Genomic DNA, 50,778 nt, shown 5'->3' with positions numbered 1-50,778 from the left:
TAACTTGAAGAAGATGATTCGCTCATGATTTTATTTTGAAACTCTTTCGAGTTTCTCTCATTGGCTGTCCTTGTTGTTTAGTTTTCAAAGACCATGACTCTTTAGCCGTTTTGCGGCCGGATTTACATCTTAGCATTTCCAACTCTCGTTGTCAATAACTAATTTCCGTAAGTTTTGATCAAGTAGCTTGAAGCCTTGACTCCTTACATTTCGATCACTGTGCTTCTTAGCTCATTTGAGCCGGATACATATCTTAGCATTTACAACTTCAGTTGTCAACCAGTAATTTACTTCATCTTAAATTGAAAAGTTCGGAGCTTTTGCTCCGTTTGCTTTCCAGTCGTTGTGCGTTTTTAGGCGCTCAGTAAGAATACACCCTTTAGCATGTGCTGTCAACTGTTATTTTATTTCGAACATTGGATACTCGTATGACCCTCGGATGACACCATACTCTTTGTCCCCTAAAAATTCATAATGGTGTTCACCAACGCCTGGAGCTTCCTCCGCCTCCACCTGAACCACCACCGCCACCGAATCCGCCACCACCACCGCCTCTGCCCCGGAATAACATTCCCAATATCAAGCCGAAGAAGAAACCGTTAAACAAGCGCTGATCAACCCAAAACAACAGGATGATCAGGATAAAGAAAATAACTTTAGCCCAGGTTGGCAGGGGCTCATCTGTTGCGGATGAGGATGAATTGGGAAACGCTTGTGGCGAATTGATTTCTAAGGTTACTTGATACTCTTTAGCCACTTCAAGGGCTAAGGCACTGTATCCATTTAGAATTCCCTGATCGTAATCATTATTTTGAAAAAGCGGGATCATATACTCATCTTGAATTTGACCCGTCTTGGCATCCGGCAAGACTCCTTCCAGCCCGTAACCGACCTCAATCCGAGAGGCTCGATCCGTTGGAGACACAAGAATGAGCAGTCCATTGTTCAATTTTTCATCACCGATCCCCCATCCCCGCAAGATAGCTAAGGCATGTTCCTCAGGTGATGTTCCGTTCAGACTTTTTACCGTGACGACCACGATCTGAGCCTTCGTTTTTTGCTCTAGAGCGGCAGACGTTCGCACAATCATTTGTTCCGTAGTTTGATCCAGAACGTCGGCCTGATCTAAAACGAAAAATTCACTGCTCGGCCGGGGGATGGGAAGGTTATCCGCCCTCAAGGGGGATGCTATCGTAAGTAAAAACAAAACTAACAGCGCAAGAAGGGGTATCCTCTTCATGGGCTTCATTCCCTTCATAAAAACCTTCTAACTTTAAAACTTGACCGCAGGGACATTGTTTACATTGGTATTCGGCTTGAAGTACTCTCTTTGCCCAAAGCCCAAGATTCCGGCATATAGGGATGTGGGAACCGTCTTGATTTTAGTATTGTAGCTCTGCACAGAATTATTATAGTCCATTCGAGCGGTAGCAATGCGGTTTTCTGTCCCGGCTAGCTCATCTTGTAAGGCCCGAAAGTTTGCATCCGATTTGAGCTGAGGATAACTTTCGGATATGGCTAATAATCTTCCTAGAGCACCAGTTAATGCCTGATCAGCTTGAGCTGCATCTCCTACCGTTGCAGCACCGGCTAATTTTGCCCTTGCTTCAGCAACTGCGGTAAAAACTTCTTTTTCCTGCGAAGCATATCCCTTTACGGTCTCTACTAAATTAGGAATCAAATCTGCTCTGCGCTGCAACTGGTTTTGAACCTGACTCCAACTTCCATTAACACTTTCCGAGATCTTTACTAGATTATTGTAACCAGAGATCATCATCACTACCAGAAGGACAATTATACCTATTGGAACTAACCATTTTTTCATCATAAAACGCCTCCTATATTAGGTATACCAAATTCACCTCTAGTTTAACATTAGATTTGAGCTCTAACAACTAATATAAGGAAAGTAAGAGTAACAATCGATCAACGTTAACGTCGTTTTTTAGTAGTTAACGTCGTAGTTAGTCTTTAATTAGGATTGTAAGACTTTTCTTATTAAATTTTATCCTTATTATCCCAATATTAACAACATTTAATTTAAGGTAAAGAAGTTTTGACTAGATTGGGTGCCTTTAAGGATAATTCTTCTCTTAGTGTTAACCAAGCTAACCAAAGTTTCAAACGATTTGGGTATGATTAGTTAACGGATTATAGAGATAGATTACAAAAGTGTTGACTAGTTAACACTTTTGTAATCTAAAAATGGCTATTTGCTCTATTTTTCGCTTTGGCATTGTTTTTGCAATACAAATTGTGGAGAGACAATGTTCCGATTGACTGAGCTTGTGATAGTTATTATTAGAATAATACAGATAAGCGTCTAAAAACTAACGATAGGGAGGAATAACGAAGTAGCTAGCTTATCAATCTCAGTACTTTTACTAGAAATTTTACTAAATTTGAAAATATTTTAAAGGAGGATTTATATTTATGACATCTTATTTTGGAGCAGTAAAAGAGCAATTAAAAGATCGGAAAGTAGCTTTTCTAGTGATTATCTTCACAGTAGCAAGACTAATTTATGGATGGTCATGGTTTCAGGCTGGACTTCATAAACTAGCTTGGTTTAGTGATGGTAAACTTAATTCAACTGGAAAAATTGGAACTCTTATTAAAAATATAGCGGGTCCGGAAGTTAAGAGTTTTGATCCACTTTATATTAACAAAGCATGGGCTTGGGTTGCCCAAAATATCTTCCAAGGCATGCCAGGGGTAACTGATGGCTTAGTGGTTATTCTTGAAATAGCCGTTGGTTTAAGTATGATTTTAGGATTAAGAATATTCTGGACTGCTATCATAGCAATGTTCATGAATGTACAGTTCATAGCTGGCGCATCATTTAATAACTTCGGTTATATTTGGACTAACCTTGCTATGATGGAATTTGCAAAATATGCCGAACTTCTTGGAGTAGATGGATACCTTAAATATAAACAAAACAAGGCTTATTAAACGAAAACAAGCCGAACTTTGCTGTTGTTACAGGAAAGCAAGTACAAATACTATGTATGATTTTGTAAATAATAAAGTTATTATAGCAAAAACCTTAGAATAAAATTCTAAGGTTTTTGCTATTAAATGACAATGACTTATGACTAACAATATCCAGACAGCAGCTTACGATTGAAGACCAAGACGCTTTAATTTTTTCCATAAGCCAGTACGTGTAATCCCTAAATAATTCGCTATTGCTGTCTTATTTCCCTCAAATTCGCTTAACAAGCGTTCAAGTTTCTGATACTCCGTCTCCGCTTCATTGCCATCTTGAGTGTACAATTCAGGGGGAAGATCCCGGGAGTGAATCACTTGACCTTCAACAAAAACAAACAGTCGGTTGATCACATTTTGAAGTTGGCGTACATTTCCAGGCCACGAATATTTAAGAAACTGAACTCTCGCTTCAGGTGAGAGAAGCTTTACTGGCGTTCCGTGTGTTCTAGATAAAAAATGAAGCATGCTTAGGGCTAATTCAAGGATATCCATACCGCGTAGGCGTAAGGGTGGAAGCTGTAGTTCTATAGCATTTAGGCGATACAGTAAGTCTTCCCGGAATTCTCCTTGTTTGACCATTAACTTAAGATCACGGTGAGTTGCTGAGATAATTCGCACATGAACTGGAATGGGTTTACTCGACCCCAGCGGCTCTACTTCCTGCTCTTGAACCACTCGTAAGAGCTTTGCTTGTAGTTCCAAAGACAGCTCTCCAATTTCATCCAAAAAAATTGTTCCCTCATCCGCTAACAGAAATTTCCCTTTTTTACCACCCTTTAACCCTCCGGTAAATGCACCTTCCTTATAGCCAAAGAGCTCAGACTCTAAAAGATTAGGAGGTATTGCAGCAGCGTTAACAACAATAAACGGACCTTTTGAGGAAGGGCCAAATTGATGAATAGCTTTGGCAAACAGTTCTTTACCAGTTCCTGTCTCCCCAGTAATCAGGATCGGAAAATCGTATTTAGCTGCGACTGAGGCTTGGTGAACGGTATTCCGGACAACTTCTGATGAACCTATAATCTGTTCAAACCCCTTTGGAACAGGGGAAATTTGTATCCTCTGCGGACTCGTTTCAACCTGGATATCTTGGGGCATATTCGAAAGAATAAGGCCGAGATGGTCTGAGGCGAACTTAAAAATACCTGCTGCAGCTAACGATAAAGCAAATTCGTCTGAAGTTACCCCAGTAAGTGCGGCAATGATTTTTCCTTCTTGGTTTTCAATCGGTGCATATAGAATCGCCGTTATACCTTGACCACCTATACCTAGTTCGATACTTTGAAAACGAGGATCTGCAAGATTAAAGGCGACAATACTCTTTGACTTGATCATTTCCTGAATTCCAGTATTTGAGAGGAAGGTGCATTTACCTTGTCCCTCAAAGGTTTTGCATGCTCCTGCAATACATGTACACTGTTCCCCTTCTTGATCGATAAGACAAATTCCGACACGCTCTATTTTAGAATTCAGACCTAATTGAGTACAATATTGATCCAAAAATTCGTGCGTAAAGTGACCTGAAACAGTCGATGTTATCGTTTGAAGCAGGGTTGAGGTACCCAATGTTTGAAACTCATGTTGAAGCTGGACACCCGCATAGAAAAAAGACTGGGCTACTAACTTTGCAAGAATCTCAAAAAACATGGCATCTTCGATTTGAAATCGTCCTGCCTCCGAACTAGCTAAGAGAATCGCTCCGATCACCCCATGATCATAGATAATCGGAACTCTGAGAATAGATCGGAATCCTGTTCGATAGAGTTGGGGATCCTCTCGAAAAGAGAACCCCTCTGAAGACAAGGTTTCCACAAGATGCAATGCTTCATTTTGAAATATCCACCCCAATCCGGAGTCCGTTATGGAGCGATAGGCGGTATGCAAGGTCCCTTCAACCTCTATCCCAATAGAGTATTCATAGGTATACTTGCGAAGGGTTCGATCCACCCTCATCAAATCAAATCGTTCAAACGTAGCAGCTTCTTGTACAAGACTAGCGATGCGTTGACTCACAACGCTGGGATCGGCCGTAAAATCTTCAAGGATTTGTTCAAAGGGAGAGGGGAGATGGGTAAGAAAATCCACCTCATCACCAATTAGAACAAGTCTGTCACTCGTTCCATTGGCAAGAAAGACTTGAACAAACAAAACCTCACCTGACGGTAAAATCCTAGATTCCACTAAAGATGGATCCGAATAATCATCGAGGATTTTAAGTAAAAAGTTTGTACTGAGTTTTTTTAGCAAACCTTGACCTTGAAGATTTGTAAGTGTAACCTGTTGCTCTGCATTAACTCGGATTATGGCATAGGGAAATTGATCTAACAGTTGTTTTTTCATGGTTGATTTCTCCTTAGCCAAGCTTATCTAGACAAAAAATATTGCTTTTTGTCGATTATACGACACTTCTTTTAGTATTACTACCTAAAAATAGTGTATAAGTTAATAATGTTGACCCCAATAAGATGAAAAGTTAACAACAAATTCATCAGCCTGAACAAATTCAGCCGCAGCTTCTACGTAAGGCTTTCAAGGTGCGATTTTACTAGTTCATCAATCTCTTGAATACTGGAGCTAATTATTTCAACGTGATCTTCAACAGGATTGATACTGTTCACTGTAACAACTCCCTTCAAAATCTCCCTAGTTCAATTCGACATCTCTACAAAATCAATCCATTGGCCGCCGAACCCTTTCCAGCGCATATTGTTGAGGTAATGCACTCCCCGTGAGTTTATAATTTTAAAAAATAAGGCATTCTGGAAGGTGCCCTTTGGCAAATCGCTCGGGATGGAATAAACTAACGTCGATCAGCTCAGTTCTGCCGTTCAAGATTAAGTCTGCCATGATTTGCCCAGCGGCAGGAGCGTGCATAAAGCCGTGCCCGCTGAACCCGTTAGCCAAAAAGAATCCTTTCAATTCCATTGCTTCGCCTGGGCAGCATACGGACCAGCCGCATTCACGATGAGTGGGCTCCAAATCGTCCCCTGCTTGGTTTGGACACCTTTAATAGTATCTCCATGATGAATGATTTTTGTAGCTTCCCGGCCAAAATGAACCTCAGCACCTTGACGGCGCACCGCTGCATAAAGTGCTGCCAAAACAGCAAACGGGTCAGCATAGGCATCCCACGGGCACAATGTTCCGCCCAGAAAGCGGTCTCTATTGAGATATGGGAAATTGCTTAGTAGTTCTTCATGGTTTAAGATTTTCATGGGGATACTTTCTGACTTAGCTTGTTCCGTTGTCAATTGCAAATGATTCCACAATACCTTATTAGCGGCCAACATTAAATACCCTTTTCTACGTACCAAATTGGGGTATCAAAAGCCGACTCGAAATTACGGAAGAAATCTCTACCGAGAAGACTTAGACGTCGAAGCTGGGGACTGCTGAATTGATAGCGGATACCGCCAGTGCCTTTGCCGGTAGAACCCAAGCCCAGTATTTTCTCCTTTTCCAATACGGTGATCGATAGTTTGGGATCTGCCTCCAGAATATGATAAGCAATGCTTAAGCCAACAATACCAGCACCAATAATTATAATATCTGGATTATGCTGTTTACTACTAATGTTCATTATGTTTCACCTGCCTGCAAATCCGTAACCCAGATTGACAATTAATGCACAAATCACTGCTAAAAGTAAGCCTTGGCGCAATGAAATCCGATTGTACAGCCAACCAGTAAAAAGGGTTAATTGGCAAACGAATAAAACGATTAATGGAAAGTAGTATACCTACCTCCCACAGAGAATCTAAACCTGCTCTAGATAATCCTTCTGAATAAACCACTACCTCGCAAAGCTTTCTTCAATCTCCTCTGAAATCGTGAAAATACATCCATGAACATGCAAAAAGCCAGAGCGTTCAACTTATTTGACGTTCTGGCTTTTAAATATCAACTATACTTCTTGCTTGTGTTATTACAGCACATTTAGGTTATTGATCAACGATTAGAATACTTAAGTTCGCTACCGGAGCGCCGTTCGTCAGATCCCTAGTCCCTGTCTTAACATAGTTAACCGTGACGTAAGCATCAGTACTCACAATTGATGAGCTCAGAGCCAGAGTTACCTTTGTACCGGATACCGTAACTTTGGTAATTGTCGGGTTCGACGCTACCCCCACTACCTTAAAAGCTTCCGGATCGCCAATCGAGCCAATCAAAGCCTTGTTCATCGTTAAGACAATGTGTCTGCTGTCCGATATCGCCGCGCTAGACACGGTAGCTGCCAAAGGAACAACTACATTTTGCGCTGTTCCGAAGTAATAGCCGCCTTTCGCCGCTGTTACCGTATAGGTATGACCAGCCGTTAACGTTGCGGAAATCTTATAGGTCGCGCCACTATTCGTTGTCAAGGCCGAGCTGATCGTCACGCGTGTGCCGCCATTCATCAGTATGAAATCACTTGCGTTTAAACCATTCAATGCCGGGTTTACTGCCAGGGTAAACCCTGTAGTCGAAGGTTCACTCACCGTCAACGCTTCTGAGGGTGTTGTTGTTTCTTCATCGTTTTCTAACACATCATTAATTCTATCGATCAGGCGTTGCGGAACTGCGCCTTCTCCGCCTACAAACGTTAACTTGGGGATGCACATTATTATTTCTTAGCATGACCAAATAGTCGTTTAGACTCTTCGGCAAATTATTACTCTTGGGATCTACCAAAAGAATGGGTGCATTATGAGTAGCCGCAAGCGTGCTACCAGAGAGTGCATCCGCAAAATCAAAGCCATTAGCAACATAAATTTGAGTAGGATTTGGATAGAATTTATTTAAGATTAACGCTAAGGTTTCAAAACGATCATAACCACCCAGGCGTTGGATTTTTGAATTGGGCGATAGGGTTTGGATTTGCTTGTATACGCCATTATTGATAATCCCTTCCCCACCGACGATATAAATATCGGTTGGTTGGTCGCTGATCAAAAACTCCTGAACGGATTGAGGAAGGTTAGAGGGATTATAGGGATTTTTAAGATTGTATTCCTAATATCGAGCCAGGTTATTGTACTCCATTTCTTTAACTTCAAAATTATACCATTCGAAATCTCCCGTTTTAAATTTCCAAGTGATATATCCTTGCGACGGGATTTTAAAGCCCTCGAATTCCTTATATTCTTTCATCTCGCAAGACCAAGTTTCCATTCGGTACTCCCCATCAAAATCGCCATAACGCTGGGCAACGAAGCTTAAAATTTCTCCTTTCTCGTTAAACGTATAGACTCCCGATGCGCTTACCCCCCTATAACTCATGGTTACTTTAGCTGAGCTTGAGTCGATCTCTTCCCATTGGATATATTCACTAAGGGCTGCTGTAGGGAACCACATGATCTCTGCTAGATAGCGTAAGAGTGTTCCTTGGTCGATTTCTTTACCGCTCCCATCGGCAACCGTTTTAAGCGATAAAAGTTTAATGAGTAAATTACCACGACCCTCAGTATATTTATCCCTTCCCACGATGTGAAAAAGAGGCGCCATTTTAATGTCGACAGTCCAAATAAATCCGGGTTCTTCCGTTCTAAAGTACTGCTCAACTTGGGCATTCATCCAGGGCTGATTCTCTTTCAATCTTAAAGTAACCTCTTGCTTGGTGCGTGCCGAGACGATTTTCTCCTTACCGACGACTTGTGAGTTTTGCAACCAATTTTGAACAGGACTTGGTAATCCGTTCAAGTCGTTCTCACTGACGACTTCGTGCTTATTTCTTACAGCCTCATAGAACGTTTCCACTTCCTTCTTAACACTTTGATTGAAGTGGTAATGAGCGATCATTGAAGCGATCACAACCATCAATACAAGAATGAGGAGTCCGCTTATGATCATAAGAACAACCTTGGGCATAATTCAATTCAATCCTCCTCTCAAATTTAGGGGTCTGCCTTGCTTCTTGACTCATCCTTTTAAGTTTCTTCCATCTTGGTTAAATTAGATAACATTTTAACAAGCACTGCTCTTACTTTTGAAAGCTCATCTTTTTCAATGTCTTTAAAAACGGCTTCAATAAAAGCAACCCCCTTCCCTTCAGTTTTCGCCCAAAAAGCATAGCTTTCATCCGTTAAACTAATCTTAGTGGCTCTGGCATCTTTTTTGTCCTTTTCTAATTTAAGTAAACCCTTTTGCTCAAGTTTTAATGCAACTTGTTTAACATTTTGATGAGAACTTCCCATTTCTTTGGCAACCTCTTTAATAGTGGGTGGTTCGTCAAAAAGACTATCGATTACCACTGATAGCAACCACTGTTTAGTTGTAATATCATGATTGTTTAGTTCTCTTTCAAGTAAAGTATCCATTCTATTTGCAACCACGAAGATAGAACCAAAAATATATTGACCATCTTCCATTTTATCAAGCTTGCTCAACTATAATCCCTCCACAACAAAAATATAGGTAATATATTACCTATATTGGATAATATATTACCTTATTTTTAAAATGTCAATTCTTTTACCAAATTAATTAAGTGCCCCTCATAGTTCCATAGAACCAACAGTAGAAGGGACAATTAGCTTAGCTTCAGTCTTCGATTGGATTTCCTCAACAGTGACGCCCGGAGCTAATTCTTTCAGAACGATGCCATCTTTAGTTACTTTCATAACGCCTAGTTCAGTGACTATATAATCAACCTCATTAGCGGCGGTGAGTGGCAGTGTACATTTTTTCAGAATTTTAGGGGCACCTTTTTTAGTGGTGTGTTCCATAGCAATAATTACTTTCCGTGCTCCAGCTGCTAGATCCATAGCCCCACCCATACCAGGCACCATTTTACCTGGAACCATCCAGTTAGCCAGGTTTCCTTTTTCATCGACTTCCAAGGCACCTAGAACCGTAGCAGCCAAGTGCCCTCCTCTAATAAGTGCAAAGGACGTAGCACTGTCAAAACATACACCACCTGGGAGAATCGTTACAGGAGCTGCACCTGCGTTAACCACGTCTTTGTCTTCCTGATCTTGCGAGGGAGTAGGGCCTAGCCCGATAAAACCATTCTCAGACTGAAGCATAATGTTGCTCCCGGCAGGTATATAGTTTGCTACAGCCGTAGGCATCCCGATTCCCAGGTTTACTAAGTCGCCTTCTTTAAAGAAACGGGCTACTCTTTTGGCAATTATTTCACGCGGATTAGACATTTTCCTACTCCTCCTTAACCCTTTACTATCATGTCTACGACTGCACCTGGTGTGATAATCTCATCAGGATCAAGCATCCCTATTTCGACGATCTCTTCCACTTCAACAATCACGAAATCTGCAGCCATTGCCATAACGGGGTTAAAGTTTCTGGAAGTACGACGATAGACTAGGTTGCCATTTTTGTCAGCTTTCCAGGCTTTTATTAAAGCGATATCGGCTCTTAAAGGCAGCTCCAAAAGGTAGGTTCTTCCACCTTTAGTTATTTTATCTTTGCCTTCTTCGACAATTGTTCCTAAACCAGTAGGGGTAAGAAAGCCTCCTAGCCCAGCACCTGCAGAACGTATTCTTTCCGCTAGAGTGCCCTGAGGAACCAACTCAACTTCCATCTCCTTGGCATGCATTTGTCGTCCTGTTTCGGGGTTAGTGCCGACATGAGAAACAATGACTTTGCTGGTCTGCTTATTGACTACCAGCTTACCAACGCCTTTACCAGGAAAAGCTGTATCATTGGCTATTACCGTAAGATTCTTAACACCCTTCTCCACTAGACCGTCCACCAGACTCTCTGGAGTTCCTGTACCTAGAAATCCACCAATCATCACCCATTGGTTGTCGGTAAATCTAGCTAGAGCATCTTCCCTCTTAGCTACTTTACTCATAATTCTCCCCTCCTTTGGTTTATGATCAGGTTTACCATATTTCATACGTGAAAGCTGCATCTTGTAATCCTTTAACAGATGTCAGGAGGAACAATAGGGCTTCTCTTCTCTTCTCTTCTCTTCTTTTCTTTTCTTTTCTTTTCTTTTCTTTTCTTTTCTTTATCATTAACTTGGGAGCAAAGGATAGCTAGAGTTGCTATCCTTTCCCTACATTAATTATTATTTGGACAAGGCCAGTATTTCCCTGGCTTCAGCAGGTGTAGCAGGTTGAAGGTCTAACTCAGTCATGATCCTGACCATCTTCGCCACTAATTCACCATTGTTCTTAGCCAAGACTCCTTTACCTAGATATAAATTGTCTTCCATACCTACTCTAACGTGTCCGCCTAGGATAAGAGACATTGTAGTAGCAGGGAATTCAGCCTTGCCCGCTCCGATTACAGACCAGTTATACTTGCCAGTACCAAAGAGTCGTTCGGCTGTAGTATGCAGGTTCATGATGTCATAAGGAGTCGAACCGATGCCACCTAAGATACCAGTTACATACTGCATAGTAATAGGAGGTTTGACGATCCCTTTCTGGAGTAGATAAGCAATGCTGTACAGGTGACCCACGTCATAGACTTCCAGTTCAGGTTTGGTTCCGTTTTCATTCATGATTGTAATCATGGTTTCCATGGCGGCAAAGGTGTTTTCAAAGATAAAGCTCTTCGTCATATTAAGCATGGCCGGCTCCCAAGGGAACTTGAACTCTTTAATCTTGTCTGCGACAGGGAATAAGCCCCAGTTGATAGAACCAGCATTCATGGAAGCCAGTTCAGGTTTGAATTCGGGAACGACAGCTACTCGTTGCTCTACGGTCATGCCTGCGCCACCGCCAGTGGTAAGACAGATGATTACTTCTTGATTCTTGACCCGAATTTTGCCTACAATCTCGCGATACAGTTCCAGATCAGCAGAAGGCTGCCCTGTTTCTGGATTACGGGCATGGATATGGACTATGGCTGCCCCTGCATTTGCAGCATCAAGAGCGTTTTGAACTATTTGGTCCGGGGTGATAGGGAGATAAGGTGACTGGCTGGGTACATGAATGGACCCGGTAATTGCACAGCAGATGATTCGTTTCGCGGATGATACGGTCATTTTATGTTCCTCCTCGTTCTTTAAGGTTAATTTTCGTCTACGCTTCTGGAATTTCAGGTAGTTCAAACATATCAAGGTTCTCAAGCTTATAAGTGTACTTGCCTGCTTCGATGCCCTTAACTATTTCTACGACTTTATCACTAATGGGAGTAGCAATACCCAGCTTCTTACCCCAATCGGAAATAACCCCATCGATAGCGTCTATTTCTGTCTTTAAACCTTTCTCCAGGTCCTGGAGCATACTGGCCTTTAACAGACGGTGTGGTGAAAAGACAGCCTTATAGTAAGGGTATTTCGCAGCCCGTTCTTGCTTGTACTGGAAGGCCAAAACACTCAGGTCATGTCCCTGGAGAGGTTCCAGTTTAATCCCTCTGGCCTTAACGATTTCAAGGGTCTCGTTGCCTATGTGAACTGCACAGGCTAGCGCCTTTTCATTATCTAAGATGTCACCGTACGTACAGCCCAAGGCTGCAGACATACCACTCATGGTGGCATTCACAATTAATTTAGTCCAACGAATTCCTGCCAGATTTGGCACAATAATGGTCTCTGCAGAAAGGTTTAACAGTTCAGCTACCTTTTTTGTCCGTTCCCGGATGCTGCCATCCAGTTCACCAATATCATAACTCATCTTGTTGGGGTCGGATGTAAGCATAGAGACCCCGGGACCCACAAACGTTGCCCCCCAGCCCACAGTCCCGCTTAAGGTGCGCTCTTTACCGATGATTTCCGCTACGGCATCCTCAGGAACACCATTTTGCAGGGTACAGACGACACTGTCGGGACCCAGATGAGGCAGTAATTGTTTTAAGGCAACCTCGTTATACGTTTGCTTAACCAGATATAGGACCACATCATAAATCCCTGTCATCTCATCAGGCGTGATGGCTTTGACAGGAATAGTAAGCTCCATTGTTCCTGTAATAGTAGCCCCTTTTTCATTTAAAGCTTTAACATGTTCTTTGTTGGCATCAATTAGGATAATGTCTCCGCCATTCTTCGTGATGAGGGCCCCGGCTATAGTCCCCAAGGAACCCGCACCCATAATTGCTGTGCGCATAATATCTCCTCCTTGTTTGTTTTTTCTGACCTGTACTCATGTGAGCCTTGGCCCACATGAGTACCTGGTTTCATTGCTGTCAATGTTGCTCATCAGCGCCCAAAGAATTTCAGTAAAAGAATATTCCGATAGCGATGGCCAATGCTGTTGCCAGAAGAGGTATAATTACAGTCACTACACCGAGATCCTTATAGGCTTCTTTATGGGTCAAGCCCATAACCATCATCAATGTAATAACCGCTCCGGAATGGGGTAGAGAGTCTAGTCCACCGGAAGCTATAGAGGCAACCCGGTGTAACGCTTCTGGGCTTATACCAGTTTGTAGGAATGCCGGACCCATGGTTTTCATAAAGATGGTCAATCCACCACTGGCAGAACCTGTAATACCCGCTATAACGTTAACGGCAATGGCTTCGGAAACCAAAGGATTGAATTTCATGCCTAGGGCAAATTTAATAAACGCTTGGAAAGCTGGAACGTTCTGAACTACAAAACCAAAGCCAACAATAGCTGCAGTATTGATGAGAGCCATAACACTGTTTGCGCAACCATCATTAAGTGCCTTAAGAGGATTTTCAAAACGCTTCCAGTTCAGCACATAGGTCAGAATGATCCCAACTGCAAGAGCGATGCTAACCCCATAGAGAGCATCCATCTTCCCTTTCAGCAAGAAGATCACACCAATAACAATGAGTAAAGGCAAGAATGCCACTTTCCAATCAGGCAGTTTACTGGCATCGGCGAAAGATAGTTTTTCCATATTATCACGAGGACCTGGTACAAAATGCTCACCACTAGCCTTAGCTTTGTTAGCCTGACTTTGTACATACCAGACACCTGCGCCGAAGAGGAACAGCGAGCAGATAATACCCATCAAAGGTGCTGCCGTTGCTGTGGTTCCCAATACTTGAGCAGGGATCAGGTTCTGAATAGAAGGGGACCCTGGCATAGCTGTCATGGTAAAGGTTCCAGCTCCTATACCAACAGTCGCTAAAATAAGCCTCTTTGGTAAATCAGCTGCCTTAAAAAGGATTAAAGCCAGAGGATAGACAGTAAAAATAACGATGAACAGGTTAACTCCACCGTAAGTGAGGACGGAGGTAGCCAGAGCGACTACCAGAACGGCTCTGGATTCGCCAAACCAGCCCATTAATTTGTAGGAAATTGAGTTAGCACTTCCGCTTTCACCCATAACTTGACCAAATAATGCGCCCAGAACAAAGATTAAGAAATAGGTACCGGCAAAATACTTAAAGCCGTTGACGTAATCCACTGAAATGGATTTCCAAATATCGCCATTGTTAGTCAAAATAACGATGAGAGCACAAAGAAGAGAAGCAGGAATGATATTCCAGCCTTTATATGCCATAAAAATAATAACAGCGATGGCAATAAGTACACCCATAACACCTAACATTACGTATCCTCCTCTAGAATAATTTTGTCATTAAGTCCAAACGTAGTACTCTTTCCTTGTGTTAGAGCTTTTTGTGGAGCTTTAGCAGATCCACCAGCATGTCATTTCGAAAAAATGTAATTTCTTCTGTGGTATTGCCCGCTTCCTGTGGTCTATTGGCCATGGCCTGGTTTACTCCATCCTGAGACTTGTCCTGCCAGTTAGCGGGCCACTTCTTCCAATCGGCCATATCAGCCCACCACAACTCGACAGAAGGCCCTACATGGGCCAATAACCCTTTGATTCCATGTGTTCCACCACCAAGCTGAAATATCATGTTAGGACCTAAAATTCCAAAACGAAGACCGGGTCCGAAGAGTGCGGCTTTGTCTACATCCTCCACAGAACATACCCCACGAATTACTAGATCCACAGCCTCACGATAAAGTGCAACCTGCAGTCTGTTGGCGATAAAGCCCAGGGCTTCTTTCTGAAGTAGTATAGGTTCTTTACCTATACTCTGATAAAAATCAAAGGTACACTTAATTACCTCATCACTGGTATTGGGTCCCTTGGTTAATTCCACCAACGGTATTAAATGAACTGGATTATATGGATGTGCACCGAGACATCTTTCGGGATGTTTGGCGTTCTTGGCAATCTCACTTATCAATAAACCAGAAGTACTACTTGCAAAGATGGTATCTTTACTAGTGTTTTCCTCGATGGTAGCAAGGATTTCTTGCTTAATTGCGTACTTTTCCGGTCCTGACTCCTGAATTAATTGCACATCCCCGACTGCCTCTGCTAGATCGGTCATATAATTTATTACATTTTGGGACTCTAAAGCTTGCTCTTTGGTTAAGACATCTTTGGAAACTAAGAAATCCATATTAGAGCCAATTAAGGCCTTGGCAGAATCTAACTGTTGGATGTGGATGTCATAGACATTGACTTCGTAGCCTTTAATGGCAAAATTAAGGGCCCAACTATTCCCGATAAGACCAGAACCAATACAAGCAACCTTTTTAATGTCACTTGCTTTCATGTGTTATCACCTCCGTTCAGCAACAAATTTATAGTAGCCTCCCCAATCCACCTTTATCTAAGTTTGTTCACAAACACCTCCTTTGGTTTTGTTTACATACTGTCGCAATAAACGTGCCAAAATAAAGAAGCATGATTAAATGTCTAATCATGCTTCTTCTGGGCTTTTTATAAATTATCGAATTAATAAAACTGTCTGATTTACCCAACAGTTGTCCGGACTACCCGACAATTCATTTGCAGAATGATAATATGAAGTTTTAAGTTGTTCTAATATCATATTTTTTTAGTTTTTCGTAAAGTACACTCCTATTTATTTTTAATAACTTAGCAGCCATGCTTATATTGGCATTGGTCTGGGCAAGCACACGCACTATGGTTTCTTTTTCAGCTTTAACCCTTGCAGTTTGAAGACAAACCTCATTCTCGTTTCGACTTTTCTCCTTCTCCTTACGCAATAAGAAGTGTTCAAAAAGTTCAAGTTTAAGTTTGCCCTGCAAGGCTAAATTAGCGGCTCTTTCTATGGTATTTTCCATTTCCCGGATATTTCCGGGCCAATGATAATCCTGGAATAGTTTAATTACTTTATCGTCGATCCCAGTTATACTCAAGCCAAGTTCTTTGTTTATTTTGGAGATGAAATGTTCTACCAAAAAGGGGATATCCTCAAGCCGCTCCCGTAAGGGAGGAATTTCTATGCTCATAACGTTAATACGATAATAGAGATCCTCCCGAAAATTATCCCGATAAACCATATCGAGAAGATTTTGATTCGTTGTAAATATTAGTCTAACATCAATATCAATAGGTTTATTACCGCCGACTCTTTCAACCTCTTTTTCTTGAATGACTCTAAGCAACTTGGATTGAAGATACAGGGGCATCTGATTAATCTCATCAAGGAGCAATGAACCACAATTGGCTTGTTCGAATTTACCTACTTTTCCACCCTTTTTGGCTCCGGTAAAGGCTCCTTCTTCATAGCCGAATAATTCAGATTCAAGTAAATCAATTGGAATGGCAGCACAATTGAGCCTAACAAAAGAATTATGGCTCCGTGTACTAAGCTGGTGTATAGCATGGGCAACCAGTTCTTTACCAGTGCCTGTCTCTCCGGTTATCAGGACAGTAGACTTGGTCTGGGCTACTTTTCTTATTAATTCCTTCATCTTGATAAGGTTAGGAGAGTTGCCAATGATTTGATCCAGAGAGTATTTTGCGCCTCTTAATTTGTTCAATTCACTCTTATATTGATTTAATTCCTGGCTTAAATGAGCGATTTTCTGAATTGTAGCAAAAGTACTGACTTCATCCACCTTCGATAGAGAACTAAAGGCTGCTACTCCAATTATCTCCCCATCTTTTCTAACTGGTATCCTGTTAACCAATACAGACTCACCATTCTTAAGTTTAAACAAGGAACCTATTTCTTCGCGTCCTGTCCTAGCTACAATATGCATCCGTGTACCAGGGATTACATCCATAACATCTTTTCCGATGACTTCGTGTCGATCTACTTGCAAGATCTCCGCATATCTGTCATTTAAAAAGATAATCTTGCCGTCTAAATCTGTTACCACGACACCCTGCATAGACTCTAAAACATAATTGAAAATGTCCTTGTTCTCTTTAAGGATATCTGGCATAACTATTCACTCCCTATTAGAGTCTTTGGTTTCAATCTTAACACACTATTCTGAATTTTACACTGTTGTTTCCCCAAGAGCTTTAGAAAAATCCCCTCTTGCCTATTACCCATGCAAAAGAATAGTTCAATGCCTTTGAGAATCATCTATGTGAATAAAAGAGAAATGCAGCCATCTAGTATATGACTGCATTTCATTATATATAGTTACTACTTACCATGCCTGGGGACTATCAATTCTACTTCAGGGAAACATTCAACCGACAACCGCTTCCACCCGACACTGGACATAACGATGTAATGGCGTACCTGCAATATGGTCGCGGTGAGTGTTTTTGGTCAAACGATTGATGCCAACACCGAATACCTCCCCGTTAAATTCCAACCCAAAGCCGTGCGGGAGGATCACCATTCCCGAGCGAGTATCCGTCGTGGTTTCCAGTTCGATGTTCACCGTCCCTGCCTCAGTGGTAATCTTCACAAGTTGTTGGTCACTTAGGCCCATCCGTTCGGCGTCATCCGGATTCATGGCTAAGGTACAAGCTCTTCGCCCACGGTTCCACTCCGGATTGCGCATTAGAGTATTGGCATTCTCGTCCGTGTGCCTTCCGGCCATCAAAATAAACGGGTAGTTTTCATTAGTCTGCAATTGTCCTCTTTCAGACTCTGGGGTTATACCTTTAACCCACTCTTCAACTTCCGGGATAAATAAGTTAATGCGGTTATCGTCGGTTTTTAGGTTGGCAAAGTTGTTGTCCGGATCCACCTTACCGATCCACAACCCTTCAGGGTGATCGAGGATGGCTTGGAAGATGTCATCACCCATGGTGAGACCGGGTTTGAAGCCGGCCCGTGCTGCATTTTCCTTAAAGCTCCGAGGAACTGTCTGCAGCAAAGCCCACATCCAAGCTAAGTTAAACGATCCCATTTCTTTACCCAGGGTCTTGGCCACCACAAAGGGCATCGTCGCAGTTAACTTGGGGTCGGATTGCATATATGCGTATAACGCCTGGCCATATTCAAGCCGGGATTTGCCTGCTGCAGCATAGAGTGATTTCGGAATGTCCGGTATAAAGCCTAGTTTGTCAGCCAGACGGGTAAAGATCTCACTCCCCTCCAGGGGTTCACCCTCTGGTTCCACGATGGGCCTGCGCATCTGGCAGTATATTTCGGGATAATTGAGCTGAAAGTAAGTAGTATCCCAACGCTCGTAGAGCGAGCGATCCGGTAGAACGTAATCCGACATCATGGCTGTCTCCGTCATGGCAATATCGATTGTGACCAATAGATCCAGCTTCGAGAAGGCTTGTTCATAGGCCGAGGTATCAGCAAAAGAGCGCACGGGGTTACTGGATGAGACGAGAACTGCACGTAACCGCTCCGGGTGATCATTGTTAATTTCTTCTGGCATCACGTTAGGCGGATGCATACCCAGAAGGGCAGAGTATCCTGTCGCCATGGTTTTCCAATACTTAGGATTTCGATCATCTGTGTGCGCACCCATGGTCATTAAATAGCCTGGAACAACATTCCCTCCTGGTACTAAAAGCCGCCCACAGATGGCGAGCAGTATGATCTCTAAATATGTAGTCACCGTGCTATGCCTGCCCATCAATACCCCGAGGTCTGCATGGAGCGATGATTTACGTGTGGCAAAAAGCTGGGCCACTTCTTTGACCTGATCATAGTCCAGTTCACATACCCGGCAGGCCTCTCGGGCATCAAATTCCCTAAACCAGGTGTTAATCTGCTCAAACTGACTGACATGCTGGTCAATATACTCCTGGTTTTGCCATCCCTCCTGTAAGATGATGGCAATCATAGCGCGGGTTAGTAATGCATCGGTACCCGGACGCAAAGCCAGGTGAATATCTGCTTTTGCAGCCGTCTCCGAACGTCGTGGATCTATAACCACCAACAGTTTGTCAGGGTCTTTGGACATCTGATCAAGAACCCGTCTAGCCTGGGGCATCTGATGACTCATCCAACCGTTCCAACCGATGGCAAGAAGCATATCGGTCCGGTCGTGATCGGGGATGGTAAAATTATATTGCCTCCCTATTGTTCGTCCATAACCCCAGAACAAACCGGTAAGCTCGCCAGCCAAGGCATTATAGTAATACTTGGAGCCCAGAGAACGTAAAAGACGAAGCCCAAAAACCGCTTCAGAGTGCCCCCCCAAGCCGCCGAGACCCATAAAGGCCAACGAACGGGGCCCGTGCTCATCAACGATAGAGCGTAGTTTCGCTGCTATCTCAGTGAGTGCCTGTTCCCAGGAGATGGGCACGAAATCGCTCCCTACTTTTTTTAACGGGTGTGTAAGTCGGTCGTTGTGATGTTGGTAAAACGCGATATTGAGTCCCTTCCGGCAAGCATATCCCTGGCTGCGGGGATTATCTTTGTCTGGTCTGACCTTAACAATTCGGTTGTTCTCCACTAGCGCCTCGAGACCACAGTTTTGACCACAAAGTACGCAACCGGTCTTTTTCCATTCGCTCAAGTTCAACCCTCCTCTTAATCCCTAACGACGAAGGTTCGCAAAAACTCCTCGACGCGTTCGGGTGTGCCATCGAGCTGCATAGATTGAACAAACTGATCTCGCTCACTCCGTTTGACGGCAAGGAATGTCGCCCACACTTCAGGGGATACCGTCACCCTGACATCAGGATCTGCTTCCTCACCTTTACGGGTTGACCATCGGTTACCGTCAAACGACAAGACATAGGTTCCACCATTCGTGAAACACATCAGCCAAGTTGCAGGCTGTGGCAACTTACGGCCACGTTTATTGAGGGAATCTGTGATGACACCCATTGCCAGATCCGGGCGAACCACTTCTCCCGGCAACGGCGGCCGCATTGCGTGCTTCAGGCCCCAATCCTTCATTGCTTCCACCACAGGACGAAGGTCTTCTCCTGCCGGCGTTAGCCTGTACCAGACTTCGCGGTGGCCCGGTTGTTCTTCCCGTTGGACAATACCAGCCTCCTCGAGCTCTCGCAGTGTGAGCGTAAGCCCCTTTGGTGTGATGTTAGTTGAATACTGCAACAAATCAGTAAACCGTTGTGGCTTAGTCAGCAGGTCTCGAATGATGGTAAACGACCATTTTCCGCCAATGACCTCTAGCGAAAAAGCTACAGGGCAATAATGGTTGTACTTGCGTGCCATGTGATTACCTTTCTAGAAGTAAGTATATTTTTTATAGTATCTTTAGTATAGTATTAATAGCTGATAGCTGTCAAGTACCCAATTGAATCAGGTATTTTGTCATTCGTGGTTTTCCAAAGATCAAGAGCCGATGTAATTCCTACGCTTCCAAAGATGACAACGATTACAGTCAATCCAAGAATGCTGGATTTCATTTTCATACTTGGTTTTCCCCCTTTGTCGAAAACTCAACCGTACTTGCAACTGGGCAGGTGTGTTCGGAGGTGCACTTCAGGCAGCTGATGCATTGGTGATTTCGGACTGTATTATTAGTGGATACGTTAATATTCATAGGACAAGCTTTGTCACAGGCTTTACAGTTAATACAACTGCTACTCTTTCTCTGAATTCTGAAGATCCTAAACAAGTTGAAAAGACCTAAAACAGCTCCATAAGGACATGCATATTTGCACCAGGGTCGTTCTATGAAAAATGATACGCTAATGGTTATTCCAAGAATAATTAAAGAAGGTAAGGCAACTTCTGATGACCAGAAGTTAACCCCCAGATTAACCCCCATAGTTTACTATAGTCAAATCTTCCATCTACAAATAATACTCGGCAGGACTTTCGTTCCGCCGAGTATTGAGCCATGATTTTTAAAATTAAACGGAAGGCAACAGTATCTCCACCCGAACCCCACGCTCACTCCGATTTGCTGTGGAGATCTTCCCCCCGTGCTGATCAAGAATGCGGTGCACAACGGACAACCCTAATCCAGTCCCTTTTTCCTTCGTCGTAAAAAACGGGTCATAAATATAGGGCATGGCATCTGGCGAAATACCGGGCCCCTCATCACTGACGGCGAAGCCTACAAAGCCACCCTTCTGAACCCCCTCTAGCTGAATCATCCCACCCTCCCCCTGTGCATCGATAGCATTGAGTAAAATATTGAGTATGACTTGCTTAATCTGATCCGGGTCCACCTCAACCTCTTGCTGGTCAATAGGATTTCGCACTTGTACTAACTCAATATGATTTTGCCATAGGGCAGGCTGGATTATGCTAACTCCTTCGTCCAAAAGTTTCCCCAGCGCAATCCGTTCACGTACCGGTTCTTTAGGACGGGCAAAGGACAGAAACTCGCTTACCAAGCGATTTAACCGTTCACATTCTTCCTGAAGTACCCGACAATAATCCGCAACGACTTCATCGTTGCTTTTTTCCTGGGCTAGCATTTGAATGCTCACTTTCATTATCCCCAAGGGATTGCGTATCTCATGAGCTAAGCCAGCACTCATATGCCCTAGGGCGGTTACTCGTTCCGTTCGCCGGATCTCACCCTCTAATCGTTCACGTTCCTGTCCTTCTTGCTTTAACTTCTCGACCAACTCTTTTTGAACCTTTAGAGCGAGCTGATATTTGCGTTTCGCCTTCCGCTCCTCTTCAGTCAAGAAGCCTGTTAACCAGCCGATGACGTTAATTAAGCCGACTTCTACCCACTGTGTATACTTAGCGGCTGGTGTCAACGTTTGCTGAAAATGCACCATCAGCGGTAGGAAAAGCAACGTGATGACAAAACTAGAAATGATCCCTCCTGCAGGTCCAAAACGCATAGCTGCATAAATTACCGGCAGATAATAGGCGAATTGCAGGAGAATGTGATAATCCACTTCATAATGATAATTCGTGTAGTGAATAATCGTCAGAACCGCCACGACAAGCCCAATAGCAATTAGATCAAAGATAGCCCGGGCACGGTTTTGTGCAGGGGGCTCAGGCATTTGATTCAGCAAAAGAAAACCTCCTCCCTTTCCTTGTTTCCTCGAACCAAACAACGTACCCACTTGAAATTTTTCCTAAATTCCCCAGTGAGGATCTATTCCATATTTCTCTAAACGGTATAAAAAGGCATGCCTAGAAAGACCTAGACGTTTGGCAGCCTGGCTTTGGTTCCCCCCCGTTTGTTCCATGGCCTGCTGGAGAAAGGATTTCTCTAGTTCTTCGAGGGAAACTCCCTCAGGCGGTAGCACAAAGGGTCCGGGGCCCTTCTCCTCTTTTGCGGGAGTGTTAAAAACGGGCAACCCATCCACCCCGATAACGGCCCCTTGGGAAATAATAACCATACGTTCCACCACGTTTTCCAGTTCACGCACGTTTCCTGGCCAGTCATAGGCCATGAGTTGAGTAAGGACTCCCAGACCAAGAGTCTTTCTTTGTCCATACGTTCCAAGTTTTATTAAGAAATTTTCTACAAGGTAAGGGATATCCTCCCGACGTTCTCGCAAGGGAGGAATAGAAATAGGAAAGACACTCAGGCGATAGTAAATATCCTCTCGAAAACGCCCTTCCTGGGCCTCTTTCAGTAAATCACGGTTCGTCGCCGTAATAATACGCACGTCCACCTTGATAGTTTTCTCACCGCCAACCCGCTCAAACGTCCGCTCTTGAAGAACCCTTAACAACTTAGCTTGAACATTAAAGGACAACTCCCCTATCTCATCGAGAAAGAGTGTGCCACCATCAGCTAACTCAAAGCGGCCCGTCTTTCGAGCATGAGCTCCAGTAAAGGCTCCTTTTTCATGTCCAAACAGTTCGCTTTCCAGCAAGGTCTCCGTCAGTGCTGCACAATTTACTCGAATAAATGGTCCATTAACCCGCGGGCTTAAGGTATGTATTGCGTGGGCTACCAATTCCTTTCCCGTCCCCGATTCCCCTTGAATAAGCACCGTTGCTTGAGTTAAGGCGACTCGCTCCACTAAGTGTTTAACCGCTTGCATCACGTCACTATTCCCCACCAGTTGCCACCCATCACTTCGGACCTCTCCCTTTAAATAATCCACCTGTTCACGCAGGCTTTCCACTTCAAAGGCCTTAGTAACTGTAATGAGAAGTTCTTCAATATCAAAGGGTTTCATCAAATAATCGTGGGCTCCGGCCTTCATAGCCTCAACCGCCGTAGCGGTACTTCCGTGCGCAGTCATCATGACAATCAGTAAGTCTGGATAATGCTCTTTTAGCGCCTTAAGAAGACTTAAACCGTCCATCTTCGGCATTTTTAAATCTAAAAGGACAAGATCCGGACGCTCAGACAAGGCTCGATCTAAGGCGAGTTGCCCATCCTCTACTGTCTCAACATCATAGCCAGCTTTACTTAAGGCCCGTTCCAAAACCCAGCGCATATTTGCTTCATCATCCGCAATTAAAACCCTTCGCATATTCACTCTCCTCGATTGCGGGATTTCCCACAGCATAGTGTGGGAAATCCTACAGTTTTTTAACTCAAAACTTATTTATTTCATTTCATCAGGAGCCCTTTACTATTTTATCGAAAATTTTCATAAAATAAATTTGAATCTCAATCTAAGTTTAGGACTGCTCTCCAATTAAAGTAACTCGAATGTACGATATTAAGAGATGTTCACTCAAGTTCCAAGTTCGAACTTCGCGCCTCGAACCTCGAACCTCGCATCTTGGCACAGCTTTTGCATATATCCTAAACCAGAATAAATTTCAGGAGTGTACTTCATGAAAAAGAAAATATCCCTTATCGTTTTAACCCTATTCTCTTTATTACTTTTTACCCTTCCCGCATTAGCTGATTCAAAACCTGCCTCATCCAACAACATGTCCGACATGAACATGTCCGACAACCCTTCTTCTACTTCTGAACAAGTTACCAAGCCTATGGATGCAGCAATAGCCAGCGATAACAAGTTTCAAGTGAATGTACAATTTACCCCTGAGAACCCTGCTCCGAATCAACCTGTCAACCTCATGATTACCGTTAAGGATAAGGCAACCGTACAACCCGTCCTCGATGCTTCTGTGAATGTGAACATGATACTCATGGACGGTGATAAAGACAGTAGTATGCCTGGTATGAGCATGTCCTCAGACACTTCGATTCAAGGACAAGCTAAATTAGACAACATGGAACCTGGAATGTACACAATCACCCTCACCCCCACCAAAAAGGGAGATTGGAGCCAGGAAATTAATATCAGTTCTCCTACTCTTGGAGAAACAACCGTGACTTTGCCTCTTAACGTTTCCAAAACTGGCCCGAACTGGATCCTCATCGGAAGTGTTGGCGGACTCATAGTTCTTGCTGGTATTTTTGCTCAATTCCTAAAACGTAAGCAAAACACTTTAAAGGAGGTTTAAAAATGAGTCAACCATTAAAGTCTAGATCCCCACAAACTAGAAACTTCCTTAAGTTTAAACCCCTCAAGTGGTTTTTGCAAAGTTCCCTTTATCCGCGAATTTTCCAATGGGCTGCCGTGCTTGTTTTCGCGGTCATCATGGTTGAAACTCTAGCGGGACCCACAAGCGGCCACGATAACTTCGGTACTGCCGCTACTTGGGTTCTTTGGTGGCCACTCTTACCCCTCTTCTTCTTTCTATTCGGACGGTTCTGGTGTGCCGTCTGCCCCTTTGCTTGGGTGAGCGATTTGACACAGAAGCTTTTTGGGGCCAACCGTAAAGTCCCGAATTTTCTTAGGAAATATGGACTATGGATCATTGATATAACCTTTATTTTCATTACTTGGTCCGACCACGTCTGGGGGATAGTGGAATCTCCCCGAGGATCTGGCACCCTCTTGTTACTCATCTTAGGTGGTGTAATGGTAACCGCAATGTTCTTTGAACGCCGTACCTGGTGCCGTTATTTATGTTTCCTCGGTAGTTTGTCCGGTAACTATTCCCGAGCCGGTATGCTAGAGCTTCGTGCCGACAAAGAAACCTGCAAAACTTGTACGACTCGAGATTGTTACAAGGGCAATACAAAAACACCGGGCTGTCCTATGTTTGAATTTCCGATGGTAATGGAAAACAATGCTAACTGCAATCTCTGTGGGAACTGCATCAAAAGCTGCCCCCATGATTCTATCCGAATAACATCCCGCAAACCCACCAGCGAGTTTTGGTCAATGACCAGGGCGCATTTCGAAGAGTCTTTCTTAGCTATTGTTATCGTCGGAATTGTCTTTGTGCAGAATATTACCATGTTGGACTTTTACCAGTCCTACCTTAAGTGGGCCGAGCTGACATTGGGTATTAGTAAGGATATCGCCTTTACGATTATCTTTATAATCGCTATGACTACTCCGGTATTATTACTTTTCGCAGCGACTGCAGTATCTAAGCGTTCTACTGGTGAGACTATGCGAAATGCCTTCGCACGTTTTGGATATGCTGTCATTCCGCTTGACCTCGCAGCACACATGGCTCACAACTTGTTCCACCTTTTGGCGGAAGGGAAATCAATTTACTACACGTTCATGGGGCTATTTGGAGTGCATCTTGAGGGGTCAACCGACTTCGTTTCTGACCCGATAATCCAAATAATGCAATACGTCTTAGTCATCGCCGGAACTCTCGGTTCTCTTTACACTGCCTATCGGATTGCTAAAAAGAACTATGGTACGAGTAAAGCCTTATCAGTCGCTATGCCGTATTTAGTTGTCATCTTGCTCTTCGGTATTCTGAATTTCCTTACGTTTACAGTGCGAATGGGAATGCGGATGTAGTAACAGGGATCAGATGTCAGAAGCCGGAGGCCAGATTGTAATTACTCCAAGATTTTCATCTTTATAAACTTGAGAAAAATCCTATAATGAATGACTTGTTGTTTCCTTTTGAAAAAAGTTTAACTAAACTTCAGGTGGAGCAAAACTCCACCTGAACCAGGGTTCCTACTTTAATCAACATTAACAAGGAGGATTTCCAGATGAATAACGACCGTGCGGGGAAAAATCAGAAATTTACCCAAGAAAAGCAAAATAAAGCAGGGCTTTACAGTATCATTGGCATTATTACAGTTATGATTATGATAGGTACCTATTTCATGGTTGTTAACAACGATAAACCTAGTACCTCTGTCAAGGCGGCTGCGGACATCGGGCAAAAAATGAATTATAGCCAAAACGATAAACTAGAGCAAACAATTGTCGAAAGCAAGGTTGAAAATGGAAAGGCAATTGTTACAACCCTAAGTGCAATCAAAGATAAAAAGTTTATATGGACCGAGTATAAAGCGAACGGTAAAAGGATTCCTTTGACAGCCTTTGCCCAACCCGATGGAAAAGTCATGGTGGCAGTCAGCTTTTGTGAACCCTGTAAGGGAGAAACCTTTCACATCACTGGTAACCAAATAGTATGCAACGTCTGCGGAACGACCTGGGATCTTCAGACACTCAAAGGATTAAGCGGTGGTTGCCAAGCATATCCCCCAGAAGCACTGACCTACTCTTTAAACGGGGACAATCTAGAAATTCCTCAAACCGTCCTAGATGCGTGGGCACCTAGAGTTTAGTTTGAGAATCAAGACTGATCATTGAATGAATAGAATGAACGCACTCGTTTGACGGGTGCGTTCATTCTGACAAGTGTAGGGTTGCTCTATTCGCCAGTGTAAGCCATCGGGTGAACTTGTGATTTAGGAGGAATAGCTAAATGTCTTTAATAAAGGTCCGCGAGGTTACCAAAACCTATAAAGGTGGGGACGGGGTTGTTGAAGCCCTAAAGAATATTAATTTAGAGATTGCGGAAGGGGAATTCTTAGCCTTAATGGGTCCTTCCGGTTCCGGGAAAAGCACCTTGCTAAGTGTTCTAGGCGGGCTAAATCCGCCTACCTCTGGTAAACTCATGATCGACGATATCGATGTTTATGCCTTAGCACCTGAACGGTTAGCCGATTTTCGGCATGAGTACGTCGGCTTTGTTTTCCAACAATATCAATTAATTCCCTATCTTACAGCCCTGGAAAATGTCATGCTCCCGCTGGCAATTACCTCCCGCCCGGCTAAAGAACAACGAGATATGGCTCAAACTGTCCTCGATAAAGTCGGCTTAGGTAGCAAATCTCTCCGGTTACCCAATCAATTATCGGGCGGCGAACAAAATCGAGTAGCCATTGCTCGGGCGATCGTTAATGAACCAGCTATTATCTTTGCCGATGAGCCCACTGGCAGTCTAGATTCGAAAACGGCAATGGAGCTGCTGGAACTTTTTCAGACCCTTAACCAAGGTGGTTTAACCATGATTATGGTGACTCATAACCAAGAAAATCTGGAATGGGTCTCTCGCGCAGTTTATATCCGTGATGGGGTTTTAGAGTCCTAAGGAGGAAAAGTATATGTGTTTAACAGATATAGCGCTTCAAAACCTACGCCGCCGTAAAATGCGCTCTGCTTTATTGGTTCTTAGTGTCGTCATCGGAGTAGCTTCGATTATCTTCCTCTATTCGACAACCCAAGCCATGAAAGAAGATGTCGCCAACAAACTTGATCAATTCGGTTCTAATATCCTCATCCTTCCTGACACCGGAGCAGCGATGACCTTTGGCGGGATAACGGTTGAAGCTCCGACTCAGGTCAAAGAACTTGACATGTCCCTTATTCCGCTGATGCAAACCATAAAAAACAAGGAAACGTTGGCTACAATAGCCCCTAAACTTTTGGTGGATACTAAAATTAATGGACAAACTATTTTATTACTCGGAGTGGACTTCCAACAGGAATTGCACCTTAAAAAGTGGTGGAAACTGGATGGTCTTGCCAAAAACCAAATCCCATCAGCCGACGAAGTAATCTTAGGGAGTGACGTTGCTCGTTCCCTAGGCCTTAGCCCTAAGCAGACTATAACGATCAAAGAACAGGCTTTTAAGGTGGCAGGGATCATCCAACCTACTGGATCGACGGAAAATGACCAGGCAATTTTCATGGACTTGACTATACTCCAGAAACTGGCTAATCGACCCAATGCCATCAGCCTCATAGAAACTGCCGCTTTATGTTATACCTGCCCGATCGAAGAAGTCACTCAGCAGTTAAGTGCCAAACTACCGGGTACCAAAGTTACTGCTCTTAAGTCGACTTTAGAATCTCGAGATGATACAGTTAATAGGTTCAACCTATTTGCCAGAATCGTTTCTTTAATACTCTTCCTGGCCAGTAGTCTAGTTATAACTATGACTATGAAATCTTCAGTTGAGGAGCGGACCCGGGAAATCGGCATCTTGAGGGCGATCGGTTTCCGAAAACGCCACATCATCCAAATCATTCTAACTGAGGCGGGCTTATTAGGTAGTTTGGGTGGGCTATTGGGTTACCTGCTTGGGATGGGTGCGGCAGTGCAGTATGGATCCGTTTTAGTCAAGACCCAAGTTCATATCCCTTGGCAATCTAATTTGCTCGTCTATGCAATACTTGCTTCTCTTTTAATTAGTCTAATAGCAAGCCTTAATCCTGCTTGGAAAGCAGCGAGACTTGACCCGACTGAATCCTTACGCTACATGTGATTAAGCGAGGCGCGATGCGCGAAGTTCGAGGCACGATGCACGAAGAAAGGCCGGGGTCTGAAGACAGAGCCTAGAGGCAGGATCGTGTTTTGAGACATGATGCGCGAGGCAAATATACGAAGTTCGATGCGTAAAGTTTGAAGTCGAACATTGCGCATCGAACCTCGAACCTCGATATAGGAGGTACTCTATGACACTAACAGATATCGCTATCCAAAACTTACGTCGGCGTAAAGGGAAAACAGCCTTTTTACTTCTAACCTTCCTATTAGTAATCGGCATAACCGTCACGCTGAATACACTGGCTAAAAGCATGCAAGACGATTTACAAAAAAGTTTAACCCAATATGGTGCCAACGTCGTCATTACCCCCAAGTCTGAACATTTTACACTCAGCTATGGTGGACTCTCTGTTCCTGGAGTTGACTACGAAATCAAACAGTTGAACTATGACGTATTAACTAAAATCGAAACTATTCAAGATCTTATGATCAGTGGAATTGCCCCCAAAATAATCGGTTCTGTCGCAGGGATTAATAAGCGTTATCTTATCATTGGAGTCGACTTTCCCAGTGAACTAAAAATGAAACCGTGGTGGCATATTAAAGGACTATCGCCCGCTGACCGAGAAGTTATTATCGGTGCTGATCTTGCCCGCCGAGAGAATCTTGTGGTTGGGAGTACTCTAGAACTCAACCATCAGAAATACCCCATTGTCGGGGTGATGCAGGAAACAGGTGGCTCAGAGGACAATGGGGTATTCACGAATTTTACGACGTCCCGAATAATTACCGGACAAGACTCTTGGTCCATGATTGAACTTAATACCGCTCAACCCGAGCGAGCTGCGGCCTATTTAAGTGAACTTTTACCTGAGGCCAAAGTCGCTGAAATATCCCAACTGGTTCAGGGTACCAAAGAAAGTGTCGAGCGCTTTTCAAGTTTCTCCCTAATAGCTTCCACTCTCTTAGGCATTATTGGTGTTTTGATAGTGTTCGTAACGACAATGGGTAACATTAATGACCGGGTTGCCGAAATCGGAGTCTTCCGAGCCATCGGTTTTCGCCGTCGCCATATTCTATCTATTCTAATTCGAGAAATTGTCTTGGTTAGCCTTGCTGGAGGGGTTCTCGGATATCTTTTGGGTGAATTCATCCCAACTCTACTAGGTCCATTCGCTTTCCAAAAAACCGTTGCGTTTCAATTTCACCCCTTGATGGCTTTGGGTGCAGTAAGCGCCTCTGTCCTAATAGGGATTGTCTCGATTGTTTTCCCAGCTAGGCGGGCCGTTCAGCTAGATCCTTTAGATGCACTTTCCTATATCTAACCAATTATCATACAATCTAATAATGGGGTGAATTATGAAAGCAAAAACGAAAGTATTTATGTTACTAATGGTTGCAATTTTCACCATTATGGCTTTGGTTATCCCTAGATACACTAGCCCCTCTGAATTTCACGTAACCAATCAACCGTTGGTTGCTTTCCAAGAAGCTCAGAAATCAGGCAAACCCATTTTCTTAGAGTTTTATGCTAAATGGTGACCCAGCTGTCGGAGCATGGAGCCCGTGGTGCTGGCTCTAGAGGAAAAGTATAGCAAAAACACAAACTTTATTGTCGTTGATATTGATGACCCGCAAGGGCAGGTTCTTGCTAAGCAATTTGACATCTACTATATTCCTGCCTTTTTTGTGCTCGATCAGCAAGGTCAAATCACTTACAACGATACTGGCCCGCAAAGTATAGATACCTTAGAAAAGGCCCTCAATTCTGGTAATCCCAACAATAGCTGGTCCGAATCGTTCTTCAAAAATTCTATCCCTAACGCTTTGGCCAATGGCGGGTTGACCATCGTGCTATTAGTTTTCTTAGGGGGCTTAATGACTAGCCTGAGCCCCTGTATCTTGTCGATGTTACCAGTCATGTTAGGGTATATCGGTGGCTTGGAAAAGCCGACTAAAACTAAGGGTTTCATCACTTCCGCCTCCTTTGTACTTGGCCTAGCCACTACCTTTGCTATTTTGGGTATCGTGGCCTCACTATTAGGTAAAGCTTTTGGTCAAATTGGCCCAGCATGGCTTTATATCATTGGTTTTTTCTCAATTAGCATGGGATTACAGCTAATAGGAGTTATCAACATCAATTTACCCGGTTTACAGGCTATGCCCGAGAAAAAGGGTGGAGTTTTAGGATCTTTTGGAGTGGGCTTATTATTCGGTCTGGTTGCTTCGCCCTGCGCTACTCCAGTTTTAGCGGTTTTGATGACTTATGTAGCAGGTCAAGGTGTCCTTTGGTATGGCGCTTTGTTGCTCTTTATTTATGGACTTGGCCACGGGTTACCGTTAATTATAGCCGGTACCTTTACAGCCGTGTTAAAGAGTTTACCTCGCTTACAAAAATGGGGGCACAATATCACGTATTTAAGCGGTGGCCTACTCATTATCTTGGGTTTATATTTCTTCGCACGAACAGGTTAGTAAAAATAGCAAGGGAACAGTTAACCTCCAGATTGCGGGGGAGCCGTTCCCTTTAATTAAATAACGACTTTACGTTTTTGAAAGGAGTCCGTCCGTCCATGAGAATTTTACTAGTAGATGATGAGAAGAAAATAACAACTGTACTGAAAGCCTATCTTCAACAAGAAGGGTTTCACGTTAGCACCGCCATAAACGGCCTTATTGCTCTAACTATGTTTAAAGAAAACCCTTTCGACCTGCTCATCCTTGACGTAATGCTCCCAGGCATGTCTGGAACAGAAATTTGCCGCGAAATCCGCAAACTATCCTCCGTCCCTATTATCATGCTCACCGCTAAAGTCGAAGAAGAGGACCGCATCCAAGGATTGAGTATCGGTGCGGATGATTACATTACGAAACCCTTTAGCCCTCGTGAAGTGGTTGCCCGTGTTCGCGCCGTTCTACGACGTACCAATAACGAAACTGCACCGCTTGCGGATGTGATCTCCTTTGATAATGGTCTTACCATCGATAACATCCAGCATGAAATCCGGCTTAACGATCAAGAAATCATGTTAACTCCGACAGAGTTTAAGATCCTTGGAGCCTTAGCGAAACACCCTGGACGGGTGTTATCTCGAGGTCAGCTAGTGGAAATTGTTCAAGGGCACGACTTTGACGGAGATGACCGCGTGATTGATGCCCATATTAAGAAGATCCGGCAAAAGCTCGAAACGACTCCCAGCGACCCACAAATTATTTTGACCGTTTACGGTATCGGCTACAAGTTTAATCCAAGTGCGGGGGGATAAGATGCGCACTAAATTGTTTCTTTCCACCCTGATCATCGCGATAATTACTTTAACCTTCAGCATGCTTTCCGTAAACTTCGTCTTCAAACAACAGTTTACTGATTATTTAACGCAGGCGAATGAAACAACCTTAGAACAGTTACCCTCTCGTCTGAGTGCCCTTTATCAGACCAAGGGCACTTGGGATACTGCGTCTCTGAATGAAGTAAGTCACTCCCTCCCGATTGGTGCAGTGGTTACTCTGACTGATCCGAACGGCAAGCTCATCGCCACGTTAAATAACCCCATGGAAGATATGATGCATGGACAAGGCGGGATGGGCATGAGTATGAATATGTCCACCTATTCCACAACAAGTTGGAAAACAAAAACCTTTACGGTGTCAGGACCCCTCGGGACTTTAGCCACTGCACAGGTCCGCTACCCAGCAACCGCACAGATTCTCAATCCCCAAGATGTCCGCTTCCAATCCGCAGTCTTCCGCTCTCTACTCTTCGCTGGAGGATTGGCGCTTCTATTTGGGATTATTCTCAGTTACTTTACAAGCCGCCAACTCGTCGCTCCGCTGAGACGATTAATGCAAGCAGCCAATCGTATTGGACATGGGCACCTTGACGAACGCGTTGACCTTCGCTCCAAAGACGAGGTAGGGCAACTGGCGAACGCTTTTAATGCGATGGCCGACAATTTGGATCGCCAAGAAACCCTCCGTAAACAATTTACCGCCGATATCGCCCACGAACTGCGTACTCCCTTAACCTCGATCAAAAGCTATATTGAAGCCTTTCAAGATAACGTCCTGCCTGCTAATCAAGAAAACCTCTCCTCCATTCATGAGGAAATTGACCGATTAGTTGACTTATCCAGCGATCTAAAAGACTTAAATGTAGCAGAAATCGGTGCTTTACAGCTAAACCTTGAACCTGTAGACTTAAAGGATCTTCTTGAAAAAGTTATTCGCAACCTTTATCCCCTCATTCAGGAAAAAGAATTAGCTCTCAATTGGAACGCCCCGGAAGAATCCGTGACTATGTCAGGGGACGAGCGCCTTCTGACCCGGCTCTTTTACAATCTGGTGCATAATGCTTATCGGTACTCAAACTCAGGCGGTCAGATTAGCGTTGCCCTTACAAAGACAGCGGATTTTGCTGAAATTAAGATTAAAAATACAGGTATCGGCATCTCGGAAGACGATCTCCCTTTAATCTTCGAGCGTTTTTACCGTGCTGACAAATCTCGGACCCGTGAGACAGGGGGAACCGGAATTGGTCTGGCGCTGGTCCGCCAGATTACGGACCTCCATCAAGGCACGATCAGCGTACAGAGTAAAGTCGGACAAGAGACTGAATTCATCGTCCGGCTTCCTAAAGAGATAAAAGTAGTGGTTGAGGATTAGATTTCCTCAGCCACTACTTTTCTTTTTCCATTTATGCCACTTCTTAGGACTTATCTTCCCATGGATCCCATCATATTGTTGCCGCTTGATTTTTGGGCTTGCTGTTGAGAAGCGTTAGAATTGTTCGGTTTATTCGTTCCAGTTATTCCTTGCATGTGTTGGGAACTATTCATCTGGTCATTCATTTGAGTGTTCATAGGCATATTTTGCATCTGAGTATTTACTGGCATGTTTTGCATTTGATTATTCATGGACACGTCGGAACTCCTCATTTGATCGTAGACATCTGTCTTGGATGGAACTGTTTGATCGGGCTGAGTGGTTTCTACCTGCTCAACTTCAGCGCTTGTGACATCATTGTTGTTCATATAGGCCTGTGCAGTCGAAGCTTTTGGCTGCATTTCCGTGGTATTTTTGCCAATTGTAGTAGCGTTCACGATCCCCGCCAAGCCAAGTACCATAACCATTGATAATGAAACCATTAAAACTCTCTTCTTCATAATCCATTCAAATCCTTTCATAATTCGTAACTTGGTGTTTGCTGTGTAACTCTAATACTTGAAGCAATTTGTGATCTTCAGTCTGGCTGTCACCTCCTGTAGTCGCTAAAGTATTCGTACACCTGTTTAATTATCGAGGGGTAGGTTGAGAAATTTCTAAAAAAGTCGAGCATGAGACTGAATTCATCGTCCAGCTTCCAAAAGAGATAAAAGTGGCTGAGGAATAGCTCCTCAGCCACTTTTATTAGAACATTTGATATCAGATTCACCAACTAATGGACAAAAATCTGTCGCCTCAGTTAATTCTGCCTTAGAATATATGGATCTCAGCATATTGTTACTCCAGATGTTTAGTTTTATTAACTGGATAGTAATGAACCAAATATATCGTACAAACTGGTGTTATGATTCCAAAAATCAGCTTAAAATATCCTTACTTAAGGTTAGAACTTAAATTTACATAATTTTTTATAAGGAACACAATTCATCCCCGACTTAAACACAGCGGAGTCTTGAAGTCGGGGTCTTCTTGCTGACGTTAATAAAATTATGTAGATAAAAAAATTGTGAATTTCTCATGAAGAAAGGACCCTGATTAATGTAGCTTAATAATGAAAAGGACAGTTTCTCCCATGTGGAGTCACTGCCCTTTTGTTGCTTTCGATGGCTAATTCCCTTTTTACTTTGCATCAATAGTACTAATAATTGGTCCCTGCCAGTTCTCAAACCAAACCTGACCCGTGTATCCATTAACATCAAGTTCCGCGTAATCCTTACCGTCTTTCTGAATCATGAACTCATAGTAACCGGGCGCTAGTTCTGGTTTTCCGATTGAATATCCTTGGCCCAATTTGGATACGAACTCTTGAGCGCTATTCGTAGCCTGTTCTTCACTGACCGTGACATCCCCATTATTTCCCCAATTCATATGTCCATATTTTGTATTCCACATACTATTCGGACCCATGTCAGTTATGATCTGTCCGCCATTCTTATAAACCATAACTTCATAGGCTTTAGCCCCTGTCGCTCCCTCTTTGAGCTCTACTTCATATCCATTTGAAAATTCATGAAGTTCGGCAACAACAACGTCCTGGTTAAATTTTTGTATAAACGCCTTAGCAATGGCTACTGCTTGATCAGATGTGGTGACTTCGCCGTTTGTGAGGTCAACACCTAAGCTTTTTGCATCATAGCCACCTCCCATCATGCCGTAACCACCACCGCCCATCATACCGTAACCGCCACTGTATCCATTAGCACCGAAACCTCCCATCATACCATAGCCTCCACCATATCTATTAGCACCAAAACCTCCCATCATACCATAGCCTCCACCATTCCCATTAGCACCGAAGCCTCCCATCATACCATAGCCTCCACCATATCCATTGAATCCTGGAGTGGTAACCACATCAGAGTTATCATTTGGGGAAGACAGTGCTAAAGTTATAGGTTGAGGTGTCCCAAGCTGACTACTCTGTGCTGTTGTTTCAACTGTCTGTGTGAATCCAAGAGTTTGTCCCAACGATTTCACGGCACCTGAACCAGAGGTTAGTGCGAAAGCCGTACCCGAAAGCGCCATCACGCTTGCAATTGAGAGTCCTACCATCCATTTTGTCTTGTTCATTTCTTTTTCCTCCTTTAATTTCAACCAAGAATATTTTCACAGCAACCCTGTCTTCATGTCTTAAGTATATTTAATCAATTCGATTATGCTGTGAATGAGTTATGAATTTGTTATGAATTTTCTCTTGGATTCGATAAAGGAAACTTACTTCAGGTGGAGTTTTAACTCCATCTGAAGTCTAGCTGAACTTATCCAGGGGCTTAGCGCCACTTATCACCCGCTTAAGAAGGGAGTCTTAGTGGCGTTTAGCCATCGGATAAAAACTCATGAAAAAACTGTGAATTTCCCATTGAATAAGGGACTCTGATTAATATTCAGAATCCCTCTTCCTAAGCAATAAACTGATTCGATTATCCTTGATTTTGTTACTAAACGTTCAACCTCCTTTAACTTTGCATAATCCTCACAATTATTTTTTCGTGATACTTCTTGGCAAAGTCAGAACAGCGGCAGAAACAAGGGCTATAACAATCATCCCCACACTACTCCACTGTGCTGAAGTCAAATTGAATAGATAACGTGCGCCATCCCCTCGTAAAAATTCTAGTCCAAACCGCCCCAGTGAATAGAGCACAATATAGGTTAAAAAGAGGATGCCCCTCGGCAATTTGCGCCAACGCGAAAGGATGATGATCAAAGCAAATACAACCATGTCCCATTGCCCTTCCCATACCTCTGCAGGCCATAAGGGTTGGCTACCATAGGCTGCATAAGCCGGAGTTCCAGGGGGATAAACCAGGCCAAATCCTTGGTTAGTCGGGCTACCATAGGCATCCCCATTAAGAAAGCAAGCAATTCTTCCGATCCCCTGCCCTAAGATAATCCCAGGGGCGGCAATATCAGCCATTCTCCAAAAATCAAGCTGATACTTACGAGTATAGATCCATCCAACAATAAAAGCCCCAACCAAACCTCCTTGAATAGCCATACCGCCATGCCATATCATAAAGATTTCGGTAAGATGGAGGGAATAATAGTCCCACTCGTAGAAAAAGACTTGCCAAACACGTGCTCCAATAATAGCTCCAATCACGGCAAAGACCACCAAGTCTACAAGATGCTGGCGGTATTCCTTTTCAGAAGAGGCTAAATGATAAGCTACCCCTAAACCAATTAATATCGATAGGGCAACCAGTACACCATAAGATCTTAACGAAAATTCCCCGATGCTAAATAAAATTTGTGACAAAATTTCGTTCCCCCTCAGAGAATAATATCCAACTTTCAAATTATATTTAAATCTTACTAGTATTGATTAGATTATTTTATTGACATTAATTGTGAATATTTTATGAGTGTTCCACTTGAATTTATTTTTCTCCCCGGAGAAGTTAGCCTTTTATCCGGGGAGAAACTGAACTTATCCCATGATCTTTTTCTTCACCGCCGGAATAACGATTGGCATAAAGACAATCATACTCAGGATGAAAACCCAAACCATGCCACCGATCCGAGCCACAGCAGTATAGGTATTACCGTCCACCCAAGTTATGATCAGAAAAATAAGAGTTATCGCCAGCGAGAGTGCAGTATAAACCACGGAAGCCTGCTTGGCGGCTTTTGCTTCTAAATCGTTCATAGTAAGACTTCCTCCTTAACGTGCTGTTTGTGGTTGGGGTACCGGGTGCGCACTGGTTTTCACCTTTTCCTTCCGGAACGATGGTTGGTAGCGTTTTAAGAGCAGAGTGTTCATCGTTACAGATACAGAACTCATGGCCATAAAGAAGGAAGCTAGTTCCGGGCTAACCAGAAGTCCTGTGAAAGGATACAAGATACCGGCAGCCAAGGGAATCCCTGTGATATTATAAACGAATGCCCATACCAAGTTCTGTTTGATCTTGCGCATGGTAGCCCTGCCGATTTCAATGGCCCCGACCACATCGCGGATATCGTCCTTGATCAGGATTATGTCGCCTGTTTCTTTGGCAACGTCGGTTCCTGAACCTATGGCAATTCCCACGTTGGCCTGAGCTAAGGCTGGGGCATCGTTGATTCCATCCCCGACCATGGCCACCTTCAGACCCTTTTCCTGCAGCTTGATCACCTCGGCGGCCTTATCTTGGGGCAGCACTTCTGCAAGTACTGTCTTGATCCCCACTTGCCGTGCTATGGCTTCAGCCGTCCGTTGGTTGTCTCCAGTAATCATTGCCACTTGCACACCCATCTGCTGCAAGCGCTCCACAGCCACTTTGGCATTTTCCTTCAGGGTGTCAGCCACTGCGATGATCCCAGCTGCCTTACTGTCAACAGCTATCAACATGGCAGTCTTGCCTTCTCCCTCAAGCTGCTCCATTTTTCCACTTAAGTTTTTGATATCGATCTTCTGTTGCTGCATCAAACGGCGGTTTCCTAACAGGATTGTCTGGCCTTGATAGGTCGCCCGCACACCATGTCCAGGTATAGCCTCAAATTCGTCCGTATCTCCAACCGACAATCCTTCCTCCTTGGCCCCTCGTACGATCGCTTCACCCAAGGGGTGCTCAGACGGTTTTTCAGTGATCGCTGCCAGTCTGAAAACATCATCCCGGGCAAAGCCCTCTGTAGCATACACGTCAGTCACAGAGGGTTCCCCTATGGTCAGGGTCCCGGTCTTATCGAAAACAACCGCATTAAGCTTGCTGCTCGCTTCCACAGCATCAGCTCCTTTGAAGAGGATGCCGTTCTCCGCACCTTTACCCGTACCGGCCATAATAGCGCTGGGGGTAGCCAAGCCGAGAGCACATGGGCAAGAAATGATCAAGGTCGTCACTGACAAGAGAAGAGCAAAACCAAAGACACCGACTTCCGCTAAGCTATAGGGTGAGAGAATAAACTGGCTTGCCGGCGAGAAGAATGCACCGTAACCGACAAAGAACCAGAAGAAGAAGACAATCAACGCGAGGACATGCACTCCAGCAATGAAATGCCCTGCCACAAAGTCAGCCAGTTTTTGGATAGGTGCCTTTGACGCCTGGGCATCTTCCACCATTTTGATGATTTGGGCCAGAGCGGTTTCGCTGCCAACTCTGGTTGCCTTGAATTTAAAGGAACCCGTCTTATTGATGGTAGCGCCCGTGACCTGGGAACCGGCGCGTTTTTCCACCGGCATGCTTTCCCCGGTGATCATCGCTTCATCGACTGCTGAATAACCTTCGGTAACTTCGCCATCCACGGGTATGCTTTCCCCGGGCCGCACGACCACGATATCCCCGATCTCCACCTCATCGGTGGCAATCTCCACTTCTTCACCATTGCGGATCACCCGCGCTGTTTTGGCCTGCAAGCTCATCAGATTACGGATCGCCTCCGAAGTCCGGCCCCGGGTGAGCGCTTCTAGAAAGCGACCTAAGACGATAAACGCCGTTAGCAAAGCGGCTGACTCGAAAAAGATAGCTCCCCGCCCGCCAAAACCGGCATCGGGCCAAAAGGTATTGATGGTGGCAATGATATAGGCGGCACCAATCCCGGTCGCGTAGAGTAGATTCATATCGGTCGCGCCCCGTTTTAGTCCGTTCCAACTGTGTTTAAAAAACTGCCAGCCAGGAATAAAGGCGATCGGCGTGGTCAAGGCCCAAAGAACATAGACATTCCCTAAGAATTCCGGAACAAAATAGGGAAAGATCCACATGTCTCGGAACATGCCAATCATCACCAAACTGGCTAAGGGCCAGGCAATCCACATATTGCGGGTTTGGAACCGAAGTTCCTTTTGCCGCGCCTCTTTCTCGCGGTCTAAAGCTTCCTGACCTGTCACCTTTTCGCTCGCCTCATAGCCCATAGCATTGATCTCTTTTTTGATCCGGGTTTTATCCACGGCTCCGGGGTAAAACTTTACCTTGGCCGACTCAGCCGGTAAATTAACGACAACAGAGGTGACTCCCTGCATTCCTTTCACGGCCTTCTCGACTTTAGCGACACAAGCGGCACAACTCATGCCTCGCACCGTGAGCAGGACTTCCTCCTCCGGCACCTCGTAGCCAATGTCTTGAATTAGCTTCACCATCTGGGGTACTCCAGCCTGATCACTCGCAAACGTTACAGCTGCCTTGCCCGAAAGCAAATTGACATGAACGTCCTGCACGCCTGCCATGCTTTTTAGGGTTTTTTCCACTTTTGCCACACAAGCGGCACAAGTCATACCCTGTACCGGCAAACTTACCTGTGCCAAATGCTCGCTTCTTGTTGTTTCACTCATAACATTTAACCTCCTACCGGTAATCTGACTCAGATTCCCTTTCACTGTTTATTCTTTACCGTAAGTTATCTCATCATGCGGAACACCGTGTTTAAGACTTCGTCCACTACCTCCGTTTCACCAGCTTCTAACCGTTCCCTCACACACGATTTCATGTGTTTTTCCAGAAGCAACTTAGATACTCCGTCGAGGGCAGACTGGGCGGAGGAGATCTGATTTAAGACGTCATCACAATATACTTGACGCTCGATCATTCCTTTGATGCCTCTGATTTGACCCTCGATCCGGTTCATCCGGGCGATAAGCTGTTGGATCGTCTTTTCATCATGATGACTCCTGAGGTTGCCGTCTTCTTTCGTCATATTCTGATTACAACAAATTACTTTTATCGGTTCGTTCATTTACTCACCACCCTTCCAATATAGTATAGGGGTCTACCCTATATTCCTCGTTAAAAAAAAGAAACCATAATGGGCATACTCATGAATTGGTTCCATGTCCTTAGTGTAACTCTCGAATACGATAAACTCATGAATTAGTTGTGAATTTCTTATGAAGAGGCGCCTGATGATGCTAGCAGGATATGGTACAATTCTTACCACTTTGTTTAAACAGCTAGGATTACCCCTATCCATCCAAGACTCGCTGTGATGTGGCTTGCGTCTTACCAACGCCCCCGCTGTGAAAGCAGAAGAGTAAACTTAATTTACCATAACAAACGCTGTTTATTATTATCAATTACTTGTTTTACGGCGATGATTACATACACAGTAAAAATAAAGGCACTTAACGATAGGATTGAACCAAAATAGGAAAATGGCTGTGCCCCTAACGTAACACCGTATAACCACAAATCCAATAGAGACATATCCAAAGTCCCCCCATCCATTACTAATGTTATCCGTAAATAATTTAAACCTAATAATTCTTTTTCATTTGTTGAATACTCCCCTTGACTTCATTAATAACTTCCTTCACGAGCTCCTTGTTCGATCTTATTAATTTCATCACTCAGAAAGAGGTGAATGGCAAGAAACATTACCAATAAAGTTAGAGAAAAAGGAACTTGAGCATGAATAAATCTAAAGATACTATACATCTTATCATTAGGTTCAATAGCTTGTAAGATAGCTATCGCTAAATAATCAAGATCATGGAACACTATACCAATGGCTGTATGATCTTTAAAAACCGGGAAAAAAATCGACATCGAAATAGGGGCTAATTGAAACGGATTTAGGGCTTCGATGCTTGACCTATGTTTTTCTTCGGCTATAGTTTCTAATATTTTTTCTTCTAAATCTAGGCATGCTTGAGTCGACAAAAAGTCAAGTTCTTCTTCTAAAGCCTGGAGCCTTTCCTTTTGTTCCGTTAATAATTTTTTTACGGTTTCCAGCAATTTATTTATTTTACCAGTAAGATAAAGCCCCAAACAGGAAGCCAAGATTAATAAGGCGAACGGAGGAGGCACATGAAACTCAAGGATTATAAACGCCGAAAATATATTGGCGAACGTTGGCTCCATTGCCTGTCTAATATAAATATCTACTTCTCCCAAATTTGCTACTGATACACCAATCGCCAGACTGGGAATAACAGGAAACCAGAACGTTACTGAAAGTGGAGATAAATTAAGTGGATTAAGGATTCTCGCATAAAACTTACGTTGTTGCTCTGCTAAAGCATGCTTGATCTTTTCAATATATTGTCGTTCTGCAATTGATTGAGGACGCCAAGAAATACCGTTAAGGTACTGCTCAAGATACTGTTGCATAAGCATATACGGACTTGATGGCCCCCTCATAAAAAGCACTCACTCCTTACTTAAAACTGCTCAATTACGGCATTTTCGCTTTCAGTTGTTTTAGGCGCTTCTGTAAGACCTACTGTTTTAGAAATTAACCAAATCCAGAAAATCGAGTTGATAATCGCAATGATAGTGGGTACTGGTAACCAAACTCCCCAATACTTACCTTCCGTCGGATTAGTGTTCTTGGATTTTTGAACTGGAAAACTATTCATTCAAGCCCCTCCTAACCAGAGCGTATACATCACTTAACAGTCTCCCAATTACGCAGGATGACAGCTCCTAGTACAAAAGAAACTACAAAAGAGAACACCAGCCAAACAATCCAATAACTTTGAATGAGCCACAAAGGAGTAAAAATCCAAAATCTACAGCCTGGTGTCATTAATATCACCCCTTATTCCATTACCATATTATTCCTAATAATTTATTTGGTTCCTTGTCATCTCGAAATAGATCAAAAGACTTATACTTTCCGATATATTAAAAAAACCAGAGCGTTGAGTTGCGTTCTGGCAGGCAATTAGCGTTTTCATCAACCTTTCTCACAATAGAACTATGGAAACGAACGTCAAGTTCCAAAGCGTTTGCCAAATCGGTTCAATAAGTTCAATAAATCCTCCGGTAAAAATTGCAGTGATTGTAATTTACTATTTGAAGCTGGGCCAGTCAATGGTTTGGAACCAGTTGTTTCCGGCGGCACGACCGCCCTTACAAAAATAGTTGTTAAAAGTTCTAATATCAGTAAAGGCAAGGCTCCTCGCACGCCTGGAAACGTAAATAAAGGAAAAAGAAGAAAGACAGCCGGACAATAAGGTTTATCTGTAAAATCGCCATAGACTGCTAAACTAAATACTAGGGGAATCTCCGGTGTTTCCTGGGGAAATATCCCAGTAACAGCTTGATCGGTTGAAGGGGCGGATGTACTGGTTGAAGGCTGTACATTGCCGCGTGACACCGAGGCCAAAAAGTCCTGTAATTCACTTAACGACATCCGCACAGTTTGTTCTGGAGATATAACAGGACCTTTCTGAACCGGTATTAATTCATGACCAAAAAAACGATCAGCAAGAAACAGGAAAAATTGGGTAACGATGAGAACACCTACGGAAGCAAATACCTTTCCCGTTAACAGTGGTTGTAAGAAAAAAAACGAAGCGCTTCCTGGTACAGAACTAACCGGAGCAAAAATGGTCAGACCCAAACTTAAAGGTTCTTTAGGAAAATGACATTCACAAGAAACAGGTTCACAAGGATTCGGCCCAGGCAATGGAGGTGTTCTATTACAAAACGATGAATAAATATTGTCCATTCATCTAATCCCCTCTTTCTATTTTAGATTATGGGGATTTAATGAAAATGTACCTTATTCCTAAGATTCTTGTGGGCATTTTTTAACATGATCTTCTATTCTTATGAAGAAGAGAACACTATGCCCGTGGAAAGAGGAATAATATCATCTTATGTTTGTCACACTAAACTAGAGTTAGAATTTTCGTAAAGAGCTTAAGAGAAAGGATTATTATGGACAAAGAGACTTTGTTAACTCGCAAAAGATATAATCGCACTTCAAAGTTCTACGATATTATGGATCGGATGATTAAATCAGACCTAAGAAAAAAGATACTTAAACAAGCAAAGGGCAAGGTTCTTGAAGTTGGAGTGGGAACGGGAAAAAATCTTGAATATTATCCACCCACTTGTGATATTACGGGGATTGATCTAAGTCCAGGTATGCTTGAGAGGGCGAAAGAGAGGGCTCAGAAATTAAAAATTACTGTTTCTTTACTGGAGATGGATGCGCAAAACCTTCAATTCCCGGAAGAAAGCTTTGATACTGTAGTCGCGACCTGTGTTTTCTGCTCTGTGCCGGATCCGATCAAGGGCTTAGAAGAAATTAAACGTGTTTGTAAACCAAGAGGAAAGGTCTTACTTCTAGAACATGTCCGAAGTGATAATCCCATATTAGGAAAGATTATGGATCTTTTGGATCCTCTAACCGTGCGAATGATAGGTCCACATATTAACCGTAGGACAGTCGAGAATATTATTAAAGCTGGCTTAAGGATTCGAAGTATAGAGGATCAGAATACAAAAATTTTAAAGCATATTGTCGCAGAACCGTGAGATGTATGGATAACTATTCACGATGATAAAACCCGACTCTCAGTACTTATTGAGAGTCGGGTTATCTTCTCTACATTGCAAACGCTCGACATTCCATGGCACAGTGCAAACAGATGTGGGCACATTTTTGAGATTCCTTGTCGGTAAATCGTGCACATTCATTTCCACATGCTTCACATATACTCGCGCAAAGGCCTGCTATTGATTTGCTATAAGGGCTATGCCGAGCAAGGTATTTGGCAGTCAGCGTACAGATATCTGCACAATCTCGTAGTAGTTGTAATTGTCTATGCCTTAGATGAAGATCTTGGGAATGCATAAGGAGATGGGTAATCATGTGTTCACACATTACTTCACAATCTTGAACAGTATTTGTGATATTAATTAGCTAAGCCTCATTTTCGCGACCTACCTCAAGGTGAATGTGCTGGAGTACCAATTTTACTCAAGTTATGGGATCGTTTTGATTTCTCTATCCTTCTTACGCAAGCTGGAATCAATAAACTTCGCGGTGTGCCCACCTGGATGACGGCTTTCCTATACGTTGTCGGTCTCATCTCTCATTGCACTTCCGTTTCTAAAATGGCCGAGATGGCTGGTAAAGATGCTTTACTTCGATATTTATTCCAAGGTAAGAAAATCATCCAATCATCCAATCAACCATGAGCCGTTTCCTTACCACGTCGTATAATTGGTCTTTATTTGGTGAAAAGCGTGTCGGTCGCCTACAGGATGATCTAGATACCCAGTTGCACGAGGGCGATGTGATCGCACTTGATGATACATTAAATCCACACCCCTTCGGAAAAGAGTTACCGTTTTTATGTTGGCTTTTTGACCACAGTAAGAAAATAAATGTCTGGACCATGAATCTTGTCACTTTGCATGTAGTCCTTCGAAATGGCCTTGAGTACCCTCTGTTTTACCGTATATGGCGTAAACCGGAGGTTAAAGGGGAAGGTCCAACAAAATTTGACCTAGCAATAGAGATGCTCGTACAGCTACGTAAATCAGTTAGTTGCCGCTTGTGGGTGGCAATGGACCGCTGATATCTATCCAAGGATTTCTTCAATTTTTTGACTTCAAATTCTTATGACTGGGTCACCAAAGCCAAGCGCAATACAGCAATCTACCGCAGAGTAATAAAACCTTGGAGCGGCCAAGAACGTTTTGTTTCAATCAATGCCCGGATGCTTATTAAAGAAATCTTTCCGCAACTCAAAATACAAGGTCCAGGATTGGTTTCCGTTGCTGTTCCCGATATCTATATGAAGATGCCCTATAAAGTCACCAATAAAAAAGGCAAAGTGGTCACCAAACAACGTTTTACACCGATTGCTGCCGTTGTAGCAATGAACTTGAAAGAAGACGAAGATCAAACAAAAGAGAATGTGGTCGAAGCGGATATAAAAGAAAAAACGAGTGATGGAGAAGGCTTCACCCACGGCGAAATGGTCAGCAGCCTCTTCCACACTCGTTGCGAGGTCCGGTTGAAAACCCGTAAAGGAATTCAATAGGTCCATATCCAGTTTGACACAACTGTGCATAGATTTGCAAGGCTTTTTGACGAATTTTGGCCGGATGAAATCCGAATGTTTTGGGGTAAGGGTTATCCTAGTATCCAAGGACTACCATTAAGTGCATAGGTCCTGCAAGAGATCTACATTTGTTAAATGTTTGCATAATAACCACAATGGAGGTTCACTAGATATTCACATTTAATTCATAAGTTCTTTATAAGAATGATATATAGTAGTTTAATAGAAATAAGTTCTTTACCTCTCCTCTTTTATTAAGGCTTTCTTTGGAAAGCCTTTTCAATTCTTCGAAATAAATTAGAAAATTGTTTTAAGGAGGAATTGGGAATTTTAACACTTTGATTCTATGAGACAATTATTAATCGAGGGAAAGATTATGAATAAAACAAAAAAGCAAGCGAAATCTATTATTTATTATTCTGTGGTCGCAATGCTGATTTTGATGCTGCTCAATGCATTTGTATTCCCATCATTATTGAAACAACAGGTTCACGCAGGTTGACTACAGCACCTTCTAAACCAAGTAGAACGTAGAGCTGTGATTGAGGCGGAAATACAGGATACTCAGATTATTTTTACTGCCAAAGATGAAGCTGATCAGAACAGCACATATTCCACGGGAACTATCAATGATCCGGATCTAGTTAATCGTCTGTACAATGCAGGGGTAAAATTCTCTCAGGTCATTCCGAAAGAGAATTCCCCTCTGTATAATTTCCTTTTGACATGGATTCTGCCCCTAATTCTCTTTATCGGAATCGGACAACTGATAGCAATTCAGATGCAAAAACGCATGGGCGGAATGAAATCCATGACTTTCGGTAAAAGCAATGCTAAAATCTATGTTCAGGCACAGACAGGCAAAACCTTTGCTGATGTAGCCGGACAGGATGAATCGAAAGAGGCACTCGCTGAGATTGTCGATTTTCTTCACAACCCCAAAAAGTATTCTGAAATTGGTGCAAGTCTGCCTAAGGGCGCATTGCTTGTAGGCCCTCCTGGAACAGGATGATGGCACTAGAGACTGTGAATAACCCATACCTTGGAGGTGATACTTCCCTTACCTGTTCTGCTGAAACAGCAGCAAAAATTGATGATGAAGTACTAACCATTATTAAGAGTGCTCATAAAAAGGCAATCAGTATTCTGAAAGAAAATACAGATAAGTTACACGAGCTGGCGCGTTACTTGTTGAATAAGGAAACCATTACAGGAGAAGAATTCGTGGAGATTCTTTCACGTAAAATTTTAAAACGAAAAGGAGAACAGGTAGCATTGCAAGCTGCCTGTTCTCTTCTTTCACTGGGTTACTTATTTATTTTGGAGAATCTCACGACGGCGGTTAAATTCTTCTGTATCAATTTCTCCGCGAGCATACCGTTCACGTAAAATGTCCAAGGCACCCCCCCGGTCACCTGTCTCAATAGGGGCGTGTTTGCCAATACGCCGAAATAGGTAAATCCCAAGAACGAACAAACCTATCCAAAAAATCATTTGGACTGCCATACCAATTAAGCCCATCCACCAATAACCTCCACCATAAGCACCATAGCCACCCCATCCATTCATCATCAGTCTGAATTCCCTCCTTAAAATCATAATTGATTTCACTACACTAAGTAGTATTTTGTCTCTCAACAAGCCAGATAATTCAAAATCCGCTCCAAATTCAAAATCAATATAACACCATAGATTAATTATGCTTGTACTGCTCCATTGAACTGCCGTCCAGTATTCACAAGAAATTCATAGGTTTTTCATAGTAAGTTCATAAAGAAATGATACCCTGAGCTAGGAAACGGTCAGTTCATCAACTCTTCCAGTTCCAAAGACGCTGAACGAGCATTCTAATCGTTTCAAGCAAGATTGACTGGGTTTTTATGCTCAGTGAGGACTAAAGGCTCAGACCCTTAATAATGGTCTGAGCCATTCTTTTATCTAGTCAGACCCCCATGTCGTTAGACGGCACCACTAATAATTATCGAGGGGTAGGTTGAGAAATTTTCTTGACAGGACTTTTTCTCCGGGTACCCCCTTAAATTTCTGATACATATACGAAAATAATCTAATAAGTGGAGGGGTTGAAGTGCCAGAATTAACGATTCAGCAAACTTTACTACTAGCCAAAGAAGGAAACGAACTTATTAGAGAAGAGTTCATACAAAATCACAAGCCATTTATCATAAAAATCAGCTCCAACATCTGTAAACGCTATCTTACCTGGGGACATGATGACGAGCTAAGCATCGCTCTAGTCGCTTTTAATGAAGCAATAGACAGTTTTAAACCTAACGATGGGGCATCTTTCTACGGTTTTGCCAAAACAGTTATTACCAGACGGTTGATAGACTACTTTCGCAAAGAGTCTAAACATCAAGCTCTCTCTCTAACCCCACCGGAGGCTGACAATAATGATCTAAATGATTATGATTCAGCATCATCGTTTGAACTATATAAAGAAGAAGAACAAAAAAATGATTTTGCAGAGACAATAAAAAACTATACCATTATACTAGCCGAGTTCGGAATAACTTTGGAAGACTTAGTCGAAGTTTCCCCGAAGCATAGAGACAGTAAGGCAACTCTATGGAGAGTTGCCCAAGAGCTTTGTGCACACCCCAATTTATTAAAACACCTAACTAAAACTAAGCTTTTACCGCTCAAAGAGTTAGAACTCCTTACAGGCGTGAAGCGAAAGGTTCTAGAAAGGGGTAGAAAATATTTGATCGCAACAGCTCTAATTCTATCGGATCCAGAACTCGAATCTTTGAAAAGTTTCACTCAGATAGACCAATAACTTAAAGAGAGGGGTTAGCATAATGAAAAAGACGAGAGGCATTGTCATGAAGACATCAAAAAAGGCCACCATCCTTTACACTGAAAGCGGCGACTATTTGGAAATCAAAACTCCGAAGACCATTCCTGCCCTCGGACAGGTTATTGAAACCGAGCTACCTATGCATAACCCTCTAAGTCATAGACTCCTCAAATTTGGTTCTATCGCTGCAATCCTGCTACTCGCCTTGACTCTAAGTGTCTTCAACATAGTCTCAGGACCTAATACTGCTGTGGCAGCTGTTGTGATGGATATGGACACAAGTTTGGAACTATTAGTTAACCGTGAAGCTAAAGTTCTTGATGTAATCGGTGTAACTCAAGGGTCCGGAAATACACCATCGAACCTTCAACTTCAAGGGATGGACATCTATGCTGCTGTAGACCTGATTATCGATAAAGCGAATAATCAAGGAGTATTTAATCAAGGTAACAGCCTAATCCTGACGAGCATTATCCCCATGGATAACCAATCGGTGGACGTTATCGATCAAGCGAAACTGCGAGACTCTATCGAACGTCATATGCTTGAGAAAAACATCTCTGCTAACATGATGGTTAGTAAGACAGATGAAAAAACTCAAAAAACAGCTCAAAGCCTTGGTATGAGTGTAAATCATTATCAGATTTACAAGCGTATTCTGGAAAAAGGATTAATTGTCACTGCTGATGGTTCTAACTCGAAGGATGCCCTTCATATGTTGTCCGAGGCAAATACCACCTTAATTTCACTTTTCCCGAAAGAGAGCATGGCCATATCTTCTCAAAGCGAGATGCACGAGGAAATGTCTAACTCAATGGGAAATCCGATGACTGGTGAGAGTACCCCAGCAAAGAATTCCTCCGAGTCAGGATCAAGTCAAAGCTCACCCGACAAAGCTGAAGAGTCAACATCATCCGGATACTCTATGCCTGAAAGCCAACATATGAGCGGTGGTCCGTCAGAATCTATGTCAACACCCATGAAAGGTAACTCAGGTGGTTCAGATGGCTCTGGAGAACATCAAATGATACGTTAAGGCCTCTATTCAGTCTCAATTACTTCAAACTTATATCCCCTGCCCCACACTGTGCTAACAAATGAAGGTGCACCGGGAACTCGCAATTTATCTCTTAAGCGATTAATGTTAGTATCTACTATTCTAACATCACCGTAATAATCGATACCCCATACACTTAACAATTGCTCTCTGCTATATATCCGCTTCGGAGACCTAGCTAAAATAGATAAGAGGTCAAATTCCTTGGGCGTTAAATAAATTTGTTCGTCCAAAACAAAAACATCCCGATTAAGCAAATCTATTCTCATTCCAGTGAATGTCAAAATATGCTGATCAGGCGCAGATCCGGTTGAAGCTCTACGCGAGGCGGCTTTGATCCTGGCAACCAGTTCCCTGGGGCTGAAGGGTTTTCCCATATAATCATCAGCCCCTGTTTCTAAGCCGAGGATTCTGTCAGCTTCTTCATTCTTTGCCGTTAACATGATGATAGGAACGGTAGAAGACTTCCTAATCTCCTCACAAACTTTAACACCGTCAATTGATGGCATCATTACATCGAGGATAATGATATCCCATAACTGAGGAAATTGCCCGGGCGGGCCTTGACCTATAGCGAAGTAATCGCTGTACGCGCTAGTTAAGGTCTCTACATCCGGCAAATATTTATTGTTTATGAAGTCTTTGACGGTTACCAGGTAGCTCTTCATTTGAGTTATTAGCCCAGCCTCGAGGGGCATCGTTACGCCGCCGGGAGCTATACTCATAACGTGAGGCACCCTACCAGCCAGGATAGCCACCATTTCCTGTGCCTGACGACGGACTTTTAGTCCTTCCAGGTAATTAGTGATTAGGCGTTGAGTGTCCGTACTATTGATCCGCATGTCTACATCATACCCGGGTGACCAAGGATTCAATTGGGGACCAATAATATAATCCATTAAACTCAAATGATAAAAATGCAGGATATGGTCTTGTAAATAGTTGCCTGCCTGAATGATGGTACGTTGCAAAGTGGCTTGCGAACTAGGTGTAAAACCCATGGCTTGTTCATTGGCTTTAACCGAAGCAATGGCATGTGAGACTGGGCAAACCCCGCAAATCCGTTGCGTAATATGGATCGCATCCCAAGGATGTCGATCCTTCAAGATATTTTCCATATCCCTGAACAGGTTACCTGTCATATAGGCCGTAGTAACTTTATTGCTGCTGTCCAGCTCTACCTTTACTTTTAAGTGACCTTCTACCTTGGTTACCGGGTCTATAGTAATAGTATTCGGCATAATTCTTATTCCTTTCTTAAGTTAAGTTACTAAATTAGCTAGTTTTAAACTTATACAACTTTGATTTAGACCTGATTGTATTCACAATGCTGGAGCTCTGGTTGGAACTCGTGCCACCGGAATCCATTCCGCCAGAGCCCATTCCTCCGTAATAAAAAGGCCCTTCTGGAAAACTCGGGGAAGCGCAGCTTATGCATTGCATGTCAGCCTTATCAATGCACCAGTTCACACCGTTATTCCATTTAAGGAGAGGACAACTGAAAGTGGTTTCAGGTCCTTTACAACCAATACCTCTATAGCAGCCAAAAGCACCGTATTGATCCACCATTTCTGTATGACGGCGAGGACAATTATTGTGGACAGTAGTTGGATAATATTGGACCGGCCTACCATAACTATCTAATTTAGGAACGCCTTTGGTTAACAAAGTTACTATCGTTCCAACCATGGTTTCCGGATGAGCCGGGCAAGCCGGTAAATTTATGATTGGTTTTTGTGTTTTCCCATTCAAAACCTCTTTAACTGTCTTAATACCTGTGTAAATCGACGGTTTAACTACTCCGCCAAAAGAAGCACAGGTGCCTATGGCCAGAACATATTTTGCTTTTGGTCCTAATTCATTCACCGCATCGATCATAGTCCAATTTTTTCCTTTTTTGTCTGCGATAACACAGTAATTACCATTTGTGCTTGTTG

Annotated in this window: 51 protein-coding genes and 3 pseudogenes (1 of these 54 only partly in view); 17 read left to right on the top strand and 37 right to left on the bottom strand. The window is 43.3% G+C overall.

What is annotated here, in order from left to right; translation table 11 throughout:
- Positions 1-481 precede the first annotated feature (481 nt).
- Positions 482-1,207, bottom strand: a complete 726-nt coding sequence (locus tag ACYQ3Q_RS23975; protein WP_459930962.1) for a TPM domain-containing protein — start codon at positions 1,205-1,207, stop codon at positions 482-484.
- 66 nt (positions 1,208-1,273) lie between these two features.
- The gene (locus tag ACYQ3Q_RS23970; RefSeq protein ID WP_459930961.1) at positions 1,274-1,825 is read right to left on the bottom strand and encodes a LemA family protein; all 552 of its coding nucleotides are present in this window, start codon (positions 1,823-1,825) and stop codon (positions 1,274-1,276) included.
- Positions 1,826-2,433: 608 nt separating this feature from the next.
- Here ACYQ3Q_RS23970 and ACYQ3Q_RS23965 point away from each other — a divergent pair.
- Positions 2,434-2,955 carry a DoxX family protein gene (locus ACYQ3Q_RS23965; RefSeq protein ID WP_459930960.1) on the top strand — a complete coding sequence of 174 codons (522 nt, stop codon included), beginning with the start codon at positions 2,434-2,436 and terminating at the stop codon, positions 2,953-2,955.
- Between the two features lie 165 nt (positions 2,956-3,120).
- Here ACYQ3Q_RS23965 and ACYQ3Q_RS23960 read toward each other — a convergent pair whose 3' ends face one another.
- From ACYQ3Q_RS23960 to ACYQ3Q_RS23855, 22 genes and pseudogenes are all read right to left on the bottom strand, one after another.
- Positions 3,121-5,334: a sigma 54-interacting transcriptional regulator gene (locus tag ACYQ3Q_RS23960; protein ID WP_459930959.1), complete on the bottom strand. Its 2,214-nt coding sequence runs from the start codon at positions 5,332-5,334 to the stop codon at positions 3,121-3,123.
- A gap of 402 nt (positions 5,335-5,736) precedes the next feature.
- Positions 5,737-5,919: a hypothetical protein gene (locus tag ACYQ3Q_RS23955; RefSeq protein WP_459930958.1), complete on the bottom strand. Its 183-nt coding sequence runs from the start codon at positions 5,917-5,919 to the stop codon at positions 5,737-5,739.
- A pseudogene (locus tag ACYQ3Q_RS23950) lies at positions 5,910-6,574 on the bottom strand (NAD(P)/FAD-dependent oxidoreductase). The gene ACYQ3Q_RS23955 and the pseudogene ACYQ3Q_RS23950 overlap by 10 nt, the downstream one beginning before the upstream one ends.
- Before the next feature lie 361 nt (positions 6,575-6,935).
- Positions 6,936-7,595: a hypothetical protein gene (locus ACYQ3Q_RS23945; protein WP_459930957.1), complete on the bottom strand. Its 660-nt coding sequence runs from the start codon at positions 7,593-7,595 to the stop codon at positions 6,936-6,938.
- On the bottom strand, positions 7,531-7,926 hold the full coding sequence (locus ACYQ3Q_RS23940) for a cell wall-binding repeat-containing protein (protein WP_459930956.1): 396 nt from the start codon (positions 7,924-7,926) through the stop codon (positions 7,531-7,533). Before ACYQ3Q_RS23940 ends, ACYQ3Q_RS23945 begins: the two co-directional genes overlap by 65 nt.
- A 60-nt stretch (positions 7,927-7,986) precedes the next feature.
- On the bottom strand, positions 7,987-8,841 hold the full coding sequence (locus tag ACYQ3Q_RS23935; protein WP_459930955.1) for a DUF6544 family protein: 855 nt from the start codon (positions 8,839-8,841) through the stop codon (positions 7,987-7,989).
- Positions 8,842-8,900: 59 nt separating this feature from the next.
- Positions 8,901-9,359, bottom strand: a complete 459-nt coding sequence (locus ACYQ3Q_RS23930) for a MarR family winged helix-turn-helix transcriptional regulator (RefSeq protein WP_034144068.1) — start codon at positions 9,357-9,359, stop codon at positions 8,901-8,903.
- A gap of 108 nt (positions 9,360-9,467) precedes the next feature.
- Positions 9,468-10,124 carry a 3-oxoacid CoA-transferase subunit B gene (locus tag ACYQ3Q_RS23925; protein WP_459930954.1) on the bottom strand — a complete coding sequence of 219 codons (657 nt, stop codon included), beginning with the start codon at positions 10,122-10,124 and terminating at the stop codon, positions 9,468-9,470.
- 14 nt (positions 10,125-10,138) lie between these two features.
- On the bottom strand, positions 10,139-10,786 hold the full coding sequence (gene atoD / locus ACYQ3Q_RS23920) for an acetate CoA-transferase subunit alpha (RefSeq protein ID WP_459930953.1): 648 nt from the start codon (positions 10,784-10,786) through the stop codon (positions 10,139-10,141).
- A 31-nt stretch (positions 10,787-10,817) separates the two neighbouring features.
- Positions 10,818-10,952, bottom strand: a complete 135-nt coding sequence (locus tag ACYQ3Q_RS23915) for a hypothetical protein (RefSeq protein WP_459930952.1) — start codon at positions 10,950-10,952, stop codon at positions 10,818-10,820.
- 53 nt (positions 10,953-11,005) lie between these two features.
- Positions 11,006-11,929, bottom strand: a complete 924-nt coding sequence (locus ACYQ3Q_RS23910; protein WP_459930951.1) for a beta-keto acid cleavage family enzyme — start codon at positions 11,927-11,929, stop codon at positions 11,006-11,008.
- A gap of 37 nt (positions 11,930-11,966) precedes the next feature.
- On the bottom strand, positions 11,967-12,989 hold the full coding sequence (locus ACYQ3Q_RS23905; RefSeq protein WP_459930950.1) for a ketopantoate reductase family protein: 1,023 nt from the start codon (positions 12,987-12,989) through the stop codon (positions 11,967-11,969).
- 109 nt (positions 12,990-13,098) lie between these two features.
- The gene (locus tag ACYQ3Q_RS23900; RefSeq protein ID WP_459930949.1) at positions 13,099-14,406 is read right to left on the bottom strand and encodes a GntP family permease; all 1,308 of its coding nucleotides are present in this window, start codon (positions 14,404-14,406) and stop codon (positions 13,099-13,101) included.
- 61 nt (positions 14,407-14,467) lie between these two features.
- Positions 14,468-15,433 carry a 3-hydroxyacyl-CoA dehydrogenase family protein gene (locus tag ACYQ3Q_RS23895; RefSeq protein WP_459930948.1) on the bottom strand — a complete coding sequence of 322 codons (966 nt, stop codon included), beginning with the start codon at positions 15,431-15,433 and terminating at the stop codon, positions 14,468-14,470.
- A gap of 259 nt (positions 15,434-15,692) precedes the next feature.
- Entirely contained in the window at positions 15,693-17,078 is a 1,386-nt protein-coding gene (locus ACYQ3Q_RS23890; protein ID WP_459930947.1) for a sigma-54 interaction domain-containing protein, read from the bottom strand.
- A 255-nt stretch (positions 17,079-17,333) separates the two neighbouring features.
- Positions 17,334-19,577 carry a molybdopterin-containing oxidoreductase family protein gene (locus ACYQ3Q_RS23885; RefSeq protein ID WP_459930946.1) on the bottom strand — a complete coding sequence of 748 codons (2,244 nt, stop codon included), beginning with the start codon at positions 19,575-19,577 and terminating at the stop codon, positions 17,334-17,336.
- Between the two features lie 14 nt (positions 19,578-19,591).
- A complete protein-coding gene (locus ACYQ3Q_RS23880; protein ID WP_459930967.1) occupies positions 19,592-19,936 on the bottom strand; it encodes a hypothetical protein in 345 nt (114 codons plus the stop codon).
- Positions 19,937-19,945: 9 nt separating this feature from the next.
- Positions 19,946-20,242: pseudogene (locus ACYQ3Q_RS23875) on the bottom strand (winged helix-turn-helix transcriptional regulator); the annotation flags it as partial.
- A gap of 53 nt (positions 20,243-20,295) precedes the next feature.
- Positions 20,296-20,442: a hypothetical protein gene (locus ACYQ3Q_RS23870; RefSeq protein WP_459930945.1), complete on the bottom strand. Its 147-nt coding sequence runs from the start codon at positions 20,440-20,442 to the stop codon at positions 20,296-20,298.
- Entirely contained in the window at positions 20,439-20,801 is a 363-nt protein-coding gene (locus tag ACYQ3Q_RS23865) for a 4Fe-4S binding protein (protein ID WP_459930944.1), read from the bottom strand. Before ACYQ3Q_RS23865 ends, ACYQ3Q_RS23870 begins: the two co-directional genes overlap by 4 nt.
- Before the next feature lie 85 nt (positions 20,802-20,886).
- Positions 20,887-22,005 (bottom strand): two-component system sensor histidine kinase NtrB, encoded by a 1,119-nt coding sequence (locus ACYQ3Q_RS23860; RefSeq protein WP_459930965.1) that lies wholly within the window; start codon positions 22,003-22,005, stop codon positions 20,887-20,889.
- Between the two features lie 75 nt (positions 22,006-22,080).
- The gene (locus ACYQ3Q_RS23855) at positions 22,081-23,439 is read right to left on the bottom strand and encodes a sigma-54-dependent transcriptional regulator (RefSeq protein ID WP_459930943.1); all 1,359 of its coding nucleotides are present in this window, start codon (positions 23,437-23,439) and stop codon (positions 22,081-22,083) included.
- 310 nt (positions 23,440-23,749) lie between these two features.
- Here ACYQ3Q_RS23855 and ACYQ3Q_RS23850 point away from each other — a divergent pair, with 310 nt between their 5' ends.
- The 9 genes from ACYQ3Q_RS23850 to ACYQ3Q_RS23810 all read left to right on the top strand — a co-directional run bounded on the left by ACYQ3Q_RS23850 (position 23,750) and on the right by ACYQ3Q_RS23810 (position 33,190).
- On the top strand, positions 23,750-24,388 hold the full coding sequence (locus ACYQ3Q_RS23850; protein ID WP_459930942.1) for a hypothetical protein: 639 nt from the start codon (positions 23,750-23,752) through the stop codon (positions 24,386-24,388).
- Positions 24,389-24,390: 2 nt separating this feature from the next.
- Positions 24,391-25,755, top strand: a complete 1,365-nt coding sequence (locus ACYQ3Q_RS23845; protein WP_459930941.1) for a 4Fe-4S binding protein — start codon at positions 24,391-24,393, stop codon at positions 25,753-25,755.
- A 200-nt stretch (positions 25,756-25,955) separates the two neighbouring features.
- A complete protein-coding gene (locus ACYQ3Q_RS23840; protein WP_459930940.1) occupies positions 25,956-26,540 on the top strand; it encodes a DUF2318 domain-containing protein in 585 nt (194 codons plus the stop codon).
- Between the two features lie 140 nt (positions 26,541-26,680).
- Positions 26,681-27,349, top strand: a complete 669-nt coding sequence (locus ACYQ3Q_RS23835; protein WP_459930939.1) for an ABC transporter ATP-binding protein — start codon at positions 26,681-26,683, stop codon at positions 27,347-27,349.
- Positions 27,350-27,362: 13 nt separating this feature from the next.
- On the top strand, positions 27,363-28,526 hold the full coding sequence (locus ACYQ3Q_RS23830) for an ABC transporter permease (RefSeq protein WP_459930938.1): 1,164 nt from the start codon (positions 27,363-27,365) through the stop codon (positions 28,524-28,526).
- Positions 28,527-28,716: 190 nt separating this feature from the next.
- Positions 28,717-29,853 carry an ABC transporter permease gene (locus ACYQ3Q_RS23825; RefSeq protein WP_459930937.1) on the top strand — a complete coding sequence of 379 codons (1,137 nt, stop codon included), beginning with the start codon at positions 28,717-28,719 and terminating at the stop codon, positions 29,851-29,853.
- 34 nt (positions 29,854-29,887) lie between these two features.
- On the top strand, positions 29,888-31,003 hold the full coding sequence (locus ACYQ3Q_RS23820; protein WP_459930936.1) for a cytochrome c biogenesis protein: 1,116 nt from the start codon (positions 29,888-29,890) through the stop codon (positions 31,001-31,003).
- Between the two features lie 98 nt (positions 31,004-31,101).
- Positions 31,102-31,794, top strand: a complete 693-nt coding sequence (locus ACYQ3Q_RS23815; RefSeq protein ID WP_459930935.1) for a response regulator transcription factor — start codon at positions 31,102-31,104, stop codon at positions 31,792-31,794.
- Position 31,795: 1 nt separating this feature from the next.
- On the top strand, positions 31,796-33,190 hold the full coding sequence (locus ACYQ3Q_RS23810) for a sensor histidine kinase (RefSeq protein WP_459930934.1): 1,395 nt from the start codon (positions 31,796-31,798) through the stop codon (positions 33,188-33,190).
- 50 nt (positions 33,191-33,240) lie between these two features.
- Here ACYQ3Q_RS23810 and ACYQ3Q_RS23805 read toward each other — a convergent pair whose 3' ends face one another.
- The 9 genes from ACYQ3Q_RS23805 to ACYQ3Q_RS23765 form a co-directional block, all read right to left on the bottom strand.
- Positions 33,241-33,690 (bottom strand): hypothetical protein, encoded by a 450-nt coding sequence (locus ACYQ3Q_RS23805; RefSeq protein WP_459930933.1) that lies wholly within the window; start codon positions 33,688-33,690, stop codon positions 33,241-33,243.
- A gap of 679 nt (positions 33,691-34,369) precedes the next feature.
- Complete coding sequence (locus ACYQ3Q_RS23800) at positions 34,370-35,320, bottom strand: peptidase (RefSeq protein ID WP_459930932.1); 951 nt, start codon at positions 35,318-35,320, stop codon at positions 34,370-34,372.
- A gap of 409 nt (positions 35,321-35,729) precedes the next feature.
- Complete coding sequence (gene lgt, locus ACYQ3Q_RS23795) at positions 35,730-36,509, bottom strand: prolipoprotein diacylglyceryl transferase (RefSeq protein WP_459930931.1); 780 nt, start codon at positions 36,507-36,509, stop codon at positions 35,730-35,732.
- Between the two features lie 171 nt (positions 36,510-36,680).
- Positions 36,681-36,899: a hypothetical protein gene (locus ACYQ3Q_RS23790; RefSeq protein ID WP_459930930.1), complete on the bottom strand. Its 219-nt coding sequence runs from the start codon at positions 36,897-36,899 to the stop codon at positions 36,681-36,683.
- A gap of 15 nt (positions 36,900-36,914) precedes the next feature.
- On the bottom strand, positions 36,915-39,494 hold the full coding sequence (locus ACYQ3Q_RS23785; RefSeq protein ID WP_459930929.1) for a heavy metal translocating P-type ATPase: 2,580 nt from the start codon (positions 39,492-39,494) through the stop codon (positions 36,915-36,917).
- A 65-nt stretch (positions 39,495-39,559) separates the two neighbouring features.
- Positions 39,560-39,856, bottom strand: a complete 297-nt coding sequence (locus ACYQ3Q_RS23780) for a metal-sensitive transcriptional regulator (RefSeq protein ID WP_459930964.1) — start codon at positions 39,854-39,856, stop codon at positions 39,560-39,562.
- Between the two features lie 599 nt (positions 39,857-40,455).
- Complete coding sequence (locus ACYQ3Q_RS23775; protein WP_459930928.1) at positions 40,456-41,274, bottom strand: hypothetical protein; 819 nt, start codon at positions 41,272-41,274, stop codon at positions 40,456-40,458.
- Positions 41,275-41,318: 44 nt separating this feature from the next.
- Entirely contained in the window at positions 41,319-41,516 is a 198-nt protein-coding gene (locus tag ACYQ3Q_RS23770) for a hypothetical protein (protein WP_459930927.1), read from the bottom strand.
- A 356-nt stretch (positions 41,517-41,872) separates the two neighbouring features.
- Positions 41,873-42,613, bottom strand: coding sequence for a hypothetical protein (locus tag ACYQ3Q_RS23765; RefSeq protein WP_459930926.1), 741 nt, complete (start codon positions 42,611-42,613; stop codon positions 41,873-41,875).
- Positions 42,614-42,825: 212 nt separating this feature from the next.
- On the opposite strand from ACYQ3Q_RS23765, the gene ACYQ3Q_RS23760 reads away from it, so the two are divergent.
- Positions 42,826-43,428: a class I SAM-dependent methyltransferase gene (locus ACYQ3Q_RS23760; protein WP_459930925.1), complete on the top strand. Its 603-nt coding sequence runs from the start codon at positions 42,826-42,828 to the stop codon at positions 43,426-43,428.
- Between the two features lie 70 nt (positions 43,429-43,498).
- Here the strand turns inward: ACYQ3Q_RS23760 and ACYQ3Q_RS28705 are convergent, their stop codons facing one another.
- Positions 43,499-43,807 (bottom strand): four-helix bundle copper-binding protein, encoded by a 309-nt coding sequence (locus tag ACYQ3Q_RS28705; RefSeq protein ID WP_487247263.1) that lies wholly within the window; start codon positions 43,805-43,807, stop codon positions 43,499-43,501.
- A 283-nt stretch (positions 43,808-44,090) separates the two neighbouring features.
- On the opposite strand from ACYQ3Q_RS28705, the gene ACYQ3Q_RS23755 reads away from it, so the two are divergent.
- The 4 genes and pseudogenes from ACYQ3Q_RS23755 to ACYQ3Q_RS23740 all read left to right on the top strand — a co-directional run bounded on the left by ACYQ3Q_RS23755 (position 44,091) and on the right by ACYQ3Q_RS23740 (position 46,355).
- Positions 44,091-44,477 carry a hypothetical protein gene (locus ACYQ3Q_RS23755; RefSeq protein WP_459930924.1) on the top strand — a complete coding sequence of 129 codons (387 nt, stop codon included), beginning with the start codon at positions 44,091-44,093 and terminating at the stop codon, positions 44,475-44,477.
- Positions 44,478-44,504: 27 nt separating this feature from the next.
- Positions 44,505-44,945: a hypothetical protein gene (locus ACYQ3Q_RS23750; protein ID WP_459930923.1), complete on the top strand. Its 441-nt coding sequence runs from the start codon at positions 44,505-44,507 to the stop codon at positions 44,943-44,945.
- 397 nt (positions 44,946-45,342) lie between these two features.
- Positions 45,343-45,975, top strand: a pseudogene (locus tag ACYQ3Q_RS23745) (ATP-dependent metallopeptidase FtsH/Yme1/Tma family protein); the annotation flags it as partial.
- On the top strand, positions 45,975-46,355 hold the full coding sequence (locus ACYQ3Q_RS23740) for a hypothetical protein (protein WP_459930922.1): 381 nt from the start codon (positions 45,975-45,977) through the stop codon (positions 46,353-46,355). The pseudogene ACYQ3Q_RS23745 and the gene ACYQ3Q_RS23740, both read left to right, overlap by 1 nt.
- On the opposite strand, the gene ACYQ3Q_RS23735 is transcribed toward ACYQ3Q_RS23740, so the two are convergent.
- A complete protein-coding gene (locus ACYQ3Q_RS23735; RefSeq protein WP_459930921.1) occupies positions 46,278-46,538 on the bottom strand; it encodes an SHOCT domain-containing protein in 261 nt (86 codons plus the stop codon). The genes ACYQ3Q_RS23740 and ACYQ3Q_RS23735 overlap by 78 nt on opposite strands.
- 514 nt (positions 46,539-47,052) lie before the next feature.
- Here ACYQ3Q_RS23735 and sigI point away from each other — a divergent pair.
- Positions 47,053-47,763 carry an RNA polymerase sigma-I factor gene (sigI, locus tag ACYQ3Q_RS23730; protein ID WP_459930920.1) on the top strand — a complete coding sequence of 237 codons (711 nt, stop codon included), beginning with the start codon at positions 47,053-47,055 and terminating at the stop codon, positions 47,761-47,763.
- 22 nt (positions 47,764-47,785) lie between these two features.
- Positions 47,786-48,820 (top strand): anti-sigma factor domain-containing protein, encoded by a 1,035-nt coding sequence (locus tag ACYQ3Q_RS23725; RefSeq protein ID WP_459930919.1) that lies wholly within the window; start codon positions 47,786-47,788, stop codon positions 48,818-48,820.
- A 5-nt stretch (positions 48,821-48,825) separates the two neighbouring features.
- Here the strand turns inward: ACYQ3Q_RS23725 and ACYQ3Q_RS23720 are convergent, their stop codons facing one another.
- Together ACYQ3Q_RS23720 and ACYQ3Q_RS23715 are read right to left on the bottom strand one after the other, a co-directional pair.
- Positions 48,826-50,082, bottom strand: a complete 1,257-nt coding sequence (locus ACYQ3Q_RS23720) for a nickel-dependent hydrogenase large subunit (protein WP_459930918.1) — start codon at positions 50,080-50,082, stop codon at positions 48,826-48,828.
- Between the two features lie 34 nt (positions 50,083-50,116).
- A protein-coding gene (locus ACYQ3Q_RS23715) for a hydrogenase small subunit (protein ID WP_459930917.1) crosses the window boundary here: on the bottom strand, positions 50,117-50,778 show its 3' portion. 337 nt of this gene lie beyond the right edge of the window; 662 of the gene's 999 nt are visible here — the last part of the coding sequence; its start codon lies beyond the right edge, outside the window; it ends in the stop codon at positions 50,117-50,119.

Source organism: Desulfosporosinus burensis, from assembly GCF_054657535.1.
This window is presented reverse-complemented; position numbering and strand designations above follow the sequence as displayed.

Bases quoted from the DNA above. Each gene is read 5' to 3' on its own strand.
- ACYQ3Q_RS23775 (WP_459930928.1), bottom strand. From the start codon at position 41,274: ATGCTTATGCAACAGTATCTTGAGCAGTACCTTAACGGTATTTCTTGG.
- ACYQ3Q_RS23780 (WP_459930964.1), bottom strand. From the start codon at position 39,856: ATGACGAAAGAAGACGGCAACCTCAGGAGTCATCATGATGAAAAGACG.
- ACYQ3Q_RS23830 (WP_459930938.1), top strand. From the start codon at position 27,363: ATGTGTTTAACAGATATAGCGCTTCAAAACCTACGCCGCCGTAAAATG.
- ACYQ3Q_RS23785 (WP_459930929.1), bottom strand. From the start codon at position 39,494: ATGAGTGAAACAACAAGAAGCGAGCATTTGGCACAGGTAAGTTTGCCG.
- ACYQ3Q_RS23865 (WP_459930944.1), bottom strand. From the start codon at position 20,801: ATGGGGGTTAATCTGGGGGTTAACTTCTGGTCATCAGAAGTTGCCTTA.
- ACYQ3Q_RS23890 (WP_459930947.1), bottom strand. From the start codon at position 17,078: ATGCCAGATATCCTTAAAGAGAACAAGGACATTTTCAATTATGTTTTA.
- ACYQ3Q_RS23825 (WP_459930937.1), top strand. From the start codon at position 28,717: ATGACACTAACAGATATCGCTATCCAAAACTTACGTCGGCGTAAAGGG.
- ACYQ3Q_RS23845 (WP_459930941.1), top strand. From the start codon at position 24,391: ATGAGTCAACCATTAAAGTCTAGATCCCCACAAACTAGAAACTTCCTT.
- ACYQ3Q_RS23860 (WP_459930965.1), bottom strand. From the start codon at position 22,005: ATGCCTGAGCCCCCTGCACAAAACCGTGCCCGGGCTATCTTTGATCTA.
- ACYQ3Q_RS23965 (WP_459930960.1), top strand. From the start codon at position 2,434: ATGACATCTTATTTTGGAGCAGTAAAAGAGCAATTAAAAGATCGGAAA.
- ACYQ3Q_RS23805 (WP_459930933.1), bottom strand. From the start codon at position 33,690: ATGAAGAAGAGAGTTTTAATGGTTTCATTATCAATGGTTATGGTACTT.
- ACYQ3Q_RS23905 (WP_459930950.1), bottom strand. From the start codon at position 12,989: ATGCGCACAGCAATTATGGGTGCGGGTTCCTTGGGGACTATAGCCGGG.
- ACYQ3Q_RS23895 (WP_459930948.1), bottom strand. From the start codon at position 15,433: ATGAAAGCAAGTGACATTAAAAAGGTTGCTTGTATTGGTTCTGGTCTT.
- ACYQ3Q_RS23720 (WP_459930918.1), bottom strand. From the start codon at position 50,082: ATGCCGAATACTATTACTATAGACCCGGTAACCAAGGTAGAAGGTCAC.
- ACYQ3Q_RS23870 (WP_459930945.1), bottom strand. From the start codon at position 20,442: ATGAAAATGAAATCCAGCATTCTTGGATTGACTGTAATCGTTGTCATC.
- ACYQ3Q_RS23755 (WP_459930924.1), top strand. From the start codon at position 44,091: ATGAGCCGTTTCCTTACCACGTCGTATAATTGGTCTTTATTTGGTGAA.
- ACYQ3Q_RS23910 (WP_459930951.1), bottom strand. From the start codon at position 11,929: ATGACCGTATCATCCGCGAAACGAATCATCTGCTGTGCAATTACCGGG.
- ACYQ3Q_RS23735 (WP_459930921.1), bottom strand. From the start codon at position 46,538: ATGATGAATGGATGGGGTGGCTATGGTGCTTATGGTGGAGGTTATTGG.
- ACYQ3Q_RS23900 (WP_459930949.1), bottom strand. From the start codon at position 14,406: ATGTTAGGTGTTATGGGTGTACTTATTGCCATCGCTGTTATTATTTTT.
- ACYQ3Q_RS23835 (WP_459930939.1), top strand. From the start codon at position 26,681: ATGTCTTTAATAAAGGTCCGCGAGGTTACCAAAACCTATAAAGGTGGG.
- ACYQ3Q_RS23800 (WP_459930932.1), bottom strand. From the start codon at position 35,320: ATGAACAAGACAAAATGGATGGTAGGACTCTCAATTGCAAGCGTGATG.
- ACYQ3Q_RS23765 (WP_459930926.1), bottom strand. From the start codon at position 42,613: ATGGACAATATTTATTCATCGTTTTGTAATAGAACACCTCCATTGCCT.
- ACYQ3Q_RS23970 (WP_459930961.1), bottom strand. From the start codon at position 1,825: ATGAAAAAATGGTTAGTTCCAATAGGTATAATTGTCCTTCTGGTAGTG.
- ACYQ3Q_RS23740 (WP_459930922.1), top strand. From the start codon at position 45,975: ATGATGGCACTAGAGACTGTGAATAACCCATACCTTGGAGGTGATACT.
- ACYQ3Q_RS23960 (WP_459930959.1), bottom strand. From the start codon at position 5,334: ATGAAAAAACAACTGTTAGATCAATTTCCCTATGCCATAATCCGAGTT.
- ACYQ3Q_RS23725 (WP_459930919.1), top strand. From the start codon at position 47,786: ATGAAAAAGACGAGAGGCATTGTCATGAAGACATCAAAAAAGGCCACC.
- ACYQ3Q_RS23770 (WP_459930927.1), bottom strand. From the start codon at position 41,516: ATGAATAGTTTTCCAGTTCAAAAATCCAAGAACACTAATCCGACGGAA.
- ACYQ3Q_RS23915 (WP_459930952.1), bottom strand. From the start codon at position 10,952: ATGATAAAGAAAAGAAAAGAAAAGAAAAGAAAAGAAAAGAAAAGAAGA.
- ACYQ3Q_RS23935 (WP_459930955.1), bottom strand. From the start codon at position 8,841: ATGCCCAAGGTTGTTCTTATGATCATAAGCGGACTCCTCATTCTTGTA.
- atoD (WP_459930953.1), bottom strand. From the start codon at position 10,786: ATGAGTAAAGTAGCTAAGAGGGAAGATGCTCTAGCTAGATTTACCGAC.
- ACYQ3Q_RS23945 (WP_459930957.1), bottom strand. From the start codon at position 7,595: ATGTGCATCCCCAAGTTAACGTTTGTAGGCGGAGAAGGCGCAGTTCCG.
- ACYQ3Q_RS23790 (WP_459930930.1), bottom strand. From the start codon at position 36,899: ATGAACGATTTAGAAGCAAAAGCCGCCAAGCAGGCTTCCGTGGTTTAT.
- ACYQ3Q_RS23925 (WP_459930954.1), bottom strand. From the start codon at position 10,124: ATGTCTAATCCGCGTGAAATAATTGCCAAAAGAGTAGCCCGTTTCTTT.
- ACYQ3Q_RS23850 (WP_459930942.1), top strand. From the start codon at position 23,750: ATGAAAAAGAAAATATCCCTTATCGTTTTAACCCTATTCTCTTTATTA.
- ACYQ3Q_RS23880 (WP_459930967.1), bottom strand. From the start codon at position 19,936: ATGCGGCCGCCGTTGCCGGGAGAAGTGGTTCGCCCGGATCTGGCAATG.
- ACYQ3Q_RS23840 (WP_459930940.1), top strand. From the start codon at position 25,956: ATGAATAACGACCGTGCGGGGAAAAATCAGAAATTTACCCAAGAAAAG.
- ACYQ3Q_RS23855 (WP_459930943.1), bottom strand. From the start codon at position 23,439: ATGCGAAGGGTTTTAATTGCGGATGATGAAGCAAATATGCGCTGGGTT.
- ACYQ3Q_RS23760 (WP_459930925.1), top strand. From the start codon at position 42,826: ATGGACAAAGAGACTTTGTTAACTCGCAAAAGATATAATCGCACTTCA.
- ACYQ3Q_RS23810 (WP_459930934.1), top strand. From the start codon at position 31,796: ATGCGCACTAAATTGTTTCTTTCCACCCTGATCATCGCGATAATTACT.
- ACYQ3Q_RS23955 (WP_459930958.1), bottom strand. From the start codon at position 5,919: ATGGAATTGAAAGGATTCTTTTTGGCTAACGGGTTCAGCGGGCACGGC.
- ACYQ3Q_RS23815 (WP_459930935.1), top strand. From the start codon at position 31,102: ATGAGAATTTTACTAGTAGATGATGAGAAGAAAATAACAACTGTACTG.